This window comes from Ralstonia sp. Ralssp135, assembly GCF_047304345.1.
In the GTDB taxonomy this organism is placed as follows: Bacteria; Pseudomonadota; Gammaproteobacteria; order Burkholderiales; family Burkholderiaceae; genus Ralstonia; species Ralstonia chuxiongensis.
This window is the reverse complement of sequence record NZ_JBGLYZ010000008.1, coordinates 56,432-114,102: the sequence shown is the minus strand read 5'-3', so window position 1 is coordinate 114,102 and position 57,671 is coordinate 56,432. Positions and strand designations below refer to the sequence as shown.

Here is a 57,671-nt window from a genome sequence, read left to right as displayed (position 1 = left end):
CGCTCGTAGTAGGCTGCGATAAAGCTGGCGGGCACCGGTGCACTGAAGTAAGGAAAGTCGGCAGTGGCCTTTGGCAGGGCAGGCTGCACAGCGGACTCCTTGAGCGAGGGCTGCCAAGCCGCGCCAAAGAAGTGCTGACCGTAGCGGATCGCTAGCGCCGGCACCACCGGATACAGCAGGCTCAGGAACACCGACACGCGCTCCGCCTTCCATGCGCCTGTGCTCTCATGTGCCAAGCCCGACTCCTCGAAATACGCGTCGATGGCGTCGAGCGCGTCCCAGAAGCGCACGTCTTCGATGGCGCAAGCGTAACGCTGGGTGATGCCGCGCAGGGCGGGCGAAAGGCCACTGGCATCCACCGTGAGGGCTCCTTCGGCGTTACGGCGCAGCGCGTCTTCCCAGGCGCGCAGATGCGTGGTAGCGGCAATCAAGCCGTCGATCTGGAAATCATTGTCATTACCGCCAAACGGTTTGGCCACGCGCGCCAGCGCGTAGCGCAGGACGCTGGGTTCCAGCTCGCGGGCCACCTCGTCAGCCCACAGCGCGTGGTTGCGGCTGGTGGAGAACTTCTCGCCTTCTAGCTTGTAGAAATCCTGGATCGAATGGTTATCGGGGATGGGGTAGCCGCGCGCGAGCAGGGCTCCGCTCACGCCCACCGTGTAGTAGAAGCGGTTGTCCTGGCCCATGAAGAACAGCAGGTGCGTGTCGGGGTCGTGCAGCACCGCTTCGGCGTCCAGGCCGTCGCGGGCGCATTGCTCGCGGATGCCCGTGTCGTAACACCACAGGCCCTCGAACCAGGTGAGCAGCGTCTGACCAGCCACGGCTTCGGGCTGGTCGAGCACTACGCCGCGGCTGAAGTGGCGCGACATCGGCAGTGCATGGGCATCGCGAGCCAGCCAGCTGCGCTCTTTTTCGCGGATCACCTCGGGCCACGCGCTCCGCGAGATGGCCTCGTCAAGCGCCTGCGCCAGCAGCGGCACGTTGAGCACCGCTTGTCGAATCGGCCGCAACGTGAGCGCGTTGCCGCACGTGGCGTGCCGCGCATTGCGCAAGGTAGCGTGTTGCACGGCCAAGCCGCAGTTTTCGCATAGGTTGCTGTCTGTGGGTGCGCCACAAGCCGGGCAGTTGCCTGCGGCCAGCGAGTCAGCGACGAACTCGTCGCAGTGTGCGCAGAAGAGTTGCACTCCGTCGCGCACATCTACATAGCCCGCGTCCTGCAACTGACGGAAGATCGCCAAGGCGTTGTTCCTGTGCGCGGCACTGGAAGTCCGCACGAACACGTCTGGTGTTATCTGCAGCGCGCCCAGGCACTGCAAGATTTCATCGATGTGCATCTGTGCGACCTCGCCGACCGGGCGGCCGAGCTTGCGGGCCTTCACGAGGGTGTAGGTGCCGTGCTCATCGGCGCCAGTGACGTGGTACGCCCGGTGGCCAGCCATGCGCTGGAAACGCACGAAGACGTCAGTGAGCAGGTAGACGCCGCCGATATGGCCGAGGTGCAGCTTGCCATTGGGGCAGGGCGGTGCGGGGCAAACGAAGTAGGTGCGCATATCGGTCAGGTCAGTCCCACCAGATGGAGAGGAATTTGAGGCTGGCATTCGGGTCGGTATTGCGGATGGCGTGTTTCTGGTGCGGCGGCATGTAGAACAACGTTGATTCGCCCACCAGGCGGATCTGGCCGTCGGCCTCGAACTCGCCGCGCCCCGAGATGAGCACCCACAGCTCGTGCTCGTGGTGCGCGTGCAGATCGACCGCCCCGCCCGGCACCACTTCCACCACCGACGTGCCGAACTGCGTCTGCAGGCCCTGCGGCAGGTGCTCCAGCAGGCGGCAGACCAGCACGCCGTACTCGTGCCGCATCATCGTGCGGTCGATCTGCTTCGTGTACACGTGTGCATTCCCCCAGGGTTGTCCGCTCAGTCGCGGTAGAAGATGCCGTTGGACACCTTCAGGTTATCCATGTCTGCCACCTTGCCCTCGGGCGGGTTGTAGGCGCGCTTCATGCGGTTGTATTCGGCACGTGTCGGCCCGCCGGTGGAGGCGCGCTGAAACACCAGATACAGCGTGCGGCGCGAGCGGTCGCTCTTGTTGGGCTCCGAATAATGCGGCGCGTAGTCGTCGAAGATGAAGATGTCGCCGGCCTTCCAGGGCGTTGGTTCCCACGTGAAGGTGTTCGCCACCTCGGTGTCGATCACGCCGCCCTTGTTCATCGGAAACACGCCTTCCTTGTGGCGGCCGGGCGTGAAGAACAGGCCGCCGTTGTTGGGGTCGGAATCGTCGATTCCGATGGCGACGACTGCGTGCACCATGCGCTCCGGAATCTTGTGCGGGATGTGATAGATGTCCTGGTGCGGACGGTAGCCACCGCTGTCGGGGTACTTGAAGATCAGCAGCTCCTTGAGCATGCGCGTGTCTTCGTCAAGCAGCGTCTCGACGGCGCTGCGGATGCGGCCATCGGCCAGCAGGGCTTCGCGCAGGGCATCGTTATAGTCGAGAAAGTTCTCCACCTTGGAGATGATCTTGCGGTCTTCTTTGGTCCTCTCGAACCACATCATCCACTTGTCGTCGCTCACGTTCCAGCGGCCGATCTCGTCGACCAGGTTGGAGATGCGCTCGCGCGCGGTCGCGTCGAAGAAGCCTTCCAGCCTGAGATACCCGTCCTGGTGCCACTTTTCCTGTTGCGCTTCGGTCAGCATACGAAATAACCTCCTTGAGAAGAAAGACGAAGGCCGTGCTTCAGCGCACGGCCGGTGCGGCCGCCCGCACGCGCAGCGTGGCCAGCAGCACGACATTGATGGCCACCGCCCCCAGTAGCGCGAGCAGCATGGCGTTGGGGCCCGAGCGGCGGATCAGATGCCCTCCGATGAACGGAAACCCGAACAGCCCGATGAAGTACGCCAGCGTGAAGATCTGCGAGGTGACCGGCACCGACACGCCCTGTTCGCCAGCTAGGTTGACCGCCATGCCGTTGAGCGTGGAATAGCTCAGCCCGTAGCCCGTGGCGAAGACCACCGTGGCCGCCACGTACAGCAGCGTGCTGCCTGTGTTGGCGATGAACAGCGCCAGCGATGCGGCCGTCGCCACGAACAGCACCAGGGCCAACCGCTGCACCGGCATGCGCCCCATCACGCGTGCCAGCGAGAAACGCAGCGCCACGCTGGTTGCCGTGAAGGCCAGGAAGAACAGATCGGGCCGCAGGTGGCGTGATTCGGCATACACGCTCTGGTAGGTCGACAGCCCCGCAAACACGCACGCGGCAAACACGATCATGGCGATGGGCGCGGCGGTGCGCTCGCTCAGTAGCGCCAGCGTTTCACGCGCGGTGATGGCCACACGCGTCATCGGCAGGCCGGGCGCATGGACCATGGCACGCCGCGAGGCCTCCACGCACATCGCTGCCGCAACGCAGGCCGCCGCAAACATCACATACACGACCGCCACCGAGCCGGTGTACTGCGCCAACAGGCGGCTGAGCGGCGTGGCCAGCCCTAGCCCCGCCATCTGCGCGCCCGACACGATGGTCAGATACTGGATGCGCGCGGCTGGCCGCAAGTGGTGGATGATCTGCAGTGGCGCCAGGATGAAGAACACCGACCAGCCCACGCCCAACAGCATGCCGCCCACGTATGCCGCACGCGCATCGACTGCCACACCGGCAAAGCCCAGCATGGCGAGCGCCATGGCCAGCGATGCAACAGCGATGGTCGGCATCACGCCGATGCGCTGGGCCACCCATCCCGCCAGGCAGCAGCACACGATGGTGGCAACCATGCCGCTGGAGATGATGGCTCCCGCTGCGGCGCTGTTCATGCCGTGCGCCTTTAGGTAGTCCGGTAACAGGAAGCTGGTGCCATAGGCGGCCGCAATCACGATCGATGCGATCAGGAACGGCACGAAGGCGCGCAGCTCCAGCGTGTCGGGCAGCAGGTCAGCATGTGGAGGCACTGTGAAGCCAGGCCGGTTGTGGACAGCAGAGAGCGAAGCAGCGGTCATGCGATGGCGGCGTGGCGGCGCGGGTGGGGGATGGTGTCAAAGCTGAGGCTAAGGTCAACCTCAGCGGCGTCCTCGGCGTGGTCAAGGACGCCGAGCATTTGCTGGTCCGGTACGTCTGGATAGAACGCACGCCCGAGCAGGCTGTTGATGATGCGACTGTTGCGATACGCAACCAGTGATAGGTTCACGCTTTGCAGCCCGTGCTGGACGCGGCCCTGGTTTTGCAGATAGACCGGGCCCGGCATGCCCTTCTCGAAGCGCACGGCGTAGTCGTCGCCGAGGTCGGGCAGGCCGTCCTCCAAGCAGGCACCGGCCAGCAGCGTTTGCAGGAAGGGCGGAGTGCGCGGCTGGAAGCCGGTTGCCAGCACGATGCGGTCGGCCTGGATGCGGCAGCGGTGTGGCGTGGTGAGCGCGGTCAGCCCCACCTGCCAGCGTTCGTCGCGGCGGGTGATGTCTTCCATCACCACGCCTGGCAGCAGGCGGAAGCTGCCGGCTAGCGTGCCGGCCACGCTGCGTTCGTACAGTACGTCGTACAGACGGTTGCACAGCTCGGCCGAGATGCCGTCGCTGGTGAGTTTCTCCGCCTCGACAATGGCGCGGCGCTGGCGGATCGGCAGGGCGTGGAAGCGCCGGTTGTAGCCCGGCATGTAGGCTTCGTTGACGAAGGCGTTGTCGTCCATGGCAAACAGGTTGGCCCGCGAGGTGACCCACGTGATGCGCGCCGTCGGCGCCTGCTCGAGCATATGTTCGACCACCTCGGCGCCGCTTTGGCCGCCGCCTACCACCAGCACCTCCTCGCCCGCGCGTAGCGGTGGGCAATCGAGGTAGTTGGCCACGTGATAGACCGTGTCGCCCAGCCATGCGCGGGCGCTGGCCGGGATCTTCGGCTCCACGCCCACGCCCATCACTATGGCTCGCCCATGGAAGGTGCCGGCGTGCGTGCTGACGCGATAGCCGCCAGCCACGGGCGCTATGTCGATCACCTCCTCACCAAAGCGCAGCGTACCGAGCTGTTGCGCAACCCACTGGTAGTAGTCGGTGAACTCTCGCCGCGAGGTGGAGGCGCTGCGCTTGTTGACGAAGCTGTAGAGCCGCCGGTGCACCGCCAGGTAGTTGAGGAACGAGTAAGGGCTGGTCGGGTCGACCAGCGTGACGCAGTCCTTGAGCGGCGAGACCTGTAGCCGACCGTTAGGCAACATCAGCCCTGGGTGCCAGCAGAAAGCGTTGCGCTTTTCCAGGAACAGTGCCCGCAGCGGTGTGGGCGCAATCAGTGCTGCTAGGCTGAGGTTGAACGGGCCGATCCCGATACCAATTACGTCCAGCATGTCCATGTGGGGCTTCCTGCGGGTCTGGGGATGAGCGACGCCGACGGCTGCGCCACTGCGAGGCGCAGCGGCGCAACGACGGCGGGCGAAAGACGAGATGCGCGGTGCGGTGACGGCGTGTCGAGCGTTCAGGCCGGAGCACATCGGCCGCCGTGCGGCGGCAGGTTGGTCATGACGGCCGCTGAATCAAGCCGCGCTGGATGCGAGGCGCCGCCGGAGGGGTTTAAGGACTTCATGGGAATACTCGCCTGTCGGGTGCGCTGTTTGAGGGACAACCGCCTCTGTTCGTGCGCGCAGTTCTTGCGCATCGCTTTTTCTTTGAACTGCCGCAAAAGTAGAAAACGCGTAAGCCGTCCGCAAGGCGCCGGCACTATGAAGTTTTTTTTCGGCAGAAAAAAATGACGCGCAGCTCCATTGTTCGGTCTACACAGGACGGACAGGGTGTGCATGTGAGGTGACCCCGCACCAAGAGACAGTACCGCTGGGACGTGAAGAATTCGGCATGATTTTCACGATTTGAAGTGGAAGACATGCTGTGAAGACGAGTGAATTCAGCGGAAAAACCGTCATTTCCAAATGATTCGGATCGCCCGAGCGAATTGGCATCTGTCAGCACGAACGCCGCCGCTGACCAACAGACGACAGCGGCGCAGTCATCCCTCCAAGGGTCTTGAAGAAAAGTAGCCGAAAACTGCATACGTCCTTCTTCGAGGATATAGAGCTATTGCGATAACTATTCTTATCGCAATAGCAGCATGGAGGCACTAAACTGCCTTCCATGAAAACGCGTCTGCTTCCCGTCGATCCCTCCGTAGGCACACCATCTGATTTCCCCGATGCCGCCGAACTGGCGGCGTTGCGTGCCTGGCATGCCGGCTTGTCCACTCGCGAGGCCGTTGAGCACTACCTGGGCGAGCGCCTGACTCCAAGGCAGTCCTCGCGTGGCGTACTGGGTCGTGTCCGGCGTCAGCTCGCCACGTTTGCCCGCCGACGTCAGCGCGAAGACCTGGCGATACTGTTCGAGATGTCAGCAGCCGACCGTGCAAAACGGGGCAGGGCAGCCGACCAGGCGATCGAACTGCTCCGCACGCTGCCGCTATCAGCCCCGCTTATCAGCGATGATGTGGAACTGTGGTTGGATGCTCGTGCTGTCGTCGCACTGCGTGCCGCCGGTATTGACACCCTGGCCGACCTGACTGTGCGCGTGCCGCGCCGACGCCGCTGGTGGGCGGTCATTCCTGGATTGGGGCAGGCCAGTGCGCGGCGCATCGAGGCATTCTTTGCAGAGCACCCTCGATTGACCGAGCGCGCCCGGGCGCTGATTGCTGAACAGGTCCGCGGCGTGGTGGTGCCGTGGGAGCAATTGCGCCTGCCGCACGAAGTCGATGGCTCGCAAGGGCAATTCCGTGCGCCGCGCGAGACCTGCGTCCTCACCGCCGACAATGACTACGAAGCGGTGCAAGCTTGGCTTTCCTTGCATGAATCGCCCGCGACCCAACGGTCATACCGCAAAGAGGCAGAGCGCCTGATCTTGTGGGCGATCGTCGAACGCGGTCGGCCGCTGTCGTCGCTCACCACCGAGGACGCCATTGCTTACCGGAGCTTCCTACGCCGGCCGACGCCACGGGAGCGCTGGGTCGGCCCGGCGCTCCCGCGCACGTCCGTTGAATGGCGGCCGTTCACGGATGGGTTGTCTGCGCGCTCGGTCGCCTACGCGTTGTCCGTGTTGGGGGCCATGTACCGTTGGCTGATTCAGCAGCGGTACGTGCTGGCCAACCCGTTTGCCGGCGTCAAGGTACGCGGCGGCGGGAGGACTGCCGCGCTGGATGCCTCGCATGCTTTTACCGAGGGCGAATGGGCGCTGGCCCGCACCATCGCTGATGGACTGGAGTGGTCGTATGGGTGGGACGCGCCTGCCGCGCAGCGGCTGCGCTTCGTGCTGGACTTCGGCTATGCGACCGGCCTACGGGCGAGCGAACTCGTTTCTGCGAAGCTAGGTGATCTCGAAACGGATCGGCAGACTGACCATTGGATCCATCTGGTCGGGAAGGGCAGTCGCGCTGGCAAGGTTGCGCTGCCACCATTGGCGCGCGGGGCGCTCGATCGCTACCTAGTGGAACGCGGGTTGCCGGTGACGCAGGCGCGTTGGGATCCTCGAACCTCGCTGATCGGAACACTGGGGCTGGATCCCAATGGCGGGATCACAGGGGCGCGACTATGGAATGTGGTCAAACGGTTCTTCCTGACGGCGGCCGACGTGATTGAAGGCGATCATCCTGTGCTAGCAGAGAAGCTACGAAGGGCCAGTCCACATTGGATGCGGCATACGCACGCCACCCATGCCCTGGAGCGCGGCGCAGAGCTGACGACCGTGCGGGACAACCTCCGGCATGCATCGGTTTCGACCACTTCGATCTACCTGCACGGCGACGAGGTAAAACGTGCACGTCAGATCAGTGCGGCGTTCCGCGCCCGCTGACCCCGAGGCCGAGCCGCTTGCTTGACATGGCATCGCAGGGTTGCGTGCGCCATCTAGCATATTTGCTGAAACGCCAATAAAGATCGGGAAGCAGGAGTGATACCTCGGTGGTTGTGCACAGGCAGAAAGCGCGTGGTATTCGCTATCGTCCCCATGCAGCGTCGACCCAAGCTCGCGCCTTAATCACGCATAATTTGTGTTATGTAAAATAAAAAAGCCTCGCAGATAACGCAACGTCCACATGCAGGCGCTGCAGTACCTCAACGCAATACCGTGCACCGATACGCTCCAGTACGGTTCGATGCAGTCGTGCGTGGGCGTGGACCATGCCGCCCATCAAAATTCTGCAGTGAATCGATCCATCCTGCATCCGATCTCGCATGGCAGACGTATATGACGTCAACGCTGCGCCGGGCTTGAGACAAGTCGCGCAGCGCCCGATCCATACCCTGCCCAAGGAGATTGACCCATGAAGCGAGCACTGCTACTGGTTTTGACGTTGACCACCGCGACGCTGAGCGCATGCGGCGGCGGCGACGATGCGCCCATGTCGATGGCATCAACGGCGTCGACAGCACAATTTCCACAAAACGCCGACATGTGGGCCGGACTTGGCGGAGATGCAAGTGCACCGGCCGCCATTTCGAAGGTGGTCGACGACGCAGTGTCCGGTCTGCTGGCAGACCCCAAAGAAGCACCTTACTTTGCCAACATCGGTCAACCTGGCCACGACACGGTGGGTCGTCTCAAGGCTTGCCTGAACCTCCAGTTCAAAGCGTTGTTTGGTGGCCCCTTCAGCTATCCAGGGCAAGTCGCGGCGGACGGCACCACCGTCATGTGTGACGACATGGCCGCAGCACATTCCGACGTCGGTATCCCTGGCTGTGTGTTCGATCAGTTCATTACCGATGCCGCTGCTGTCATGAAGACCGATGGCGTTCCGGATGCCTACATCTCCCGTGTAGCACCCGTGCTCACTGGTCTCAAGTCGACCATCGTGTCGTCGATGCCTCAGTATCTGGGCCCCAACACCGCCCAGAACTGCCAATGAGCCCGCGCCGCTGGCTGCAACGCTACACAATGCCCAGTGTTGCAGCGCTGACGGTTGCGATTGGTCTGGTCGGGGCAATGCACTCGAAGGCGGCTCGTCCTCTGCTCGCGATGCTTGGCGTCCCCTGCCCCGTCGACAACACCACGGCGGAGCAAGTCAGCGCACTGCGTGCCAGCGGCCTGGCGCACCTTCGAACAGACCAACTCGCACCGGCTCGCCCCGTCCCCGGCGGATTCGTACTGGACCGCACGACCGCCGAGGAGGCCGCTCGCTGGGCATACGAAAATGACATAGCCTGTGATGATGTCAAGCACGGCTACCGCTATCTTCGCTGCCGAGGTGTGGACGCAAATAAGCTCGGTCTTGCGGGCCCGCCTGTCAGCGAGTTGTGGCTCAGCTTCGGGCCCAGTGGCCATCTCGTCGGCATAGACGTCTACCGACGCGGTATGAACGCTGGCGACACAACGGCCGCCTGGGATGGCGCGAGATATGCGCTGCGCAATGCGCTCGGTATGCCGACGTCGACAATGGGTGATCCATCACCCGAGGTATTAAGCGGATCGCCACTGCAGACGGCACGGTTGCAGTACCGATTCTCCGACTACGTGGCGATCGTCACCGCGAGCAATTTGCCTTACGCCGGGCTGGCGGTGCGAGAACAGTACCTGTCGTCCGGTTCTTGATTTCACGTGCTAAACCTTCGGCCTGATGGTCGAAGGTTTTCTTGACCGCGACGGATAACGTGTGGGCCAGTAGATTCGCCGGCCTCCATTAAAGTTACTGCTTCAACACGAACGGCTGAACAGCATCAGCCTGTCACCTGCAATCTCTGCATCGCCCCCGGGCGAATCCACAGCGCCTCACCGGCCTCCCGCAGTCGTGGTTTCCCCGCGCTTGGATGAAAGTTCTTGCTTTCGCTAATCGGGAGAACAGCCACTGTCGCTCGGGTTAACCTGCATCGCGCGCCCCTTTCGATGACAGGCTCTAAAAAACAGCGTGTCTCAAACAGAACGGCGTCAATAGAATCCTTGCAGCCTCGGCATACGTACATAGAAAACGCCGATCGAGGCAGGAGGAGACCCCATGCTGCACATCCGCACCTGCTGCCTTGCAGCCAGTCTTAGTTTGCTCGTTGCCGCCTGCGGTGGCAGCGCATCTGATTCATCAACGGCGGGCACCTCAGGATCAGCGACCTCCTCGGTCGTGGCAACGCCCCCTGTCGCGCAGTCGGCTGCCTGCGATACACCACTGGCACCGAGTGTGGTCAACAACTCGATCGTCGTGCCGGTGCCGTCGGACTTCGACCCGAGCGCGAATCCAACGCCAACCACCCGTGTTTACTTTTCGGTCATGCTGCCCTCGCGCTGTCCTGGCGATCGCTTTCCGGTGGTCCTGCACAGCCATGGCTACGGCGGCAATCGACTGAAAACCCTGGCAGCCAATGGCGATCTGCATCCAGGCGATCCGCATTTCACGTCGGTCGACGAACTGGTGCAGGCGCTGCCGTATCACGGCTACGTTGTCATCAGCTACGACGAACGCGGACACGGCGACAGCGTGCCCGCCAATGGCGGCGGCAATGCCCGCATCATCGATCCGCGCGCCGAAGTTCAGGACGCTCGCGCGATCCTGGATTGGGCCTACGACAACGCCGACAGTCTGTACGTGCAGACCGAGCCGCAGACCGGGATACCCAAAGACATCAAAGTCGGCACGATCGGTTACAGCTACGGGGGCGGTTTTCAGATGCCGCTGGCCGCGCTCGACCCACGCATCGACACCATCGTGCCCAACGGCACCTGGTATGACCTGCTGTACAGCCTGCTGCCGGGCCAAGGCATGAAGCTCTCCTATGGTGGGCTGCTTTGCCTGCTGGCCAGCACCGCCACGACTGCAAGCCCGGGCGGGCACGGCGTATCGAATACGCCGCTGGTAGCGACGCTGTGCAACACCATCGGCGTGCAGGGGCCGCTAGCCAGTACCGTCCGCACGGAGACAGACCTGTTCAATCTGGCGAGTCTGCCGACGGCGTACCCGCGTCCCGTCTCCGGCACGGAGCTGACCCAGTTCTTCTTCGATCATGGCATGGGCTATTTCGAGGCGCAGCAGCGTGCGGGCCTTCCCTGGAACTTTGGCGAAACCCAGGCAGTACTGCGCAAGGTGCCAGCGCTGTTCCTGCAGGGCAACCGCGATGTTCTGTTCAACGTGACAGAGGCCTACATGAACGCGCGGTATTTCGCGTCGACCGGCGCAGATGTGCGCGTGCTGACGACCGAAGGCGGCCATATGAATCCGCTGGCGGGCCAGTCGCAGGGCACCGCCAATTGCGGCGGCGTCGTGGGTGTCGCGTCGATCCTCAGCTGGTTCGACAGGCAGTTGAAGGGTATCGACTCCGACACGTTCAACGCGATCCCCAAGGTTTGCCTCTCTGTGGCGGATACGGTTGGCGCCCCCAATACGCAGCCGGTCGGATTGGAGATGGACCGCATCCCCGTGGGCTCGCTGTCCGGGCCGGGGGCGATTCCCACGAGTGCCTCCACGCTGACCGCGTCGGTGCCGCTGGGTGCGGCCGGGCCGGTCTTCGTGCCGATCACGACCATCAGCGGTACCGGGCAGGTGCTGGCCGGCGTGCCCCGTATCACCAACCTGGCGGTGACGCGCGGAACGGGTGCGGTCCAGGCGGCGGTGGCTTACGTCGGTGTCGGCATTCAGCGTTCCGGCAAGCTGATCCTGGTGGACGACCAGGTGACGGCGTTTGCAGAAGGCGACCATCAGGATGATCCGGGGCTGAACGCAGGCGCAGTCCTGCTGCCCGCCATTGGAGAGCAGCTTCAGGACGGCGACCAGGTCGGGCTGCTGTTCTATCCGCAGCACGTTCAGTACGCGGCAATCGTCAGCGCGAGCTCGCTGCCCAATGCGACCAACGTCGCCAACTTTGCGCTCGGCACGCAGATCCCTCCGGTGACATCGGCTCTCGACCTGTCAGCGGCGGCAGCGCCAAACGTCTATAACGTGTCTGCGACCGACGTGGAGCTGCCGATCCTGGTGCCGGGTGCGTACCCCGGAAGCCGGCTCAGCCAGTGACGGAGCGACCGGTGATCGCCTGGGTGCCCCTGAGCGAGCGCCGCGGGTGGGGCAGCTGGCCCAGCCCTGCCCTCACCGCGTTGACCTGATGCGGGGTGAGACAGCCGGCCGCCCACCCGAGGGACAGGCAAGGCGGTGAGGTGGCGTCCACCGCCTTGCCTTGCGCGTCGGCTGCTATTTCACTGTGCTTGCATCCACCCACTGGTATCCGAGGCCGGAAATGCCTTTCACCAGGCTCTGGAAATCCTGGAATGCGTTGGACGCAGCCGTACCCGACATGTCGGAGTCCAACCAGAACGGATGGAAGAAGAACGACGCGAAACCATCGCGCACGACCCGCGCATATTGGGCATTCAGGTAGATATCCTGCCAGGTGTATGTCAGGCACGAGAACGGATCGATATTGCAGATGTTGTATTCGATGTTGCCGAGGTTCTCCGGAATGATGCGCTGGCCGTAGTAGTCGGAATAGATCACGTACGGGAAGAACTGCCCGACCGCGAACGCGTGACTGTTGGCGGTTGAGTTGAGCGTGTACAGATCGCTATTGCTGCAGATGGTATTGGTGTTGGTGACGCTGCTCGTGGTGTTGTTGGTGCACGCGAAGTACACCACGCGCTGGTAGGTCGAGTTGAAGCGCGGCGGTACGGAGGCAATCGACAGCGGCGACGATTCGTAATGCGGGGCCTCCCAGGCGAACGGTGTGTAACCGTTGCTGGTGAACTGCTGGAGGCCCGCGTCCAGTCGCCCGCCTGCCCACTGGAGCGAGTCGTCGTCGGTCGGGGTATTGGCCGTCGCATACCAGAACTCGAAATCATTGCCGCTCACTGCGTTGTCGATATTGGGCACGTTCTCGTATTGATGCGTGTAGCCATGCATCATCACCCTGCCCCCGCGCTTGAGCGCATAGTTGATCGCCGATTTCAACCCAGTCGCGTTGGCCAGCGTGATCGTCTCCGGCACGCCGTTGTTGTAATACCCGTTCGGATCGGTGTAGACCGGAATCGTCGCCATCGAGAACGGAATGTGCTTTTTGTACAGATAATCCGTCAGCTTCTTCATCGAGCTTGTACTGGTGTACGCATTCATGTCTTCGAAGCGCACCATGGCCCGGTGGGTGTAGACCGTTGACGGGCTGTCGCCAAGGATGTCGTGCAGCAGATCGCAGAACGCCAGGTAGCGGTCGCGCGGGCCGATGTACGAAAACGGCTGATCAGCGAAGTACCAGAAGTTGCCCGAGCGGACCACGTAGGGCGCCACGGCTCCGGTCTGGCTGTCCGTGATGTTGACCAGCACCTTCGCCTTCGTTGCGTCAGCGACCTGCGTGACGCCGATGTCCGGATCGGCGCTGACCACGCCCGTCGTCGCGTTGAAGTTGTAGTACTTCACCATCGACATGCCCTTGTAAGCCACGGTATCGAAGAACCCCGGGTTCGGATTGCTCGACGACGGATAGACGTTGCCGTTGAAGCCATAGACCTCGTTGAAGGCGATGCCGAATTTCTGGGTGAAGGTTGGATTGGCGTAATCGACCGTGTCCCAGGCCAGCTCCCACAGGTTGTACTTGAACCAGACCACGGTGGAGGTGGTTGACATCACGTCACTCAGGAACGCAGGGGGAATGGTGTTGTTGTAGTAGTCGCCCAGATAGAAGGTGGCCTGGCTGGCCTGCACGGAGCCCGCCGTGTAATTCTGGATCGGGACCAGACTGACTGAGGTATTCCAATGCCCCAGCAGGTTGCGCAGCATGATTGCGTAGGCAAGACCCAGGTTGGTGTAAGGGTCGTTAGGCGGCGCGTCGTACAGTACAAGCACCTTCATCGGCGTCGCAGCCTGGGCAGATGGTATGGATATGGGCCGGAATGCCAGCAGGAGACTGACTGCGAGCATGCATGCCAGGATGAGTTTTTTCATGATCGCCTCCGTCAGTCGACCCAGACAGTGCCGTTCTGGCGATGCACCGACGCCGGAGAGACGATCGTGCCGCCAGTGCTATGGCCGTGCTCTGCTTCGCGCATGAGCGAACGCGGCATGCCCGGCACGATCACTGTTGGCACGGTGGGACGAGGCGGCGGGAGCACCTTGCCGTTCAGCATATGCGGCGACGCGCTGACGCCGGCATTCTTGGTTGGGCCGGTCGATCCGGTTGTACCGGTCGGCGCTGCAAGGCCTGTAGCCCCCAGCAATCCGATCGTGGCGGTCAGCAGGCCCTTGCATGCCCATGTCCACGATGGTGTGCAATGTTTGGATGTCATGATTCGTCCCCTTGACGCAACGCGCCGCCCTCACCTTGAAGAAGCGCTCGTCCCGGTTTGCCAAACACTGCTCTGACAACGAGATTCGATGGCCCCCGTGCCATTCCCTCCCGACGCCAGTTGTAGAACAGGTCTCTACCGTCACGTAAATGGCGAACGGCGTCGCGGCCGTACGCAGGCAGCACCACCGCTGGCGCCACCACATCCGTTGAAGGCACAGGATCGTTTCAGGATTGCAGCGGCGTATCGGCCATGATCGCGTGCGGCGGAACGCTGCACCACGACGCTGCGTCGATGGCACCGCCTACCTTGTCGGCCGTCGCTCGCGCGCGCGTCGAAGGCGCCACCGTAATGGCGGTCGTGACGGACTGGCGGGCATTCTGGATGGTTCCGCGGCATGGCGGACGTCTCCGCAGCAATGTACTTTGCACAGATGGTGAATCCGCGCAAGAACCACGCCAACGCGGCTAAAGGCGCGAACCACGGCACATCAGCGCGTCGGGCATGACGCGTCGTCGCGAAACACGCCAGAACTGATTCACGCGTGAAACAGGTGGACGTCGTGTTCGTGTCCGGCACTACTGTATCAACGCAAAGCAGACTGCCGGAGGCCACCCGCCCGAAGCGCGCCAATGCCCCCTGTTTCTGATGGCTTTGTCCTTGGCATTGCCCTGCTCCAAGACGGACTGCATCGACGCCACATGCTCCATCGGTACAACGGAATCGTGCCCTGCGTACAGACTCAGTTCTGCAGCACGTCTTCTGCTTCGCCTGAACTGCGGAGGATTGTGTAAGCCGACGAATAGAGTTTGGGAGAAGTCAGCGTACAGAGTTCTGCGAACGCCGATTTGCTTCCTTCGCCAGTCTGCTTGAGCAGCTCAATAAGCCGTTCCCGGGCGGCTTCCTGCGGCGCTGATATCGTGCCCGCGGGCCCGGGCGAAGATGCTCCGACAACGTGCATTTGATTTCGCGTGCCCGGGTTACCCATGACGGGATGCGGCAAAAGCATATCTCCCGCGTCCTTCCGGCAATGAACATCTTGCGCGTAGCGAAATTGAGATGACATTGCCCTCCTCCCGTCATAGCTCGAGCGCGCAAGGGCACGCGCCCTTGCGCTGCACGGGAAGGATTACGGCATCAATACCTTGTCCACGACGTGAATCACGCCGTTCGACTGGTACACGTTGCCGATCGTTACAACGGCGACGCCACCCTTGTCGTCGGTGACGGTCAAACGATCGCCCTTCTGCATGACGGTGAGCGGATCACCCTCGACGGTTTTGAGCATCGCCTTGCCGCCGCCATCGGCGACAGCCTTCATAAGGTCTTGTGCCGTGAGCCGGCCGGGCACCACGTGATAGGTCAACACCTTGACCAAGGTCGGCTTGCTTTCAGGCTTGAGCAACTGATCGACGGTGCCGGAAGGCAGTGCAGCAAAGGCTTCGTTGGTTGGTGCGAACACGGTGAATGGCCCCTTCCCAGACAGTGTTTCGACCAAGCCACCTGCCTTCACGGCAGCAACAAGAGTGGTGTGATCCTTCGAATTGACCGCATTTTGAATAATGTTCTTGGACGGATACATCGGAGCGCCGCCCACCATGGTGGTGGCTTCGCCATCGCCCATTGCGGCCGTCGCTACGGACGCATAGCCGCCAGAAATGATTGCGAAAGAAAGCAGAACACCAGACAACTTTGCCAGTTGATACCGTTTCATCGTTGACCTCTATCGTGGCGCTTCGCAACGTGGAAGCAATCAATATACGAAGACAAGTGGCTGTCGGATGCACGGTCGGATCGCGCAACAACGCAGTAGCAACCCACAAGATTGAGTTGGCTTTGCATCAGAAAATGTCTGTACCTACAGACCCAAGAGTTGCGATCGCTAATCCAACCGAGCCTCGCTGGTGAGATGGGAAGGTAGCTACTGTTCGCCCTTTCGTTTTGTACTGATTTTTCCTTGCGACCCGGGTGCGCGTTGATTTTGCGCACGGATTTACTTCCATGCAGCCATGACGGCATAGCGGAGACAGAAGTTGCTCCACAAAGAGAGTCAGCGCATTTCTTACTGAATGGCTTGCACTCGCCGTCTGTGGTGGAACGCGATCGCTTTGAAACCCCAGCAAGCACTCGCAACCAACGGTAGAGGGCCTGGTTCAGCGAGGCGCGCAACGTTCCGCGCAGGCGCGACGCTCGAAATTGTTGCGGCAGTGATGCCCCCACTTGTCACTTGTGGTTAATGGCGAACGTCACTGAATGGCGAGCGTCACAAATCCCGGCCTTACAAGCCTCCAGTCTTCTTGATGCACAGCACGTGATCGACGTTTGATACGGCGCAAAACCGACGCTATTGGGCATGCCAGTATTGACTTGATCCGCCGAGAAACCTTGTTTGTATGTCATGCCAAGTCGGTGCGTGCACAGCCATGTTCGATGCGATGCAAATGCACCGGCTGACACCCTTGGAGACACAACCGCCATGAACGCCACAGCCCAACGCCACAGCATTGAGGGTCGCCCGACTGCGCGTGAGATCCGCGAAGTCATCGGGCCATTTGAGACGGAAGTGCTAACCCGGATCCTCGACATCGAGCCCACTATCGAGGACGTGCAACTTGCCTATAAGTGGCTGCGCTCTGACGAGCATCTCGTCCGCGGGATGGACATCGAACTCTCCGGCAAGGCCAAGTTGATCTACGAGCTGCTTGACGCGGAGTTTCCGGACTTCGATGCATCCGGACACGGTTGCTAGGTTCGCATTTGCAATGCGGCTCGGCACCCCTGCCGACCTTGGGCACCCGCCGCGAAGGAGCAACGCATGGTCAACAACACTGCGCACGTTGTCTGGTTCGAGGCATTGCGACGGACCGACGTTCCACGAGTCGGCGGCAAGAATGCATCGCTCGGCGAGATGGTGGCCACGCTTGCCGGCCGGGGCGTCAATGTCCCACCGGGCTTTGCACTCACAGCCGAGGCCTTCTGGCGCTTCGTCGATGCAAATAGCTTGCAGCCGGTGATTGCCTCAGCGCTTGCTGAGCTTGATGGCGGCAAGCTTTCCCTGGCAGAGACCGGGCTCACCATCCGACGGGCCATGTTGCGCGGTGAATGGCCAGTGGAGACGGTTGAGGCGATCCGGCTTGCCTACGACGAACTGAACCGCCGATTGGGACAGGTCGACATAGACGTTGCAGTGCGATCGAGCGCGACGGCCGAGGATCTTCCGGAAGCGAGCTTTGCCGGGCAGCAGGAAACCTATCTCAACATCCGCGGCGAACGTGCCCTGCTGGACGCTTGCCGCCGCTGCTACGCATCGCTGTTTACAGACCGCGCAATCAGCTACCGCCAGGCGAAGGGAATCGACCATTCCAAGGTCGCATTGTCGGTGGGGGTACAGCGCATGGTCAGATCCGATCTGGGCGGCGCCGGTGTCATGTTCACCATCGATACCGAGACGGGTTTTGACAAGTCTGTCCTGATCAATGCGGCCTGGGGGCTTGGCGAAAACGTGGTCCAGGGCAACGTGGAGCCCGACGAATACGAGGTCTACAAGCCGCTGCTGTCTGAGCCGTCGTTGTCGCCGATCGTTGGGAAGAAGCTCGGCGGCAAAGGTCTCAAAATGATCTACACGAACGACGGCGACCACCCGACGAAGAACGTCCCGACATCAAAAGCCGAGCGCGCGAGTTTCGTCCTGAGCGACCAGGAGATCCTCACCTTGTCGCGATGGGCCTGTGTGATCGAGCAGCACTATGGCCAGCCGATGGATATTGAATGGGCAAAAGATGGTGTCACCAATGAGGTGTTCGTCGTGCAGGCCAGGCCAGAGACGGTCGAGTCGCGTCGCGAAGCCAGTGCGGTAAAAACTTGGCATATCAAGAAAACCGGTCGCAAGATCCTGTCCGGCGTCAGCATTGGCGAAGCCGTCGCGGCGGGCAAAGTCTGCATCATCGAAAGCCCGCGCGACATGGAGCGCTTTGTCGACGGCGCCATTCTCGTCACCCAGACGACAGACCCAGATTGGGTGCCCGTGATGAGGCGGGCCGCCGCCATCATCACCGACCAGGGCGGCCGCACATCACACGCGGCCATCGTCAGCCGCGAACTGGGGCTTCCGGCCATCGTCGGCGCTGGCAACGCGACGCATCTGCTGCATGACGAGCAGGAGGTCACGGTGTCCTGCGCGGAAGGTCGGGAAGGATTTGTCTACGAAGGCATTGCCGACTTTGAGGTCGAAGAGATCGATTTCGGCAGTATCCCTCCGACACACACCCAGGTCATGCTGAACCTCGCCAATCCGGCGGCAGCATTTCGGTGGTGGCGAATCCCGGCGGACGGCGTGGGGCTGGCACGCATGGAGTTCGTGGTAAGCAACCACATCAAGATCCACCCGATGGCCCTTGTCCGCTTCGACACGCTCAAAGACGAAGACGCCAAACAGACCATCGCAGCGATGACTGCCGGTTATGAAGACCGCACGGAATATTTCGTCGACCGCCTTGCGCGTGGATTGGGACGGATCGCCGCGGCCCAGTATCCGCAGCCCGTGGTCGTGCGCATGAGCGACTTCAAGACCAACGAATATGCGCATCTGATCGGAGGGGCGGAATTCGAGCCGAAGGAAGAAAATCCCATGCTCGGGTTCCGCGGAGCGTCACGGTACTACTCGCCCCGCTACCAGGAGGGCTTCGCGCTTGAATGCCGGGCCATTTTCCGCCTTCGCAATGAGATGGGCTTCAAGAATGTGGTCGTCATGATTCCGTTCTGCCGGTCGACAAAAGAGGCCGACCGCGTGCTGGAGGTGATGGCGCAAAACGGTATCCGGCGCGGCGAAGCCGGCCTCAAGATCTATGTGATGTGTGAGATTCCATCGAACGTGATTCTGGCCAAGGCCTTCGCGCAACGCTTCGACGGTTTCTCAATTGGCAGCAACGATCTGACGCAACTGACGCTCGGCGTTGACCGCGACTCGGCAGATCTCGCGGAGCTTTTCGATGAACAGGACGATGCGGTCAAGTGGATGATTCAAAGCGTCATCACCAAGGCCCACGAGGCTGGCGCCCACGTCGGCTTGTGCGGCCAGGCACCCAGTGACCACCCTGAGTTTGCCGCCTTCCTTGTCGAATGCGGCATTGATTCCATATCGGTGAGCCCGGATAGCTTCATTGCGGTCAAACGCACTGTGGCCGCGGCCGAGCGCGCTGCGCTGGAAACCCCGTGATAAGGCCGCCACTCGGGCGGCCTCCCCTCACAGACCACACCTGACATCCCCGATGTTCAGGCGTCGCGCTTTTTCACCCGTACAGCAGTCACCTTGTATTCCGGCGCATGCACCAGCCGGTCGCGCACCGCAGACGTCAATCGGTTGATCAATAGATCCGGGCGATGGAAGCTGCAGAACAACTGTCCCCTTTGCATTGCATCGCTGACATGCAGCGGCAGGATCGCGGCACCGTACCGGCTTGACACTTCGACCATGTCGCCTTCGACCAGGCCATGACATGCCGCATCTGCAGGTGCCATGTCCAGCGTGTCCGATGGCTTCAGCACTGCATTGGGGGTGCGGTAGCTCATGGTGCCGGCATTGAAATGGTGCAGCCCCCGACCGGTGGTCAGCAGGAAGGGATAAGCGTCGCTGGTCTGCTCAGATGTGGGCACGTATGCAACCGGAACCAAGGCGGCAGTCTTGCTGCCGAAGAAGCGATCCCGATGCAGCACGGCTGTGCCTGGATGAGTTTCGTCCGGACATGGCCAGTGAAGATCTTCGCGCTCCAGGCGCGCATACGCCAATCCAGCACCATCCGGCCAGAGCGAACGCACTTCATCCCAGATCTGCAGCGGAGTCTCGAACTCGAAACCCTTCGGCTTGCCCATGCGCGCAGCGAGCGCCTGGATGATCCACCAGTCCGGACGTGCCTGCCCGGGGGGCGTAACGACGGCGCGGACACGCTGCACCCGCCGATCCGAGTTCATGAAGGTGCCCTCCTTTTCAAAGGCCGATGCCGCCGGCAGGAAAACCGTACCGAACGCTTCAGCGGTTTGATTCACGAACAGATCCTGCACGATCACCAGGTCAAGCGCAGCCAGTGCAGCAGCGGTTGCCGTTGCGTTGGCCAATGAAAGATAGATGTCATAGCCCATCACCCACAGCGCCTTGAGGTGGCCCGCCCTAGCGGCATCCATCATTTCCAGGACGTCCAGGCCGCGGCCGGTTGGCAACTGATGCCCCCAGATTTGCTCAAAGCGGGGGCCGGCCCGGCTGATCGACTGCGAGCCGGTGAGTGTGGCCGGGTCACACCCCATCTGCGCCGCACCTTGCACGTTGTTTTGACCACGTAAGGGGTTGATGCCGCTGCCGGGCTTGCCAAGGTTGCCTGTGAGCAGGGCCAGGTTAATGAGTGCCATCACGCCTTCACTGCCTTGCAGGTGCTCGGTTACGCCAAGGCCATGGAAACACATGGCCGGCCGGCTGTCGGCATAGATTCTTGCTGCAGCGCGGATTGCATCCGCGGGCACGCCGCACACCTCGGCCATTCGCTCGGGTGCAAAGGCTGCAACATGCGCGGCGAAAGTATCGAAGCCGCTGACCCGCTCGGCCAGAAATGCCCGATCAATACGTCCCTCTTCGATCATAGCGGCGGCCAGCGCATTGAATAGCGGTACGTTGCAGCCCATGCGCACGGGCAGATGGACATCGGCCAACGCCGCCAGCTCTGTACGGCGTGGGTCGATGACAACAAGCCGCGCCCCTTTGAGCGCCGCCTGCTTGATGCGCGCCCCGACGACCGGATGGTTCTCGGTCGGATTGGCGCCGCAGATCAGGAAAGCACGCGCCTGCTCGATGTCGTCGAAGCTGTTGGTGGCTGCTCCAACGCCAAGCATTGTCTTGAGGGCCTTGGCACTGGGTGTGTGACAAACACGGGCGCAGCAGTCAACGTTGTGTGTACCCAGCACCACACGGGCAAACTTCTGCGCCAGATAGTTCTCCTCGTTGGTCGCGCGCGAAGACGCCAGCACGCCAACCGCATCGCTCCCGTACCGCGCAATGATGGCCTGCAGTTGTGCGGCGGTGAAATCGAGCGCCTCGCTCCAACCCACCGCCTGCCAACGTCCATCACGGCGAAGCATGGGCTGAGTGGCGCGGTCCGAGGCGTGGTTGTACTCAAACGCGTAGCGCCCCTTCACGCACAGGTGGCCACGATTGACTGGCCGATCCGCAGGGCGCACGGCGACCACGCGGCCGTTGGCGGTGCCCACATCCATTTGGCAGCCGACCCCGCAATACGCACACGTCGTTCGTGTCCAGGCTGTCGGTTTGGAGACGATTCGCTTATCAAACAGGGCACCGCTGGGGCAAGTGTCGACACATGCACCGCAACTCACACAGCCTGCGCTGAGCAGCGTTGGCCCCTTGCTGATCGCAACGCGTGTTGCATCGCCGCGCCCAGCCATCTCCCAGATGAACTGGCCTTGCACCTCTTCGCAAATGCGGACGCAGCGTTCGCAATAGACGCAACGATCCATGCCCACCCCGAGGTAAGGGTGGCTGTCGTCCCGGAACAGCCCGTCCTCAAACTTGCCGCCGGGCGGCACATCGTATTTGGCCAGCAAGCGGTGAAACGGGTGACGCGGGTCCGCCGCATAGGCGGTTCTCGGATAGCGCGCGGCGATCAGCTCCAGGTTTGTACGGCACAGAGCGTCGAGCGTATCGCTCCGCGTCTGTACGACCATGCCCTCGGCAACTTCGGTGGAGCAGCTTGCAACGGGGTGGGTCTGCCCCTTCACATGCACGATGCAGAGACGGCATGCGCCGGAAGGTATCAGCCGGTCGTCGTGGCACAGGTGTGGAACCATCTTGCCGGCCGCCAACAGGGCATCAATCAGTAATGCGCCCTCGGCCGCCTCACACGCCGTACCGTCGATGGTCAATCGAACCATGATTGGAACTCCGACGGATAGTGACGCCGCACGGACTGGACAAACTCAGCCAATCCCCGTCCGTGCCCGCAGAGGCTCGTTTCCGCCAAAGCCTCGATCAGGTGTCGGAAACGGTTGCCGTCGATCGGCATGCCGTTTGCGGCTGCCTGCGCCATGGTTGCCAGAATGGGCGTACCCAGATGACAGGGTGTGCATTTCCCGCATGACTCGCGACTACCAAAGCGCAAGACCTGCACAACGATGCTTGCAATGGAGGTGTCGTCCGAAAACGCAATCATGCCGCCATGCCCGACGGCGCAATCGATGGCCTGCATTTCTTCGTAGCCAAGCCGTGTGTCGAGCAGCGCTGGTGGCACGATGCCAGCCAGCGGCCCTCCAACCATCAACCCCCTCAGCCTGCCGCGGCGCAACCCTTGGCCGAGTTGATCGACGACATCCGCCAGACGGATGCCGAAATCCACTTCGTAAAGCCCGGGCCTGCGAAACAAGGAGTTCAGCGACAGCAGTTTGGTGCCCCGGCTCTGCGAGAAACCAAGTGCAGCATAAGCGGCGGCGCCGCGGGTCACGATCCATGGGATTGCGCACAGGGTCTCGACGTTATGCACGAGCGTGGGGGCACCGAATAGACCGCGTGCGCTGATCTGCGGCGGCCGCGGCCGGACTTCCGGGCGGCGCCCTTCCAGCGCATTCAATAGCGATGTCTCTTCTCCGCAGATGTAGGCGCCTTGCCCTACGACCAATTCAAGTTGGAATGTCGGAAGAAGCCAGCCAGCCGACCGAGCCTGTTCCAAAGCCTGCGAGACCACTTGCACCGCTGCCGGATACTCTTTCCGGATATAGAGGTAGCCGCGCTGTGCGCCAACAGCATGCGCGGCAATCGCAGCGCCTTCAATAAGCCGAAACGGATCGTCCTCCAGCAGGAAGCGATCCGAGAACGCTCCTGCATCCCCTTCGTCAGCATTGACCACAACATACTTGATCCGGGCTTCAGCATTGGCAACGGCTTGCCATTTGATGCCTGCGGGGAATGCGGCACCACCCCGCCCCCGCAATCTAGACGCCTGTACCAGGTTGACCAACGCTTGCGGCGCCATCTGCCGAGCCATGGCAAGCGCATCACCGCCGCCACCGCTGCGATACGCCATCAGATCGCGCACGCCGCCGCGCAGCACGTTGCCCAGCAGCACAGGACGGCTCGCATGCTGACCGACGTGTGGACGAACATCGTGTGCACCATCACTCGGTGCGTCATAGCATTTGCCGAGGCAGTAGAGGGCAGGCGTCTGGGTGGCCGCGATCTGCCAGCGGTCTGGCTGATCAGCGCGAGCAGCGAAACAAGCCAAGCCAGCACAAGCGCACTCGCTGATCCTGCTGTGCTCGAGGTGGTAGAAGCCCTGCGTGGCGGCATGCCGTTGCGCAGGCTCCCTCATGTGAAGTCCAGGAAGCACGCTGGACTCGCGCTCCGTGGCTGACGCCTGAGCATCCACGACAACAGACACAGAGCCGTCGCCGTTACCGGGTGTCGGGTCTGCTTGGCGCCGATGTTGCAACAACCGCCGGCGAAGCACGTCTCGCAACACTGGCTTCATGTTCGTGGCCGCAATGAAGGAACAGAATCATTGTTCGCCGGCGGTCAGCGTATGGCTTGATGCCGGTCAAGCCACCGCTTGATATCCACCCGTGATAGCGCTGCGGCTACGCTGGTTCAGTCTTCCGCGACCAAAAATGTCCAGGTAGCCGCCGAGGTCTGTGCGGAGCTTCGCAGCGCCTGAAGGGCCTGTCGCTCGGCACGCCGCACTTGTGCGGTGGTCATTCCCGTTTGCCGGGCGACTTCCTCGTGACTGTACTGCCCGCCACCCCCGATACCGAAACGCAGGCGTAGCACCATGGCGTCGATAGGCGTCATCGAGCCGAGCAAAGATTCAACGAACTCGCGCATGCGCGCATTTACCCGAACGCCAAACGGATCCGGCGAAGCGTGGTCTTCGATCAACTCCACGATTTGCGTGTCGCCCTCGGCCACAGGCGAGTCAAGTGAGAGTGGTTCACGCGGCACAGCCAGGAGCATAGGAAGCGTGTCGTCCTGCAAGCCTTCGATGGATAGCGTGTCAGCCGGTAGTGCATCGGCAATATCCGAATGGACCAGATAGCCTTGATCGGCAGCAAGTGCCATCAGACGGCTCATCGTTTCGGTATGGCTCTGCGCGTCGTGGGCGCGGTTTTGCGTGTTCATCTGGAGTGCGGGCGCTTCCCGCGATGCGGCGTGGAGGGCATCCGCCTCCGGGTTCAGGCCGCCCGATGATCTGCGGACACCTGTCCGAACTGGCTTGCCTCTTGGGAGCACATCTGGGAATGTGGGCCCCTGTTTCAATTGCAGCCACCCCGTTTTTCAAAGCCGGCTGACATCGCGCCTTACAGCCCCGTCCCATGCAAAGTCCATCGTGTTCTCAAAGTGCATTTCATCGCACTATTGCAGAAGCATGGGCAGGCCCATCCTGCTTTCTGTTGTGTGCCCGGAAGCCTATATTGAGCTGGGGGGCGCAATGGACACATCGCAGATCATCCACAAGACCGCCAGCGACTTGCGGGTCAGGCCTAACCTTGCGGACTATGAAGCCGAGTGCCACCGCTTTTCCTGGGATGCGGTCAGCCATGAGTTGACGGGCCTGCCTCCAGGGATCGTCAACATTGCATGGCACGCGGTCGATAAGCATGCAAACCGTGGTGAAGGTGAGCGGATCGCCCTCCGCTTCCTTGCGGCCGGCATGCCCTGCCGTGATGTCAGCTACACAGAGCTGTGCGCGCAAACCAATCGCTTTTGCAATGTGCTACGCGCGCTCGGCATCGGCAAGGGCGAGCGACTCTTCATCCTGGCCGGACGCATTCCGGAACTTTATGTTGGTCTGCTGGGCGCCCTGAAGAACGGCACCGTAGTCTCCCCTCTTTTTTCGGCATTCGGTCCGGAGCCGATCGCTACGCGCATCAACCTGGGTGCCGGCACGGTCTTGCTCACAACCGACGCCCTCTACGCTCGCAAGGTCGCCAAATGGCGCGACCGTATGCCCAGCCTGAAACACGTACTGCTGGTGGCCGAAGACGGCGGGCAGACGTCCGAGCCAGGAACACTCGACTTGGTTTCGCTGCTGCGCAATGCGCCAGATGCGTGCGACCTCACGCCAACCACCGCGGAAGACATGGCGCTGCTGCACTTCACCAGTGGCACGACGGGCACGCCCAAAGGCGCAGTCCACGTGCATGGCGCAGTCGCGACGCATTGGGCAACCGGCAAGTACGCGCTGGACCTGCACGCTAGCGACATCTACTGGTGCACCGCCGATCCTGGCTGGGTGACAGGTACGTCATACGGCACCATTGCTCCGCTGCTGCACGGGGTGACCTCCATCGTCGATCGGGAAGAATTCGACGCCGAACGCTGGTATGGCGTCCTGCGTGACGAGGGTGTCAGCGTCTGGTACACGGCGCCAACCGCAATCCGCATGTTAATGAAAGCTGGGCCCGAGGTGGCGAGACGGTACGCGCTGCCACGGCTTCGGTTTATCGCCAGCGTAGGAGAACCATTGAACCCGGAAGCCGTTTGGTGGAGCAAAGAAGTCCTGGGCTTGCCGATTCACGACAACTGGTGGCAGACAGAGACCGGCGGCATCATGATCGCCAACACCCCTGCCTTCGACATCAAGCCCGGTTCAATGGGCCGCCCCCTGCCAGGCGTCGAGGCGGCGATCGTGCAGCGCGGCGAAGATGGCAGCGTGAGCATCATCAATGCACCCGACAAGCAAGGGGAACTCGCGCTCAAGCAAGGGTGGCCATCCATGTTCCGGGGCTACCTCAATAACGAAGAGCGCTATCGCAAGAGCTTCTCCGGCGAGTGGTACCTGACGGGCGACTTGGCCAGGCGTGATGCAGACGGGTACTACTGGTTCGTTGGCCGCGCCGACGACGTCATCAAGTCTGCGGGGCATCTGATCGGCCCGTTCGAAGTCGAGAGTGCGTTGATGGAACACCCGGCGGTGGCCGAAGCAGGCGTGATCGGCAAGCCAGACCCCGTGGTTGGCGAAATGGTGAAAGCCTTTGTCTCGCTCAACCCCGGGTTCGAGCCCAGCGACAACCTGCGCCTGGAACTCCTCGGTCATGCCAGGACACGCCTGGGTGCAGCAGTCGCCCCCAAGGAAATCGCCTTTCTAGAGCTGCTGCCGCGTACGCGCAGCGGCAAGATCATGCGACGCTTGCTCAAGGCGCGCGAGTTGGGCCTGCCCGAAGGCGATACGTCGACGCTGGAGGGCGGAACATGACCGACATCGACCACCCCGCTCCGCAACCGCCGACCGGCCCCGTCCCCTACGACGCGACATTCGCAAAGACGCTGCTGCGTGACATGCTGCGCATTCGCCGGTTTGAAGAGAAGTGCGCAGAGCTCTACGGTGCGGGCAAGATCCGCGGATTCCTGCACCTGTACATCGGCGAGGAGGCCGCAGGGGTGGGCGCCTTGCATGCGCTATCAGCGGAAGACAACATCGTCGCAACCTATCGCGAACATGGTCATGCGCTGGTGCGCGGCATGGACATGGGCGTGCTGATGGCAGAGATGTATGGCAAGCGCGAGGGATGCGCACGAGGCCGTGGTGGTTCGATGCATCTGTTCGACCATAACCACCGGCTGTTTGGCGGCAATGCCATTGTCGGCGGCGGCCTTCCGCTAGCTGTGGGCCTGGCATTGGCAGAGAAGATGCAGCACAGCAATCGCATCACCGCCTGCTTCTTTGGCGATGGTGCGGTGGCGGAAGGTGCTTTCCATGAATCGATGAATCTCGCAGCGCTGTGGAAATTGCCACTGCTGTTCTGTTGCGAAAACAACCTCTATGCCATGGGCACCGCTCTGGAGCGCCATCAAGCCCAGACCGATCTGTGCGCCAAGGCTGCCTCCTACGCCATGGCAGCGCAATCGGCCGATGGCATGGATATCGTTGCCGTGCATGAAGCAGCAAAGGATGCCGTTGCCCGCATCAGAAGCGGCGATGGCCCGGGATTCCTGGAGTTGAAGACCTACCGCTTTCGCGCCCATTCGATGTACGACCCCGATCTCTACCGGCAAGCCACAGAGTTGCAGGCCTGGAAGGCAATCGGGCCAATCCATACGTTCACGGCACGCCTCAAGGCCGAGGGCAAATTGACGGAGGATGCGTTCCTCGCTCTTGATGCTGCAGTGAATGCGGAAATAGCCGAGGCAGAGGCTTTCGCAGACGCCGGCACCTGGGAACCCGTGGATGACCTGCTGAAAGACGTCTACACGCCCGCCGGAGCCGCGCCATGAGCCGCCGCCTCACCTACCGTGACGCGTTGCGCGAAGCCCTGCGTGAAGCACTCCTGAGCGATCCGCGTGTCTTCCTCATGGGCGAGGATGTCGGCCGGTATGGAGGGTCTTATGCGGTTTCAAAAGGGCTGTTAGCCGAGTTCGGCCCGGAGCGCATACGCGATACACCACTCTCGGAACTTGGGTTCACTGGCGCTGGCATTGGTGCGGCGTTGGGCGGCATGCGCCCGATCGTCGAAGTGATGACCGTCAATTTCAGCCTGCTGGCACTCGATCAGATCGTGAACACGGCAGCCCTGTACCGACACATGTCGGGCGGGCAGTTTTCTGTGCCACTGGTGATCCGTATGGCGACCGGTGCCGGCCGGCAGGTTGCCGCGCAGCATTCGCACAGTTTCGAGGGCTGGTACGCCGGCATTCCAGGCATCAAAGTGGTGGCCCCCGCCACCATTGAAGATGCACGCGGCATGCTTGCGCCCGCGTTGGCCGATCCCGATCCGGTTTTGATCTTCGAACATGCCGGGCTTTACAACATGGAGGGCGAGTTGCCCGACGCCGGCATCGCCGACATCCACTCTGCGCGCATCCGGATCGAAGGCAAGGATGTATCGATCATCACCTACGGCGGGTCGCTGCCCAAAGCACTGCAGGCAGCAGAAATGCTCCTTGCAGACGGAATTGCAGCGGAGGTCGTGGACTTGCGTTCGCTTCGACCGCTCGACGATGCCGCCATCATGGCGTCGGTTGCAAAGTGCCGCCGGGCAGTGATCGTTGATGAAGGCTGGTGCAGCGTCGGCTTGGCCGCCGAGATCATGGCGCGCATTGTCGAGCAGGTGTTCTATGAACTAGACGCTCCCGTTGCCCGGGTCTGCACTGCCGAGGTGCCGATTCCTTACGCAAAGCATATGGAAGATGCCGCACTGCCGCAGGCCAGCCGCATCGTCGATGCGGTCAAGCAGATGGTGTCATGAGCACACGCCCTTGCGCAGCAACCCGTGCGGAGGCTACATGATCGAGTTCACGCTGCCCTCCCTGGGCGCTGACATGGACGAAGGGACGTTGCTGGAATGGCTGATCAAGCCCGGTGACGTCGTCAAGAAGGGCCAGATCATCGCCGTGGTGGATACCAGCAAGGCCGCGATAGACGTCGAGAGTTGGCACGACGGCACCGTCGCGGAGCTCCTGGTCGAGCCAGGCATGAAGACCCCGGTTGGAACGCTGATGGCGACATTCCTGGAGCCGGGGGAAGCGCCAGGCACCGTCACGCATTTGCATGGGATCGCGCACGCTGTGGCCTCCGCGCCTCGGCCAGAGCACCGCCACATGGTCTCGCCCGCAGCACGTCGGGCCGCGCGCGAGCGCAGTATCGATAGCAGCACCATCGTCGGTACGGGTCACGGCGGGGCCGTCACATTGGCCGACATTGAGCACGCTGCTCAGGCAAACGCCGCAGTGCCGGGCGGAAAATCACCCGACATCCGCAAGACCATTGCCAGCGCAATGACGCGCTCCAAGCAGGAAATACCGCATTACTACGTGGCAGAAACGATCCCAATGGCAACCGTGCTGAATTGGCTTGCAGTGGAGAATGCCAAGCGCCCATTGGCTGAACGTTTGTTGCCTGCGGTTGCTCTCATCAAGGCCGTCGCGCTTTCGCTCAAGCAATTTCCGGAGTTCAACGGAGTCTTTCGCGACGGCAACTTTGAAGCGTCGACGGCCGCACACATCGGTGTAGCAATCTCATTGAGGCAAGGTGGACTGATCGCCCCGGCGTTATTGGACGCGCATGCCAAACCTCTCACCCGGTTGATGCAGGAACTCTCGGATCTGGTCAAGCGCTGCCGAGCCGGATCATTGAGAAGTTCCGAGATATCTTCGCCCACCATCACCGTAACCAATCTCGGCGATCAGGGGGTTGCACAGGTGTTCGGCATCATCTATCCGCCACAGGTTGCGTTGGTCGGCTTCGGCCGCATCGCAGAGCAACCATGGGCTGAGAACGGCGTGCTGAAGATCATGCCAGCCGTTACTGCAAGCCTCTCGGCGGATCATCGGGTCTCTGATGGCCACCGAGGCGCCCTCTTCCTCATGGAACTACGCGAACAGCTGCAGCACCCGGAGGCGCTGGACCAATGAACGAAGGTGACATCCGTGCGATCGTGATCTCGGCGCTGCGAGCAATCGCCCCCGAGATCGATGCCGCTACGCTACGTGCCGACCGGCCCTTGCGCAGACAGGTAGACCTCGATTCAATGGATTGGCTCAACTTCCTGTTGGGCTTGCATGACAAGCTGAAAGTCGAGATTCCCGAAACCGACTATGCACGCCTGGTGACGCTGGATGATGTCGTCGCCTATATCGTCAAGGCGAGCGCCGCCACTCAACCCCGGTAGCCCCCGTTTTTTTGCCGGTAGCCATCGTCGCCACGGGCCCGCTCCGCCTGACTTCTCGAACGTGCACCCAGCCTGAGCAGCCACCAACCGTCTGCACTCAAGCCGTTTGCGCTGTTCGCCGGGTCGCGCGGCAGTTCGGAGCGGATGTACGCGCGCTCTGCACGGTTAGGATGACTCGAACCTAGCTTGACCCGGAATCGACATGCTCAGCAGAAGCATGCGGGTCGGCCATCAACGATGGGCAACGCGGACAGCACATCGTCCGATCCTGCGCCCGGCCTGAAGATCGTGATGCCCTTGAGCCGCAGCTGCCACGCATGAAAGAGCAGCGATTCAACATAGCCGCAGGATGTGTCACTGGGGACAAGGACCGTCTTGGAGATCGATGCATCAACGAACGGCTGCAGTGTCGCCACCATGCGCAGATGGTCAAAGCCATCGACTTGCCTCGCGGTGACGAAGTAGCTAGGCAACATGGCACGCTGTCCATACTGCGCACGGAAACTCCGATAGGCGCGGTTCTCTACACCGTAAAGCAGTGGTGCGCGATGCTGAATGCGCACTCGACGCTGATACACCCAGTCGAACGCTGGCTCGATGCCACTGGAGCAGTTGTCTCCGAACGCAAGACTGACGCTCCCGGTGGGTGCGAGAGACAACAGGTGGCTATTGCGCAGACCATGCTTTGCAATGGCTTCTCGCACAGCCCGTGGTAGCGAAGCACTGAAGTGCCCGGATGCCAGGCTACGCTCCGCCTGAAACAGCGGATACGGCCCGCGCTCGCGCGCAAGTTCGGCAGAGGCTGCGTACGCGTTGTCGCGCAGGCAGCGCGCGATCTGCGATGCCATATTTCGTGCCTCTGGAGCGTCGTAGCGCAGGCGCATCATTGTCAGCGCATCGGCAAGTCCGGTCACGCCTACACCGATCCTGCGCTTGGCATGGGCCTCCTGCCTATGCTCGGCCAACGGCCAGCGAGTGACATCGATCGCGTTGTCGAGCATTCTGACTTGAATGCGCACTACCCGGCCCAATCCGATGAAGTCAAACATGGGTTGCCCGCCCGCGCCAAAGGGGCATCGCACCCACCTTGACAGATCGATGGGGCCAAGCACACAACCGCCCCATGGCGGCAACGGTTGCTCGCCACACGGGTTGGTCGCAGCGATGGTTTCAATCCCGGCAAGGTCGTTGGCTGCGTTGATGGTGTCGATGAACAGTAGGCCCGGTTCTGCGCTATGGCGCGCCGCTTCCGCAAGCATGCCCCAGAGTTGCCGTGCGGGTATGACTGCGTAGCACCAGCTTCCGTCAGGCAGCACGTGGGCGCCCTCTTCCAACCGCCGAGCGTTAGGCGCAGCGCGATGTTGCAGCCGCCACAATCCATCATCGGCAACGGCTTGCATGAAAGCATCGGTAACAGCCACCGATATGTTGAACGTTGACCAGCGCTTTCGTCCGCGCTTGGCGGCGACGAAAGCTGCGAGGTCGGGATGGTCACAGCGCAGCACGGCCATCTGCGCCCCTCCTCGTGTGTCGCCTTGCGCCAGCGCCATACACGTTCGATCGAAGGCATCGATGACCGCACAGACGCTCCCCATCCCGCCGTTTGATGTTGCCCGCTCGGAATCGACAGGGGCGATGACCGAGAAATCGTAGCCCACCCCGCCACCCATCTGCAGCGTGACGCGCGCCTTCTGCAAAGCCTGTTCAATATCAGATGCGTCTGCAACGGGCTGTCCGCTGATGGCGATAGGATGAACAAAACAATTCACCATCGTCCCCGACTTCACACCTCCCGCGTTCGCCATGATCCGACCCGCGCCAATGGCGCCTTGCAGCAAGTTGGAGTAGAACAAGCGAGTAAAACGCGTGCGAAGCTCGGGAGCTTCCGCGGCGGCAAGGGCACGCGCGACGCGCTTGAAGATGTCCTCGCATGTTGTCTCGCCTGGAGCGAGATAACGATCCGCCAACACAGCGGCGCCAAGAGGCGATGCTGGCATTCTCGGCATCGAATTCTTTGCCCGCATCGGCATGCTCCATTGCACGGATAAAGTCATGCTAGCCAACCCCAATCTGCGGGCGTTGATCCGCATCACGCCGATGCACTGGCACGGAAAGCTGAATTTGGGCTCAGGCAGCCAACCGCAGTACCACGAACGCCCCAACAAGGCGATGCGGTAAGCCGATCCGGAAACTGGCGTCAGGTCAACTATGGCGATGCCTGTGCCGCCTTGCGGGACGCCAGCCCGGTCGCCGAGTTCTTTCTCGAACCCAGCTCCAGAACGGGCGCTTTCGAGTCAAGATGGCGGAGGCCGCGCTGGAGAATTTGCGCGAACTGGAGAATCAGTCGGGAGCGGCCAAAGGCTGAGCACGCTTGCCTCGGCACAGAGCGCTCACCTGAAACGGCAATCAAAGCGCAAGCGCGCTTCGTCAGTGGCGGACTTTTCTCAATAGCGCTTGCCAGCAGGCTTGCTGATCTTGAAATCGCTGACGGCGATGCTGACGTCGACACCATTGTCCTCGCCTGCCAACGGGGGTGACGCCCAGCCCTTGGTCAGAACCGTGACCTTGCCAGTCTTGAGACGCCGCTATTCCCGCTGGCGGCGAGGTAGTCAAAGGCGTCGGCTCACGCCTCTCTCTTCGGGAAATGTCGCTCAGTGGGGCCACAGCAGTTGGTCAGGAGAACTGACCAACTGAAGTGACGTCACTTTGCTTCCGACTTCGGCGCAGCGCACGTTTTCACGCCCAGAATGCTGTAGGCGGGGCAGACACGCACGATGCCTGTCAGGAGTGGCACGATGCCAATCCAGCCCCAGGCGCCAACGCGCCCTGTCGCGGCCAAACCAATCAAGACCAACCCGACAACGATTCGAATTACGCGGTCGATCGTTCCAACATTTGCTTGCATGGCGGACTCCTTCATTCAACGACGATTGCACAGGCTTCTTCACCAAGGCTGAACGTGCTGCGCAATCCGTTCAGAGGTTGGGCGTCTTATATGCGCCTTGCAGAAATTTTTAACTCAAGTCAAAAGCGGGGTCATGATGTAGCGCAACACTTTGCTAAGTGATTCGCCGTCCGGCCGCCCCGCGTTAGCGTGCGTCCTTCGGCCTGTCACCTTTGGGCCAGTCGTTGACACGTGGCGCATAGTCGGGGCGAGGTTGCTGGGTAAAGAACGCGGCGACATCCACGGCATCCTGCGCTGACAGCGTGCCGCCCTGGCCAAGCGGCATGTTGTGCTTCACGAACGCAGCGGCGGTGTACAGCCGGGCCATCCCCGCGCCCACGTTGAACGAGTCGTTGCCCCACAGTGGCGGGAAGATGTAGCCACCTTGCGGATTCTTGGTTCCCTGCCCCTCTGCCCCATGGCAGGACGCGCACTGTGCTTCGTAGACTGATTTGCCGTGCTCCCGGTTTGGAACAAGCGAGGTGTCAATCTTTTCGAAACCCCGGCCGACCACATTGGTGCCAGTAGGCACGCCTGTGGAAAGCCACTTCATATAGGCCATGATGGCGTTCATCTCTGCCGAGTCGAAGGGCAGCGGTTTGCCGTTCATCGAGCGCTGGAAGCAATCGTTGATGCGCTCCTGGAGCGAGATGATTTTGCCGCTGCGAGACCGGTACTCCGGAAAGGCTCCGGTGAGCCCGATCCAAGGCGATGCGTAGGCCGTCGTCCCGCCATTCAGATGACAACTCGTGCAGTTCAGGCCGTTGCCCACGTTGCGGGGCAACTGTTTGTGGGTATCCGTCAGCAGCTCCTTGCCGCGCTTGATGGCGTCTCCCATGGGCCCCTGTGGGATCGACGACTCTTCCGGCACGTGCATCGGGACGGTCTGAGGTTGCGATAGCGCCGGCATGCTGGTTGCCGCCAGAAGCGCTACGACCAGGGTGCGCGATTTGATTGAATTCAAGAGTGTCTCCTTTGTATGAGGCGTACCTTTCCTGGGTACGTTTGTGTGTTTGGCTTTACGCTGCCAGCGCGACCTTCGCCACCATCCCGATGGCGATAAGACCCGCGATGAACGCGAAGCCCTGCTGAAGCCTGTGGCCGCTCAACCGACCGGCCACGACCCGCCCACCCAGCATGGCAAGCATGGCGCCCGTGGCAAAAGGCACGCCAATCTGCCAGTTCATTCGCCCGGACAAGGCAGTTGTGATGACGCCTGAGGCGGACACCAAGGTAATGACTGCCAGAGAGGTCGCCACGATGGAGTGCACCGGGGCATTGGTGGCTTTCTTGAGCGCGGGAACGATGACGAAGCCCCCACCCACCCCCAGCAGGCCCGAGAGAAAGCCAGCGCCAATGCCCGAAAGCGCGAGCGCGCGGGTGCAGGAAGCAGTCCAGACAAAGCGGCCGGTCTGGTTATCCAGTTGACACGGTTGCGGGTGCTGCTCGGGTTCCGCTTTGTGTGGAGCACTCGCGCTAGCCTGCTTGAACATGCGCAGCGCAACAAAGGCCAGCACGGCAGCGAAGAGCAGCGTCAGCGGTCCGTTCGGAAGACGGTGCGCAAGCCACAAGCCGGCGGGTGAGAAGACCGTACCGGCCAAGGCCATCAGCATAGCGGCGCGGTAGCGCACGATGCCCGCCCGCAGGCCGATGGCAGCTCCAACGGCCGCAGACAGGCCCACTGCAAGCAGGGCGACCGGCGCGGCCTCTGCAACATTGAGGCGCAGGACGAACAGTAGAAGCGGAACCGCGAGGATCGCGCCACCTGCACCAGTCAACGCCAGGATGAGGCCGACCACAGCGCCAAGTGCGGCGCTGCTTACAACGATGTTTTCCATTGACTCCCCGTCGCCTGCTTATGCGTGTTGTGCGCTGGATTTCATTCGCTCAAAGACCTCGAAGACAACCATGCCCGCCACCATGGCGGCTACGAAGCCAATCGCTTTCGGATAGCCCGCACCCAGGGCCACGAGCGCGGGGCCCGGGCAGAAGCCTGCCAAGCCCCAGCCGATACCAAACGAGGCGCTGCCCAACACCAGCCGCAATGTCACGACCGTGCTTGCTGGCAGCTGCATGGACAATCCGAGGAACGAACGCTTGCGGCGTTTGGCAAAGAAGAACGCGAGTGAGCCAACGGCAATCGCGCCGATCATCACGAAAGCAAGAGAAGGGTCCCACCGGCCTGCCAGGTCGAGAAAGCCCTGCACCTTGGCCGGATTGGCCATCCCGGAAATCATTAAGCCCAGGCCGAACAGCAAGCCAGCGAGCAGTGCGGTAATGGCAGCCATGTCAGCCTCCAATCAGATGCCGTTGCACGAAGACGGTCAGGAAGCCAGCCGCCATGAAGGTCGAGGTCGCAACCAGGGAGCGAACGGAGCCGCGCGAGATACCGCACACCCCGTGGCCGCTTGTGCAACCGCTGGCGTAGCGCGTGCCCAGGCCCACCAGAAAGCCGGCGACCAGGATTTCACTCCAGCCGGCCTGGATTTCTGCAACGGGCGGCCTGCCGAGCAAAGTCGCAATGACCGGGGCACCGATCAGACCGACAAGGAAAGTCACGCGCCAGACCATATCGGTGCGTGGCAGGCCCAATAAGCCGCCCAGGATGCCGCTGATGCCTGCGATACGGCCGTTGAACAGCACCAGCACGGCCGCCGCCGCACCGATGATCAGTCCGCCGGCCAGCGAAAGGCCAGGCGTGAAGTTTGTAATGTCAATCAGCATGTCTTTTCCCCTTTGCCGTCGGCGCAGAACTGTTCGTAAAGGACAGTCATGACTGCGAGCGCCGGCCCACTTTCGACCGAATAAAAGATGTTCTTCCCATCACGACGTGACGCCACCAAGCCGTTCTCGCGCAGGATGCCCAGCTGTTGCGACAGCGTCGGCTGCCGGATGCCCAGCCGCTCCTCCAGTGCGCCCACGGACAACTCCTCTTGCGACAACTGACACATCAGCAGCAGTCGGTCAGGATTGGCGAGCACCTTGAGCAAGGCGCACGCGTTCGTTGCGGCGGCTTGCATGCTGACGAGGTCAATAGCAACTTGATCGTTGTCCATATGAGCTTTCGGTTTCCATGCGCATAGTATATAAAAAAATATATTATTTTCCAGTAGATTGATGTGCGCCATAGGAGGCCCCATGCAACCGATCATTCAACCGTTCTTTGACCCGGCAACCTGGACAGTGACCTACGTGGTTCATCAGGAAGCGCGCTCCGAGTGCGCGATCATCGACTCGGTCCTGGATTACGACCCAAAGTCGGGCCGGACGTCGACGGCCAGCGCCGACCGGGTCATCGCGTTTGTACGCGCGCGTGCGTTGCGCGTCGAATGGATTCTTGAGACGCATGCGCACGCAGACCACCTTTCCGCCGCGCCCTATCTCAAGCGTCATCTGGGTGGCCGCATCGGCATCGGCCAAAACATCCGCGGCGTGCAGGCCGTGTTCAAACAGCTCTTTAATCTGGAGCCGGAGTTCCAGCCAGACGGGTCACAGTTCGATCATCTGTTTGAAGACGGCGCGACGTTCTCCGTCGGCGGGTTGACCGGCAAGGCGATTCACGTGCCAGGTCACACGCCTGCCGACATGGCGTACCAATTCGAGGATGCGGTCTTCGTCGGCGACACGCTGTTCATGCCGGACGTTGGCACCGCGCGCTGCGACTTCCCGGGTGGCAATGCACACGAGCTGTTTCACTCCATCCGTAAGCTGCTGGACTTGCCGGGCGAGACCCGGCTCTTCATGTGTCACGACTACCCGCCCGAAGGACGGGGGCCGGCCTGGGAGACGACGGTGCGTGACGAACGCAATCGCAATATCCATGTGCACGACGGCGTGACCGAGGCGCAGTTTGTCGCCATGCGACAGGCCCGCGATGCGACGCTGGCGATGCCGACGCTGATTCTGCCTTCAGTGCAGATCAACATCCGTGCTGGAGAGCTGCCGCCGCCCGAAGAGAACGGCGTTCGCTACCTGAAAATCCCGCTTAACGCCCTCTGAGGCCACATCGCGCGCGCCCATCTGCGCGGCAGTTGGCAGGCAGTCCGGGGGGTTAAAAGAAGGGGCAATTCCGCTCCCGCGCAAACTTTGGTCAGCCACCTGCGGCGCTGCAGGTGGCTGCTTGTCGGCTTGACCATTGGCATGATGCGCAACGTGGCGCGTTGCACCCGCGCGCCCGGTTGACGGGCATCAATATCGACTTCGCCACAGTGCCTACATTTTCTTCAGGCGCTTGTTTGAAGATTGCCTGCGCCGAAACGCCTTTGTCCATCACACGATGAGGTCGGCCATGCACGAAAGAGTTCTCATGTCTCCTGTCGAGTTGGCGGAGATGATGAAAACCGAGCCCCTCGTACTCATCGATACCCGGGACGCGGCCGGTTTTGCCGAAGCGCATTTGCCTGGCGCGGTCAATATCCATGAAATCTTTACTTATTTGGCGACGTCAACGCCGCAAGGCGTGGCGGCATTGCGGCAGGCATTTAGCGAAGCCTTTGGCAAGGCTGGTTTGTCCGGGAAGGAAACAGCTGTTGTCTATGAGCAATCGATGACGACCGGCTTTGGGCAGTCTTGTCGGGGCTACGTTCTGCTCCGCTACCTCGGTTATCCCAGAGACAAGATCAAGGTGCTCCACGGTGGCTTCAGCGCATGGCGCGCGGCGGCGCTACCAAGCACGACAGACGTGCCGGCCCCGAAGCCCGCCGACTTTCCTCTGGCAACGCAAGGAAGCCGCATCCTCGTCGACCTTGACGAGATGAAGGAGGCAGTCGCGGACCCGCATGTCGTAAAGCTCGATGTACGGGACGTGGACGAGTGGATTGGCGAGAGCTCATCGCCCTACGGCAAGGACTTCTGCCCGCGAAAAGGCCGTATTCCAGGCTCGGTCTGGCTTGAGTGGTATCGCATGATGAAGCCGACCCCCACTGGGCAGATGTTCAAGTCGCCGGCGGAGATTCTTGCCGAATGCGCGACCGTCGGGATTCGTCAGGAAACCCCCGTCATTGTTTTCTGCTTCAAAGGCGCGCGCGCATCCACGACGTTCGTCGCGCTGGAGGAAGCCGGCATCAAGAACGTGCGGCTATATCTCGGTTCCTGGAACGAGTGGTCCCGGGACCCTTCCCTTCCGATCGAAGAAGGATTGCCCTATTGAGAGCCACCGCCATCGCACGCCACCCCACTCAGATTGGCCTTCATATTTCGCTTCAGGAGATACGTGATGAAAAAAGCAGTGTTGCTGACCATGCTTTCATGTGTGGCCATTTCCAGCGCGCCCGTCCTTGCTCAACAGACCACTCCCGCGAACAAGGGCAGTCAAACCGCGCAGACGCAAACGAACGTGGCTGAGTTCGACAAAAAGACGGCGGCTGTTCGAGAGAATATGAAGAAGATGCAGGAAGAAATGGACAAGGCCCGTCAGACCCAGGATCCGAAAGAGCGCCAGAAACTGCTCGATGAACATTGGGCAACGATGCAGAGCACGATGGGCATGATGCGCGAGCTGTGGGGCCCGGGAATGATGGGCGGTCCTGGAATGATGGGTGGCCGTGGAATGCGCGGCGGCCACATGATGGGCGGCGGCCCGATGATGGGGTGGCGAGGGATGGGAGGCTACTACTCGCACCTCACGCCCGAGCAGATGAAGGAACGCCAGTACATGTCGGACCAGTACATGGACCTTCACTACGAGATGATGGAGCAGATGATGCTGAACCATCAGATGTGGAGGCAGATGCCACGGTAATGCTGATTTCTGCAAGCCCATGTCCACTAAGCCAAGTGGACATGGGGCGATGTAGCCCGAGGTTGCGCAACCGTCTGCCGAGCCGATCAGCGGTTTCGCCAAGAAGCCTCATGATCATCGATTGCACTGAACCGCATGCCGTGCTGCCACCCACTCCTCGTTTGTAGGCTCCACTGCTACGCGAATCCGACTCGCTGAACTGGAAATGATCGCCGCATGCGCTTGGTTGGCCTCGTCATCCAGGTCGGCACCCAAATAGCCAAGTGCGCCCACAACGCGTTCGCGCAGCACGGCATTGTGTTCGCCAATACCCGCCGTGAAGACCAAGAAATCCAGGCCACCCAGCACGGCCACCAGGGCACCGATCTCACGGACGATCCGGCGCACGTAGAGCGCGAGCGCTGCCTGCGCACGCGGGTTGTCAGCCTCTCGCGCAATCAGCTCGCGCGGGTCGGAAGACAGCCCTGACACCCCAAGCAGACCCGATTCGTGATACAGCACGTGCCCGACCTGTGCTGGGGAAAGATGCTCCGTCTCCATCATGTAGAGCACCGCACCCGGATCAAGCGCGCCGCATCGCGTCCCCATCATCAGGCCATCGAGGGCGGAAAACCCCATGGTTGTGGCTACGCTCTTCAGCCCGTGCATTGCACATAGGCTGGCGCCGCTTCCCAGGTGCGCGACGATGGTTCGCCCGAGTGCGATATCGCCATGCCGTTCCGGCAAAGCGATCGACATGTATTCGTACGACAACCCATGAAAGCCATAGCGCCGCAGACCGCGCTCCCACGCCGTATAAGGCAGCGGCAGCATCGTCTCGACCTGTGACAGCGTGCGGTGGAAAGCGGTATCGAAGCACGCGACTTGCGGCACATCAGGCAAGTCTGACAGAAGCGCCTCGATGGCCTCCAGGGCAAACGGCTGATGCAGCGGCGCCAGCGGAATGTAGCTGCGTAGATCGGACAACACATCGGCGCTCACGCGTACCGGGGCGAAGTATTTGGAGCCGCCATGCACCACCCGGTGCGCCACGGCCATCAGCCGGCGGCCGTCCAGCCTGTGCTCGACACGCTGGCGAATGTTTAAGAGCGCGGCGTGATATGGCTGCGCACTGTCAAGCTCTAGCGATTGTGTTGGCGCGCCTGCCTCTGTCGCCACGGGGTGCTCGGTGCCGATGCCCTCCACTTTGCCGCTCCACATGGGTGCGCGCGGCAATGGATCCAGGATGGCATCGAACAACGCAAACTTGATGCTCGACGAGCCGCAATTCAGTACGACGATGCAATCGTTCATGGCGGTAAGTTGCGGTAACGGTGAGCCAGCAAGGTGGCAACGGCACACGACGCGATACGCGACTCGCGCGAGTCGGCACGGCTGGTCAACACAATGGGTACGCGGGCGCCGAGCACAATGCCTGCGCTGGCAGCGCCGCCCAGGTATTCCAGCTGTTTGGCGAGCATGTTGCCGCTTTCCAGATCGGGCACAACCAGCACATCGGCCTGACCAGCGACTTCCGAAACAATGCCCTTGATACGCGCTGCAGCGGCAGATACCGCGTTGTCGAAAGCCAGCGGCCCGTCCAGCACACCGCCCTCGATCTGACCGCGGTCGGCCATCTTGCACAGTGCGGCCGCATCAAGCGTGGCGGGCATGCGCGGGTTCACAGTCTCGATCGCCGCCAGGATCGCCACCCGCGGCCGTTCAACGCCAATCGCATGCGCCAGATCGATGGCGTTGCGGACGATGTCCGCCTTTTGATCCAGGGTCGGCGCGATGTTGATGGCGGCATCCGTCACGATAAACGGGCGCGGATACGCTGGCGACTGCATCAGAAAACAATGGCTGATCCGACGTTTGGTACGCAGCCCTGCCTCCTCGCGCACCACCGCCGCCATCAACTCGTCGGTATGCAGGCTGCCCTTCATCAGCGCCTCTGCCCTGCCCTGCGTGACAAGCTCCACTGCGCGGGTGGCGGCGGCGCTGCTGTGCGGCACGTCTTCGATCTCGATGCCCTTGAGGTCAAGGCCGGCTTCGGCGGCTACGCGCATCAGCTTGGCGTACGGTGCAACAAGGCAAGGCACGATCAGACCTTCAGCGTGCGCGTCCATCACGGCGGACAGGCTCAGCGCGTCGCACGGGTGGACGACCGCCATGCGGATCGCACCAAGAGGCCGTACATGGTCGAGCAAGCGGTGGATCCCATCACTGCCGGTGGTGATGCGCACGTCCGGCAGTGTGGTCCGCGGACGCTCGATCCGCTCGGTGGGCGCGATGACCTCAGCCTCGCCCGTGATGGCCACCGTGCCGCGGTCGTTTGTACACGTGCATGCCAGCTTGATCCGCTTTCTTTCCTCCTCCTTGCTGACCACAGTCACGCGAATGGTCAAGGTGTCGCCCACGCGCACCGGTGCGAGGAATTGCAGCGTCTGCCCAAGGTAGATCGTTCCCGGCCCCGGCAAACGCGTGCCAAGCAAAGCGGAGATAAGCGCGCCGCCCAGCATGCCGTGGGCAATCACACCATGAAAACGCGTGGACGCCGCAAACTCCGGATCCAGGTGCTGCGGGTTGACGTCCCCAGACAACACAGCAAAGAGCTGGATGTCCTCCGCCGTGAGCGTGCGCAGAATGGCAGCCGTGTCGCCAATGGCAATCTCGTCAAAGGTGCGATTGCGCACCACGCTCAGATCGCCACCCGGCAGCAGCACCGGCGGTGCAGACAGATGATCGGGGCCCATGTGTGCTCGTCAGGAAGCTTGGTGGAGTTGACCGTTGCCCTTGCCGGGCGCACGTACAGGAGTTGACCGTTCGGGTGCGGAGCGGAGCAATGCATCGCCCGGCACGCCCCACGCCGACAGCATGCCCTGCAGGGCCGTATTGACCGGCATGGCATTGCCTGCCGTGCTCAATGCCCGTACGGAAGCCTGCTGCCATTCCAGCATGACCCGCTGGTAATCCGCCACGAAGCTCGATTGGTTAGAGATGGCCGTCTGCAGCACGCCTTGCAGCACATTCATGGTGCGCTGGCTGGTCTGCCAGAATGCGTTGGGCAGCAGCGCTGCAAAGGCGTTCCAGTCTTCGACGCCTTGCAGATCGGCCAGCGCAGACTCGGTGCGAGCAACGTCTTGCGCCAGCAGCTCGGCGCCCAGTTCATACCAGCGCTGCCGTGTTGCCTTGAGCAGACCCAACGTCTGCAGCGCGAACTTGACTTGCGCCTTTTGGAGCGCGAGAGGCACGTTGGCGGGTGTATCCATGTTGGCTCCTTTAAGCCATCTGGCTGATGGTTTGGCGAAAGCGCGTCAATGATGCGAGAAACAGCACGGTCCCGATTACGCAGATGGCCAGACACTGCGGCCACACGACCTCGAGCCCCGCACCCCGATAGAGAATGGCTTGCGAAGCCGACACAAAGTGCGTGGTTGGCGCGGCGAACATGATGTCCTGCACGACGCTGGGCATGCTCTCGCGCGGGGTGGTCCCGCCCGATAGCAACTGCAGCGGCAGCAACACCAGAACCAACAGCATGCCGAACTGCGGCATGGAGCGCGCCACCGTCGCAAGAAAAATCCCCATGGAGGTCGTGGCAAACAGATGCAGCGTAGCCACCAGCATGAACAGCAGAATCGAGCCTTCGATCGGTACATGCAGCGCGCCCTGCACCACGCACACCAGTGCAACAAGCGCGGCCACCACCACCACCAGCCCCATCGACCAGACCTTGGACACCATGATCTCGAATGGCGTGACAGGCATCACCAGCAGGTGCTCGATCGTGCCGTGCTCGCGCTCGCGGATGAGTGCGGCGCCGGTCAGGATGATCGAGAGCATGGTCACGTTGTTGATGATTTCCATCAACGAGCCGAACCACGTCTGCTCAAGGTTCGGGTTGAAGCGCGTGCGCAGCACCAGGTCGACCGGCGTGGCTGGCGCGGCGCGGTGGCGCTGCAGGAACGTATTCACCTCGCCTGAGACGATCTGCTGGATGTAGCCGTTGCCGGTAAAGGCCTGGCTCATGCGCGTGGCGTCGATGTTGAGCTGGATGGACGGTGCGCGGCCCGCCAGCACATCGCGCTGGAAGTTGGGCGGGATGTCGAGTACGAACGTGTAGCGGCCGCTGTCCATGCCTGGGTCCACCTCGGTGAGCGGGATCAGCGCCGGCGTGCGGAAATGCGGTGGATAGAAGCTCGAGACAATGCGCGCCGACAGCGGTGAGCTGTCTTCATCGACGATGGCGATCGAGGCATTGTGCAGGCTCGCCGGCATGGCAGTCGCCGCCACGTAGATCGACACCGTGAAGGTATAGACGATGAGCACCAGCATCATCGGGTCGCGCGCCAGGCTTCGTAATTCCTTGATGCCAAGACGGAAGATGTTGTTCAGGCGAGCGGTGCGGCGATCGATCGGAAGGCTCGGCATGATGTGGCTCTCCTACCTTTCCTGCTTGCGCAGCATCAGCAAGGTGGCGCCCAGGATGAACGGCACCGCCGCCAGGAGTGGCCAGAAGGCGCTGCCCAACGCACCCATATCCAGCGCCTTGCTGAACACGCCCCGGCTGATGGTCAGGAAATGCGTGGCCGGATACACGCGTCCGATCAAGGCCCCCGCCCCTTCCAGCGACGACACCGGATTGAGCAATCCGGCAAACTGCACACAAGGAATGATTGTGCCGATCATGGTGACGAACATGGCCGCGATCTGGCTTTGCGTGAAGGTGGACGCAAACAGCCCAAAACCCGTCGAACACGTCACGAAGATCAGCGCCCCCAGCGCGAGCGTTGCAAAGCTGCCCTTGATCGGCACACCGAACACCGTCACCGCCAGCAGCGCCAGCAAGAAGAAGTTCAGCATGGCCAGCACGATATACGGCGCCTGCTTGCCGAGCACAAACTCCGCACGGGTGACCGGTGTCACGTAGAAATTGATGATGGAGCCCAGCTCCTTTTCACGCACCACCGACAACGCCGCCAGCATCGCGGGAATCATCATCAGCAGCATCGGAATCACGGCGGGCACCATGGCAGGCAGGCTTTTCACGTCGGGGTTGTAGCGATAGCGCGTTTCGACGCTGCTGGGTGTCGCAAGACGCACACCCAGCCGGTGTACAGCCGCATCCGCGAGCCAGAGCTGGTGGATGGCCTGCACGTAACCGCGAACAGTTTCTGCGCGGGTGGGCATTGCACCATCCACCCAGGCGCCGATCTGTACGGTCGCGCCGCGTTCAATGTCGCGTGCAAAGCCCGGCGGGATTTCAATCGCCAGCGACAACTCGCCGTTGCGCATGCGGCGGTCCAACTCAGCGTAGTCACGAATCGGGGGTTTTTCGATGAAATAACGCGAGCCCGCCAGGTTGAGCGTGTAGTCGTGCGAAAGCACGGTCTGGTCGCGATCCAGCACGGCGTACGTCAGGTTCTCCACATCCAGGCTGATGCCGTATCCGATGATGAACATCAGAATGGCCGTACCCAGCAGCGCCAGCGTGGCGCGCACGCGGTCGCGGCGCAGCTCCAGCGCCTCACGCTGCGAATAGCTCAGTGCTCGAGCAAGACTGAAGCGGCGGCGCGCGGGCATGCCGCTAGGCGCGCTGGCGGCAGCCGTGCGTACGGGCAGCGGCGCGGCAATCTTGGCGGTGCCCTCAGACGCTTCGGCGGCCTCCTGCAGATAGGCAACGAACGCCTGCTCCAGCGTCTGTGTGCCGCGAGCACGCACCAGCGCCGCGGGCGCATCGCTCACCAGCACGCGGCCGGCATGCATGAGCGAGATGCGGTCGCATCGCTCGGCCTCGTTCATGAAGTGCGTGGAGATGAAGATGGTCACGCGATCCCGCCGGGCGAGGTCGATCATCAGGCGCCAGAACATATCGCGCGCGACCGGGTCCACACCGGAAGTTGGCTCATCCAGGATCAACAGCTCAGGCTTGTGAACCATCGCCACGGCCAGCGACAGCCGCTGCCGCATGCCCAGCGGCAAGCTCTGGGGCAGGCTGTCGGACACCTCTTGCAGCCCGAAACGGGTCAGCATCTCGGCCGCACGCGACTGCACCTCCGGCTCAGGCACCAGGAACAGGCGCGCATGCAGCACAAGGTTCTGGCGCACGGTCAGCTCGCCATACAGAGAGAACGCCTGCGACATGTAGCCCACGCGCCGGCGTGTGTCGATGTCCTTCGGATCGATCGGGTGACCAAACAACCACGCTTGGCCCTCGCTGGCAGGCAGCAGGCCGGTGAGCATCTTCATGGTGGTCGACTTGCCGCAGCCGTTCGAGCCGAGAAAGCCGAAGATCTCTCCACGACGGATTCGGAAGTCGACGTGGTCGACCGCCACAAAGTCGCCAAAGCGCATGGTCAGGCCGCTCGCCTGCACGGCCACATCGTCTTCTGCACCGGCCACCAGGGGTGGCACCACCACGGCTTGATGACCCTGCCGGCGCGTGAGCGGCAGGAGCGCAATGAAAGCGGCTTCAAGCGAATCGGTACCGGCACGGCTGCGCAGTTCGGCCGGCGTGCCGGTGGCAAGCACCTGCCCCGCATCCATGGCGACCAGCCAGTCGAAGCGCTCAGCCTCTTCCATGTAAGCCGTGGCCACGATCACGCTCATGCCGGGGCGCGCAGCGCGAATATCGGCAATCAAGTCCCAGAACTGCGTGCGCGAGAGCGGGTCAACGCCCGTGGTCGGCTCGTCCAGGATCAGAAGATCCGGGTCGTGGATCAGCGCGCAGCACAAGGCCAGCTTCTGTTTCATGCCGCCCGACAGCTTGCCGGCTGGGCGTGAGAGAAACGCCCGCAGGCCGGTGCTGGACGTGAGCGCATCAATGCGGTGTCGGCGCTCCGCCGCATCGTGGCCGAACAGCCGGCCGAAGAACTGCAGGTTCTCCTCGATCGACAGCGTGGGGTACAGATTGCGGCCCAACCCTTGCGGCATGTAAGCAATGCGTGGACCGACCGCGGCGCGCGCACGGCGATCGGCCATGTCGCTGCCCAGCACATGCACTGCGCCGTCCTGCAGGGCACGCGCGCCGGCCACCAATGACAACAGGCTGGACTTGCCCACGCCGTCCGGGCCGATCAGTCCGACCATGCACCCGGCGGGCAAGTCGAGCGTGACGCCATCCAGCGCCAGCGTCTTGCGATAGCGCAGGCTCACGCCGGCCAGGCTCGCCACCGGCGGCGCAAGGCGCCCGTCATGTAACGCAGATGGGTCGGCAGAGGTGGTCACTGCGGAACCTTGATCGCCAAGCCGGCCGGCCATTCGGCTTGCCCGTCGAGCTTGAGCCACGCCATGCCGGGCAGGCCAGTCTTCACCAGCTTCAGGTGTTTGCGCAGCAGATCGCGATCGATCTGGGCCTTGACGCGGAACATCAGCTTCTGGCGCTCGCTGGCCGTCTCCACGGTCTTGGGGGTGAATTGCGCAGTGCTGGCCACAAAGGACACGCGCGCCGGAATCACGAATTGCGGCGCAGCGTCGAGCACGATACGCACTTCGCTGCCCATGGCAATGCGGCCTGCGTCCGTCTCCGGCACGAAGAAGGTCATGTAGACGTCGGAAAGATCCACGAGATTGAGCAGGCGCCCGCCACCGGCCAGAACCTCACCGGGCTGGGCGATGCGGTATTGCACGCGGGCGTCGCGCGGGGCCGTCAAGGCGCTGTCATCGATATCCGCCTTGATGCGCAGTACGGTTGCGTCGGCCGCCTTGACGGTGGCACCGGCGCCGGCCACCTGCGTACGGGCGGCCAATACGGCGGCCTGCGCCGCCTCGGCTTGCGCGCGGGCCGCCACAAGCGCGGCCTTGGCGCTGCGCACCCGGGCGCGGTCGTCGTCCAGCTCCTGCATCGACGAGGCCCCTTCGTTCGACAGCGTCTCGGACCGTGTCAACCGCCGTTGCGCGGCATCCAGATCGCTCTCACGCAGGGCGATCTGCGCCAGTGCGGCCTGCCGGTCAGCCTCTCGTACAGCCACCTGGGCCTGTGCACTTGCCACGGCAGAAACCGATTGCTGCTGCCGCGCCTGAGCTTCGTCGCGCTGCGCCTCCAACGTCTGCACCTGCATGTGCGCAAGCGGCTGGCCGGCCCGCACGAAGTCGCCCTCATCCACAAGGATGTCTTGCACGCGGCCGGGAAGCTTGGTGGCTACGTCGATTTCGGTGGCCTCGATCCGGCCGTTGCCGCTCACAAAGCCCTTTCCGGGCCCGTCTTGCCGCAAGGCCTTCCATGCGAACGCCCCACCGGCGACCACCAAGGCGGCAGCGAGCAGCGCAATCCATCGTTGTCGGGGAGTCGTGGTCATGGTGTTGGTTCGCCCGATACGCGCGGTGGCGGCGTCGGGCTCAGATGGGGTTGCGGATCGGGTGCGGATTCGACAGCTTGCGTGCCGCCGCCCAGCGCCGCATACAGGCCAACGCGGCTCGACAGAAGCGCGCGGCGCACCTGCACCAGTTGCTGCTGAGCGGCAAGCAAATCGCGCTGGGCGTCAAGCACCTCGAGGAATGTCGATGCGCCGGCGTCGAAACGCAGTTGTGACAGCCGAGCGCGTTCGGTCTGCGCTGCTAGCGCGGCCTTCGCAATGTCGAGCTGTTCGGCCACCCACTTGCGTGCGGACAGCGCGTCGGACACGTCGCGGAAAGCGCTCTGCACTGTCTTCTCGTAGGCAGCCACGGCTAGGTCTCGGCGGGCTTCTGCCAAGTCAAGGTTGCTGCGCAGCTTGCCGCCTTCAAACAGCGGGAGGCTGATGCTGGGTGCAAAAACCCAGGCGCGCGTACCGGGCGCAAACAGATTGCCCAGTTCCGGGCTGATCGTGCCGTAAGCGCCGGTCAGGGCCACGCGGGGGAAAAACGCCGCCCGTGCCGCACCGATGCTGGCGTGCGCGGCACGCAGGCGGTGCTCCGCGGCCACAATGTCCGGGCGCTGCGTCAGCAGGTCGGAAGGCAGGCCCGCGCGTAGCTCGGCCAGCATGCGGTGCTCGTCAAGTGGCTCAGAAACCGGTGGCAAGTCGATCGGCTTGCCGACAAGCAAGGCCAGGCCGTGCGCCTGCGCGTCGCGCGCCTGCTGCAATTGCGTCAACAGCGCCTGCGCCTGGGTCAGCAGGGTCTCGACCTGCGTTTGGTTCAATCGTGAAGTCGCGCCCACTGCCACGCGGCGCGAGAAAATGCGCAGTGTCTCGGTTCGGCTGTCCACGGTTTGCTGCGCCAGCGCGATGCGCTCGTCCAGTTCACGCAGCACCAGGTAGCTGTCGGCCACCTGCGCGATCAGCCCAAGCGCTACCGCACGGCGCGCGGCGTCGGAAGCCACATAACTTTCCAGTGCGGCGTCGTTGAGGTTGCGTACGCGCCCCCAGAAATCGATCTCCCAACTGGAGACCCCGGCGCCCACCTGGTACTGAGTGACACGCATGGGCGTGCCGAATGGGCTCAAGTCCGCCGGAATGCTCAGGCGGCTGATGCCGGCCTGCGCGTCGAGGTGCGGAAATATCTCCGCCCGCTGGATACCAAACGCAGCACGCGCCTCTTCCACCCGCAGCACGGCGGTGCGCAGGTCGCGGTTATTCTCCAGCGCCTGAGCGATCAACGCCTGCAGGCGCTTGTCCGTAAAGTACGCCTGCCAGCCGGTGGCGGAGGCTGACAGGCCAGCGCGGCCATCGTCGGCGTCGTAGTGCTGAGCCACGGGCAAGGCAGGTGCCTCGTAAGGCGGCGCCATCGAGATGCAAGCCGACAGGGCCAGCGCAGTGGCAGAGGCCACCATGGCGACCATACGCGTGCCGGCGTACCTGCCGCATGCCCGGCGTTGTTTCTCCACACGCATCTATTTCTCCAGCACGTAGGTGCCGGGCGCATCGGCCAGTGGCGGCAGTCCGGGTACGCCCATCTTCGGCGGTTTGACCGCTGTGGCGCCCGATGCATGCGCGACCAGCCATGCTTGCCATGCTGGCCACCATGAACCGTCGGTGGTGGGGGCCGATGCCAGCCAGTCATCTGGCGCCGCTGATGTCTCGCCGACGTGGCGTGTCTGCATCTGGAACCGCCGATGCGAGTTGGCCGGCGGGCTGACGATGCCGGCGTTATGACCGCCGCTTGTCAACACGAACGTCAGCTCCGACTCGGTCAAGTGATGCAGCTTGTAGACCGAGCGCCATGGCGCCACGTGGTCGGTCAACGTGCCCACCACGAAGATCGGCAGGTCGATGTCGTTAAGGGCCACCGGCTTGCCGTTGACGGGGTAGCGGCCCTCGCTCAGGTCGTCGTTCAGAAACAGATGCCGCAGATACTGGCTGTGCATCCGCGCGGGCATGCGCGTGGCATCGGCGTTCCAGGCCATCAGATCGTTCATGGGTGCACGATCGCCCAGCAGGTATTCACCCACCACCCTCGACCACAGCAAGTCGTACGAGCGCAGCATCTGGAAGGCTCCGGCCATCTGGCTCGCGCGCAGATAGCCGGTCTGCTCCATCTGCGCTTCCAGTAGACCGACCTGTGCCTCGTCGATGAACAGGCCGAGTTCGCCCGGTTCGCAAAAATCTGTCTGCGCGGCAAAGAGCGTCATCGACGCCAGCCGCGCATCGCCATCGCGCGCCATGGCAGCCGCGGCAATGGCCAATAGCGTGCCCCCGAGGCAGTAACCGGTGGCGTGGACGCGCTGGCCCGGCACGATGGCATTGACGGCATCGAGCGCGGCAAAGACACCGAGCTTGAGGTAGTCATCCATGTCGAGACCGCGATCGGCCTCGTCGGGATTTTTCCAGGAGATGCAGAACACGGTATGGCCCTGCTCTACCAGATAGCGGATCAGCGAGTTCTGCGGCGACAGATCCAGGATGTAGTACTTCATGATCCATGCCGGCACGATCAGGATGGGCTCGGCCTGGACCTTGCTCGTGGTCGGCGCGTACTGGATCAGCTCGATCAGGCGGTTGCGCAGGACCACCTTGCCGGGCGTGATGGCAACGTCGCGGCCCACCGCAAAGCGTTCAGTGCCGGCGGCTGGCGCGCCGCTCATCGAGCGCTCCAGATCATCAAGCGCATTCAGTGCGCCACGCACGAGATTGGTGCCGTGCTGCTCAAAGGTCCGGCGCAGGACAATCGGGTTGGTTGCCAGTTGGTTGCCCGGTGACATCATGTCGAGCCATTGACGCGCAGCAAAGGCAACCACGTCCTCATGATGTTTGGCGACCCCCCACACGCCGCGCGTGGCCGCCTCCCACCATTGTTCGGTCAACAGGAAGGACTGGTGCAATACGTTGAACGGCCACAGGCGCCACTCGTCAGCCGAGAAACGACGGTCGCGGGCCGGCGGCTGGACGCAAAGGCACACGTCCTGAGGGCCGGACGCCATACAGTCCCGGATGTAACGCTCGAGTTGTTCGGCCTGCGTCAGCGCCAGGCGGCACAGATCCAGCCGCTTCCCAGGCGAGACGGCAAGATGCAGCGCCCAATCAAGCAACGCTAGTTGCATTGATGCGAGGGACAGCGAATTCGATGTGCGGGCAAGAGCAGCGTGAAACGGCAGATCGATCTGTTCTGCAGTCGATGAAGACGGCACGGGGGCGGTGCGCATAGTTGGGGCGTCAAACGATTGCCAATATGCGATCCATTAGATGCCAGCGGCTACCGACCAGACTTGACGCACCTCAAACCGGGACAAGAGCGCGGACTCTAGACAGTGTCAAAGAAATGACATCTGCAGTTTCCTGCCAGTCGTCACAGAGGCTTCGCCCGCGCCTTACGAGCCTAAATGGGTGTGTTAGAGTCCGGCGGGGAAAACGTGACGATCTGCAAGATCGGCCCCACATTTCCATCGCTCTCAACGTTGTAGCCGCAAATCTGTTGCACCAACAGGATGCATTGGGCGCATGGCGCGGGCGTCGCGAGACGAGATGACTTTCCCACCTGTCAGGCCAAAATAGCCAAAGGGCGGCGCAATTTCCTACGAACGGCTCGGCAACGCCATTTGTGGTTGAGATATTGATCCGGATTGACATCGGCGCGCTCGCGGCCCCGGCCCACCTGCCTCGTCATCGAGGCGCAACGAACAATCCATTTAGAGAAAACCGTGTTCACTTGCATCAACCAGAGCTGCGGCACGCAGTGGGAGCTGTCCGACGTCGTCATCAAGGATGAGGGCCAAGGGCCGCTGTTCCGCTGTGCGCTATGCGGCGCGCGCAACTATCTCAAACGCGTCGAAACCAAAGACGGCCGGGTCATCTACAAGCAAATCGAAGGCAAGCCGCTCAAGTGATCCAACGCAACGACATGACCATCGAACCAACCGCCACGCCCTTCACCACCCTAGCGCTCGCCCCGGCCGTGCTCGCGAACCTTGCGCAGCTCGGCTACACCGACATGACGCCGATCCAGGCTGCAAGCCTGCCCATCGCGCTTGCGGGCCACGATCTGATCGCGCAGGCAAAGACGGGCAGCGGCAAAACGGCAGCGTTTGCGCTGGCACTGCTCGCACGGCTCGACGCGCGCAGCTTCGACGTGCAGGCGATGGTGCTCTGCCCGACGCGCGAGCTTGCCGATCAGGTTGCGCAGGAAATCCGCCGCCTGGCACGCGCCGAAGAAAACGTAAAGGTACTGACGCTCTGCGGCGGCACACCGATGCGCCCGCAGGCGGCGAGCCTCGAACATGGCGCGCACGTCATCGTCGGCACGCCGGGGCGCATCATGGACCATCTGGAACGCGGCAATCTTGCGCTCGGCGCACTGAAGACGCTCGTACTTGACGAAGCAGACCGCATGCTCGACATGGGCTTCTTCGATGACATCGCGACGGTCGTGCGCCAATGCCCGCCTGATCGACAGACGCTGCTGTTCTCGGCGACCTACCCGGAAGGTATTGCGAAGCTGAGCCAGCGCATTCTGCGCAATCCAAAAGAGGTGAAGCTCGAAGAGCGCCACGACGACAGCAAGATTCGCCAGCGCTTCTACGAGGTGCCCGACAACAAGCGGCTGCATGCGGTCGGGCTGCTGCTCAAGCACTATCGGCCGGTGAGCACGCTCGCGTTCTGCAACACCAAGCAGCAATGCCGTGACCTGCTCGACGTGCTGCGCGCTCAGGGCATCCACGCGCTGGCGCTGCATGGCGAACTCGAACAGCGCGAGCGCGATCAGGTATTGATCCAGTTCGCGAACCGCAGTTGCTCGGTGCTCGTGGCAACGGACGTTGCCGCGCGCGGGCTCGACATTGCGCAGCTCGAAGCGGTGATCAACGTTGACGTGACGCCCGACCCCGAAGTGCACGTGCATCGCATTGGCCGCACGGGCCGTGCCGATGAGAACGGCTGGGCGTTGAGCCTCGCGAGCATGGACGAAATGGGCCGTGTCGGCAACATCGAGCAGGCCCTCGGGCGCGAGGTCGAATGGCACAAGCTCGACGAGCTTGATACCGGCAATGACGCACCGCTGCTGCCGCCAATGGAAACGCTACAGATTCTCGGCGGACGCAAGGAGAAGATCCGCCCCGGCGATGTGCTCGGTGCCCTGACAGGCGACGCCGGCTTTCGGGGCGACCAGATCGGCAAGATCAACGTGACCGAATTCTCGACCTACGTTGCGGTCGACCGCGGCATCGCACGCGAGGCGCTGCGCAAGCTCAACGGCGGCACGCTGAAGGGCAAGAAGGTCAGGGTTCGGCTCATGGACGAATGACCCCCTGCCCCTGCGCAGTTACCGGTTGCCGCTCGTAGGAAGAGCGCGATTCAACCCAGCATGGCAGCGGCAACGCCCGCCGCCGCACAAAACGCCACCACAATCAGCGGTGGCGTTTTCCATCGCGTCAGCAGCAGGAACGCAATCGCCGCGACGGCAAAGTCGCTCCATGACCGCACGGCGCTCGTCCAGACGGGTGTGTAAAGGGCAAAAGCCAGCAATCCAACGACTGCGGCATTCACACCCGCCAGCAGCGCCGCCATGGAAGGACGCGCGCGCAACGCCTGCCAGTAAGGCAGCGCCGCGATGACCAGCAGCAGGCCCGGCAGAAAAATGCCCACCGTGGCAAGCGCAGCCCCGGCCCAGTGATTCAGCCCCGGTCCGATCGTCCAGCCAAGGAAAGCGGCGAAGGTGAACAACGGCCCGGGCACGGCCTGCGCGGCGCCGTAGCCTGCCAAGAAATCGTTCGACGTGACCCAACCCGTCGCGACCGTCTGATGCTCCAGCAGCGGAAGCACGACGTGCCCGCCCCCGAAAACCAACGCGCCCGAACGATAGAACGCGTCGAACACCTTGGCGGGCATCCATGGATGAAGACCTGCAATAACCGGAAGCCCGAACAGCAGCGCGCAGAAGAGTACCAGACTGACGATGCTCGCCACGTGAGACACGCGGAATGCAGCCCCCTGCTCCGCCCTCGGAGCACCACTCGCCGGACGGGACGATCGGCATAACATCAGCCCCAGTACGGCGCCAAGCACGATCACGACAAGTTGCGCGTAAACGGTCGTCAACGCGCTGAGCACGGCGATGCTGATCAGCGCGATACCTGCGCGCTGCCAGTCAGGACAGAGCTTGCGCGCCATGTCCCACACGGCCTGCGCCACCACCGCAACGGCAACCAGCTTCAAACCGTGGATCAGGCCCGCGCCAATCGGGCCGCCCAAGCTCGGCGCGAGCATCGCAAAGACCAGCAGCAGCAAGACGGAAGGCAGCGTAAAGCCGCACCATGCCGCCAACCCACCGCGCCATCCCGCCCGAAGCAGCCCGACGGAAAACCCCACCTGGCTGCTGGCAGGCCCAGGCAGAAACTGGCAAAGCCCGACAAGGTCGGTGAATGTTGCGTCGTCCAGCCAGCGGCGGCGCTCCACGAACTCGCGCCGGAAGTAGCCGATATGTGCGACCGGCCCACCGAAACTGGTGAGACCCAGCTTGAGAAAGACCGCCAGCACTTCCATGGCAGAGCCCGCTTGATGTGTGCGGGACGGTGTGGCGGATGCGGTCATTTGCGGGCGAGATCGACGTTTGGGAAGCGCGTATTAGAACATTGCCGCCGTGGCATAGAAGGCAACTAAAGTGGCAGGATAGGCATCGCCGTCACCGTCACCGTCACCGTCATTGGACGCTTCCGCGTATCCCATCATGCACTTCGCTCAGACCATTGGCGCGCAGCGCTATGTGTTCAACGATCTCAAGACGCTCCTGGCCAAAGCCAGCCCGGCGCGCTCCGGCGACTATCTGGCGGGCCTGGCCGCAGCCAGCGAAGGCGAGCGCATGGCCGCGCGCATGGCGCTGGCAGACGTGCCGCTGTCGGCGTTCCTTAACGAAGCGCTGGTGCCCTATGAGGAAGACGAGATCACGCGCCTGATTCTTGATCGGCACGACGCGCAGGCCTTCCAGCCGATCGCCTCGCTCACGGTGGGCGAGTTCCGTAACTGGCTGCTCCTGCATGAGACGGACAGCCAGACGCTGGCAAGCGTCGCGCGCGGCATCACGCCCGAAATGGCCGCCGCGGTCAGCAAGCTGATGCGCAATCAGGATCTGATTTCCGTGGCCCGCAAGTGCCGCGTGGTCACGCGCTTTCGCAACACCATCGGCTTGCCCGGCCGATTGTCAGTCCGGCTGCAGCCCAATCACCCGACGGACGACCCCAAAGGTATTGCCGCGTCGATCATCGATGGCCTGCTCTATGGCTGCGGCGATGCGACCATCGGAATCAACCCTGCGGGCGACAATCTCGGTGCGATCGTATCGCTGCTGCAATTGGTCGATGAACTGCGCAATCGCTACGCCATTCCCACGCAGTCGTGCGTGCTGACCCACGTGACGAACACACTGCGCGCCATTGACCAGGGCGCGCCGGTTGACCTGGTGTTTCAGTCGGTAGCGGGCAGCGAACAGGCCAACGCTGGATTCGGCATCAGCCTTGCCTTGCTGGCCGAGGCGCATGACGCCGCGCAGAGCCTGGCGCGCGGTACGGTCGGCAATAACGTGATGTATTTCGAGACCGGCCAGGGCAGCGCGTTGTCGGCCAATGCGCATCACGGCGTCGATCAGCAAACCATGGAGGCGCGTGCCTATGCGGTGGCGCGGGCGTTCTCGCCGTTGCTGGTCAACACGGTGGTCGGTTTTATCGGTCCGGAGTATCTCTACGACGGCAAGCAGATCATCCGCGCGGGGCTGGAAGACCACTTCTGCGGCAAGCTGATGGGCCTGCCCATGGGCTGCGACGTCTGCTACACCAACCACGCTGAAGCCGATCAGGACGACATGGATACGCTGCTCACACTGTTTGGCGTGGCGGGCATCCACTTCATCATGGGCGTGCCGGGCGCCGACGACATCATGCTCAATTACCAGAGCACGTCGTTTCATGACGCACTCTATCTGCGCGACACGTTGGGCCTGCGGCCGGCGCCGGAGTTTGAGGCGTGGCTGCAAAGCATGGGCATTGTCGACACCGTTGGGCGCCTGCAAGACGCCACGGCGCGGCAGCCGCTGCTGCAGTTGGCCCACGCGCTGTGAATCCCGCTGGGAAGCCGAACATGCCCAAACACCCCCTCGTTCAGCCGAATCCGTGGACACACCTGCGCGCCTTCACCGACGCGCGCATTGCGTTGGGCCGGGCCGGCAACAGCCAGACGACTGACGCTGTGCTCGCGTTTGGCGTGGCACATGCCCAAGCGCGCGATGCCGTGCACTTGCCGCTCGATAGCACGGCGTTGTCGGCCGCGCTTGGGCAGGCGGGCCTCACGGCATTGACCGTGCACAGCGCGGCAGCTGACCGCGCCCAGTATCTCCGCCGTCCAGATCTCGGCCGCCGGCTTGACGATGCCAGCCGAGCAAAACTCGGCCCGTTGCGGCCAGCACAGCCCTTCGACGTTGTCTTTGTGATTGCTGACGGGCTTTCCGCATTGGCGGCGCAAAGCCACAGCGTGCCGGTGCTGTGCTGCGCGCGCGATCGTCTGCCGCGCGACTGGTCCATCGGCCCTGTTGTCATCGCCGGGCAGTCTCGCGTTGCGCTGGGGGATGAGATCGGTGCGTTGCTTGGTGCGCGGCAGGTGGTGATGCTGATCGGTGAACGGCCGGGGTTGAGTTCGCCTGACAGCCTAGGCATTTACCTGACCTACGCGCCGCGAGTCGGCTGCTCCGATGCGCAGCGCAACTGCATCTCGAATGTGCGGCCGGCAGGCCTGACCTATGACCAGGCGGCGACCCGGCTGGTGTTCCTGCTCAAAGGCGCGCTGGCGCTCGGCCGCAGTGGCGTGGACCTGAAGGACGACACGCCATCCATCGCCTCCGGTGCGGCCCGACTTGCCGAACGCCACGACCCGTGACACACTCCCTCCCGCTGCCCACACCGGCAGCACGCAGGCGCGGCTGACGCACCAACGACAGCTGCAACACGCCGCAGGAGAGACCGGGCTTAACGCGCACACGCGCAACGCCCGGCGCCGATGGAGCAACCACCCCGGAAACTCTCAGGCAAAAGGACTGTGGCGTCGACTGCGAATCTGGAGAGAGGCGTACACGCGTGCGCCCACCGAAGGGGAAGGCGCCAGCGCTGCTGATGCCCAAGCTCTCAGGTCCCAAGACAGATGGGGTGAGCCGACCGGATCGTCCGGTCATGACATCACTCCATAGGGACCGCCATGACGCACATCGTCATCGTCGGCGCCGGCATATCCGGCGTCACCACTGCTTACACGCTCTCGCAACTCGGCTATCAGGTCACGGTGCTCGACCGCCACTTGTATCCGGCCATGGAAACCTCGTTCGCCAACGGCGGGCAGCTTTCCGCCAGCAACGCTGAAGTCTGGAACAGCACCGGCACGCTGCTCAAGGGCATCAAATGGATGCTGCGCAACGACGCCCCGCTCCTGCTCAATCCCAAGCCGTCGTGGCATAAGTATTCGTGGATCGGCGAGTTCGTGGCCAGCATCGCGCACTACCGCCGCAACACCATCGAAACAACGCGCATGGCCATCGAGGCACGCAAGCATCTGTTTGCGATGGCCGAACGAGAGCAGATCGATTTCGATCTGCAGAAGCGCGGCATTCTGCACGTCTATCACGACAAGGCGAGCTTTGCGGCCGCAGGCAAGGCCAACGCCCTGCTCGTCGCCGGCGGGCTTGAGCGCCACGCCGTGAGCCGTGAAGACATTGCCGCCATCGAGCCCACACTGCGGGGCAACTATTACGGCGGTTATTTCACCGAGTCCGACGCCACCGGCGACATCCACAAGTTCACGCGCGGTCTCGCGCAGGCGTGCGAAAAACGCGGCGTGCGCTTTATGCAAGGTGTGGATGTGCGCGATGTGCAAACCACTGAGGGCGGCGTTCGCCTCCTGCTGCAGACCACACTGGATGACCGCCTTTCCACCAGCGAGGCGAATGTCGCGCAGGACCTTGCCGCCGACGCGATGGTCGTGTGCGCGGGCGTGGGCAGCCGGCATATCGCGCAGATGGTGGGCGATCGCATCAACGTGTATCCGGTCAAGGGATATTCGATCACGGTGCACCTGGACGACGAAGCCAGCGTGCAAGGCGCGCCGTGGGTCAGCCTGCTCGATGAGAGCGCGAAGATCGTGACCAGCCGCCTCGGCGCTGGCCGCTTCCGCGTGGCCGGCACGGCGGAGTTCAACGGTTACAACCGCGATATCCGCGCGGACCGCATCGAGCCCCTGGTGGCCTGGACGCGCCGCAACTTTGCGATTGGCACGTCGCGCGTGGTGCCGTGGGCTGGCTTGCGCCCGATGATGCCGGACATGATGCCGCGCGTCGGCCGTGGGCGGCATGGGCGCGTGTTCTACAACACGGGCCACGGGCATCTGGGCTGGACGCTATCCGGCGCCACCGCCGCAATGGTGGGCGACGTGATCGCGCGCGACTGCCCGGTGCATTGATCGCAACAAAAGAAAAAGCCCGCCGAGAGTCTCGGCGGGCTTTTTCATTGCGAGAGCGATCGGAGCGATCAGAACTTGTGCCGCACGCCCAACATGACGCCCAGGCGCGAGTTGTTGCCATACGTGTTGCCCGAGTTGTTGAACGCGGCCGCGCTGTTAAGCGCAATCCAGGCACCCTGCAGGCGGGTGTAGTCAACTTCGGCGTAGACGTCGGTGCGCTTGCTGAAGGCGTAGTCGAGCATGCCGGCGGTGGTCAGGCGCTTGCCGCTCGCGTCGAGATGCTTCATCCAGTCATATTGCACGGTGCCGATGAAACTCAGTGCGCCGG

Annotated in this window: 48 protein-coding genes and 1 riboswitch (2 of these 49 running past the window's edge); of the genes, 19 read left to right on the top strand and 29 right to left on the bottom strand. The window is 62.6% G+C overall.

The window, feature by feature from the left end; genetic code table 11:
• The 5 genes in view from ACCD03_RS08735 to ACCD03_RS08715 are tightly spaced (at most 40 nt apart) and all read right to left on the bottom strand, a layout consistent with a single transcriptional unit that may run on beyond the window.
• Positions 1 to 1,550, bottom strand: partial view of a class I tRNA ligase family protein gene (locus ACCD03_RS08735; RefSeq protein ID WP_413411324.1) — the 5' portion only. The gene continues 40 nt to the left of window position 1, outside the view; only the first 1,550 of its 1,590 coding nucleotides appear in the window; the start codon lies at positions 1,548 to 1,550; the stop codon falls past the left edge of the window.
• 10 nt (positions 1,551 to 1,560) lie between these two features.
• Positions 1,561 to 1,890: a cupin domain-containing protein gene (locus ACCD03_RS08730; protein ID WP_045203890.1), complete on the bottom strand. Its 330-nt coding sequence runs from the start codon at positions 1,888 to 1,890 to the stop codon at positions 1,561 to 1,563.
• Positions 1,891 to 1,916: 26 nt separating this feature from the next.
• Positions 1,917 to 2,696, bottom strand: coding sequence for a phytanoyl-CoA dioxygenase family protein (locus ACCD03_RS08725; RefSeq protein ID WP_045203889.1), 780 nt, complete (start codon positions 2,694 to 2,696; stop codon positions 1,917 to 1,919).
• Between the two features lie 40 nt (positions 2,697 to 2,736).
• Positions 2,737 to 3,993 carry an MFS transporter gene (locus ACCD03_RS08720; protein WP_413411323.1) on the bottom strand — a complete coding sequence of 419 codons (1,257 nt, stop codon included), beginning with the start codon at positions 3,991 to 3,993 and terminating at the stop codon, positions 2,737 to 2,739.
• Positions 3,990 to 5,324, bottom strand: a complete 1,335-nt coding sequence (locus ACCD03_RS08715) for a lysine N(6)-hydroxylase/L-ornithine N(5)-oxygenase family protein (RefSeq protein ID WP_045203887.1) — start codon at positions 5,322 to 5,324, stop codon at positions 3,990 to 3,992. Before ACCD03_RS08715 ends, ACCD03_RS08720 begins: the two co-directional genes overlap by 4 nt.
• A gap of 772 nt (positions 5,325 to 6,096) precedes the next feature.
• Between ACCD03_RS08715 and ACCD03_RS08710 the strand changes: the two genes are divergently transcribed.
• From ACCD03_RS08710 to ACCD03_RS08695, 4 genes are all read left to right on the top strand, one after another.
• Complete coding sequence (locus ACCD03_RS08710) at positions 6,097 to 7,797, top strand: phage integrase family protein (RefSeq protein WP_045203886.1); 1,701 nt, start codon at positions 6,097 to 6,099, stop codon at positions 7,795 to 7,797.
• Positions 7,798 to 8,266: 469 nt separating this feature from the next.
• A complete protein-coding gene (locus tag ACCD03_RS08705) occupies positions 8,267 to 8,848 on the top strand; it encodes a hypothetical protein (RefSeq protein WP_253534412.1) in 582 nt (193 codons plus the stop codon).
• Positions 8,845 to 9,531, top strand: coding sequence for a hypothetical protein (locus ACCD03_RS08700; protein WP_413411322.1), 687 nt, complete (start codon positions 8,845 to 8,847; stop codon positions 9,529 to 9,531). The genes ACCD03_RS08705 and ACCD03_RS08700 overlap by 4 nt, the downstream gene beginning before the upstream one ends.
• Positions 9,532 to 10,051: 520 nt before the next feature.
• Positions 10,052 to 11,932, top strand: coding sequence for a CocE/NonD family hydrolase (locus tag ACCD03_RS08695; RefSeq protein ID WP_413411321.1), 1,881 nt, complete (start codon positions 10,052 to 10,054; stop codon positions 11,930 to 11,932).
• A gap of 174 nt (positions 11,933 to 12,106) precedes the next feature.
• On the opposite strand, the gene ACCD03_RS08690 is transcribed toward ACCD03_RS08695, so the two are convergent.
• From ACCD03_RS08690 to ACCD03_RS08675, 4 genes are all read right to left on the bottom strand, one after another.
• On the bottom strand, positions 12,107 to 13,846 hold the full coding sequence (locus ACCD03_RS08690) for a DUF2334 domain-containing protein (RefSeq protein WP_413411320.1): 1,740 nt from the start codon (positions 13,844 to 13,846) through the stop codon (positions 12,107 to 12,109).
• A gap of 11 nt (positions 13,847 to 13,857) precedes the next feature.
• Entirely contained in the window at positions 13,858 to 14,187 is a 330-nt protein-coding gene (locus ACCD03_RS08685; RefSeq protein ID WP_413411319.1) for a hypothetical protein, read from the bottom strand.
• A 742-nt stretch (positions 14,188 to 14,929) separates the two neighbouring features.
• Positions 14,930 to 15,253 carry an RNA polymerase sigma factor gene (locus ACCD03_RS08680; RefSeq protein ID WP_413411318.1) on the bottom strand — a complete coding sequence of 108 codons (324 nt, stop codon included), beginning with the start codon at positions 15,251 to 15,253 and terminating at the stop codon, positions 14,930 to 14,932.
• 63 nt (positions 15,254 to 15,316) lie between these two features.
• Complete coding sequence (locus ACCD03_RS08675; protein ID WP_413411317.1) at positions 15,317 to 15,901, bottom strand: fasciclin domain-containing protein; 585 nt, start codon at positions 15,899 to 15,901, stop codon at positions 15,317 to 15,319.
• A 762-nt stretch (positions 15,902 to 16,663) separates the two neighbouring features.
• Here ACCD03_RS08675 and ACCD03_RS08670 point away from each other — a divergent pair.
• Positions 16,664 to 16,936: a hypothetical protein gene (locus tag ACCD03_RS08670; RefSeq protein WP_253534424.1), complete on the top strand. Its 273-nt coding sequence runs from the start codon at positions 16,664 to 16,666 to the stop codon at positions 16,934 to 16,936.
• A 66-nt stretch (positions 16,937 to 17,002) separates the two neighbouring features.
• Positions 17,003 to 19,402 carry a phosphoenolpyruvate synthase gene (gene ppsA / locus ACCD03_RS08665; protein ID WP_413411316.1) on the top strand — a complete coding sequence of 800 codons (2,400 nt, stop codon included), beginning with the start codon at positions 17,003 to 17,005 and terminating at the stop codon, positions 19,400 to 19,402.
• Between the two features lie 56 nt (positions 19,403 to 19,458).
• On the opposite strand, the gene fdhF is transcribed toward ppsA, so the two are convergent.
• The 3 genes from fdhF to ACCD03_RS08650 form a co-directional block, all read right to left on the bottom strand.
• Positions 19,459 to 22,119, bottom strand: a complete 2,661-nt coding sequence (fdhF, locus tag ACCD03_RS08660; protein ID WP_413411315.1) for a formate dehydrogenase subunit alpha — start codon at positions 22,117 to 22,119, stop codon at positions 19,459 to 19,461.
• Complete coding sequence (locus ACCD03_RS08655; RefSeq protein ID WP_413411314.1) at positions 22,107 to 23,549, bottom strand: NADH-ubiquinone oxidoreductase-F iron-sulfur binding region domain-containing protein; 1,443 nt, start codon at positions 23,547 to 23,549, stop codon at positions 22,107 to 22,109. Before ACCD03_RS08655 ends, fdhF begins: the two co-directional genes overlap by 13 nt.
• A 275-nt stretch (positions 23,550 to 23,824) precedes the next feature.
• The gene (locus ACCD03_RS08650; protein WP_413411313.1) at positions 23,825 to 24,352 is read right to left on the bottom strand and encodes a sigma factor-like helix-turn-helix DNA-binding protein; all 528 of its coding nucleotides are present in this window, start codon (positions 24,350 to 24,352) and stop codon (positions 23,825 to 23,827) included.
• A 310-nt stretch (positions 24,353 to 24,662) separates the two neighbouring features.
• Between ACCD03_RS08650 and acsA the strand changes: the two genes are divergently transcribed.
• Genes acsA through ACCD03_RS08625 form a run of 5 tightly spaced genes read left to right on the top strand, consistent with a single transcriptional unit; the run spans position 24,663 to position 29,841 of the window.
• Positions 24,663 to 26,429 (top strand): acetate--CoA ligase, encoded by a 1,767-nt coding sequence (gene acsA, locus ACCD03_RS08645; protein ID WP_413411312.1) that lies wholly within the window; start codon positions 24,663 to 24,665, stop codon positions 26,427 to 26,429.
• Positions 26,426 to 27,448, top strand: coding sequence for a pyruvate dehydrogenase (acetyl-transferring) E1 component subunit alpha (pdhA, locus tag ACCD03_RS08640; RefSeq protein ID WP_413411311.1), 1,023 nt, complete (start codon positions 26,426 to 26,428; stop codon positions 27,446 to 27,448). Before acsA ends, pdhA begins: the two co-directional genes overlap by 4 nt.
• Positions 27,445 to 28,419: an alpha-ketoacid dehydrogenase subunit beta gene (locus ACCD03_RS08635; protein WP_413411310.1), complete on the top strand. Its 975-nt coding sequence runs from the start codon at positions 27,445 to 27,447 to the stop codon at positions 28,417 to 28,419. The genes pdhA and ACCD03_RS08635 overlap by 4 nt, the downstream gene beginning before the upstream one ends.
• 37 nt (positions 28,420 to 28,456) lie before the next feature.
• Complete coding sequence (locus tag ACCD03_RS08630; protein ID WP_413411309.1) at positions 28,457 to 29,584, top strand: dihydrolipoamide acetyltransferase family protein; 1,128 nt, start codon at positions 28,457 to 28,459, stop codon at positions 29,582 to 29,584.
• Complete coding sequence (locus ACCD03_RS08625; RefSeq protein WP_413411308.1) at positions 29,581 to 29,841, top strand: acyl carrier protein; 261 nt, start codon at positions 29,581 to 29,583, stop codon at positions 29,839 to 29,841. The genes ACCD03_RS08630 and ACCD03_RS08625 overlap by 4 nt, the downstream gene beginning before the upstream one ends.
• Positions 29,842 to 30,047: 206 nt before the next feature.
• Here ACCD03_RS08625 and ACCD03_RS08620 read toward each other — a convergent pair whose 3' ends face one another.
• The 7 genes from ACCD03_RS08620 to ACCD03_RS08590 all read right to left on the bottom strand — a co-directional run bounded on the left by ACCD03_RS08620 (position 30,048) and on the right by ACCD03_RS08590 (position 35,841).
• Complete coding sequence (locus ACCD03_RS08620) at positions 30,048 to 31,865, bottom strand: adenosylcobalamin-dependent ribonucleoside-diphosphate reductase (RefSeq protein ID WP_413411357.1); 1,818 nt, start codon at positions 31,863 to 31,865, stop codon at positions 30,048 to 30,050.
• A 677-nt stretch (positions 31,866 to 32,542) separates the two neighbouring features.
• Positions 32,543 to 32,746, bottom strand: coding sequence for a DUF2892 domain-containing protein (locus ACCD03_RS08615; RefSeq protein WP_045203868.1), 204 nt, complete (start codon positions 32,744 to 32,746; stop codon positions 32,543 to 32,545).
• 184 nt (positions 32,747 to 32,930) lie between these two features.
• Complete coding sequence (locus ACCD03_RS08610) at positions 32,931 to 33,623, bottom strand: c-type cytochrome (protein ID WP_413411307.1); 693 nt, start codon at positions 33,621 to 33,623, stop codon at positions 32,931 to 32,933.
• Between the two features lie 181 nt (positions 33,624 to 33,804).
• Entirely contained in the window at positions 33,805 to 34,623 is an 819-nt protein-coding gene (locus ACCD03_RS08605) for a sulfite exporter TauE/SafE family protein (RefSeq protein ID WP_045203867.1), read from the bottom strand.
• Positions 34,624 to 34,641: 18 nt separating this feature from the next.
• Positions 34,642 to 35,073: a YeeE/YedE family protein gene (locus ACCD03_RS08600; protein ID WP_253534457.1), complete on the bottom strand. Its 432-nt coding sequence runs from the start codon at positions 35,071 to 35,073 to the stop codon at positions 34,642 to 34,644.
• 1 nt (position 35,074) lies between these two features.
• A complete protein-coding gene (locus ACCD03_RS08595; protein WP_045203865.1) occupies positions 35,075 to 35,509 on the bottom strand; it encodes a YeeE/YedE family protein in 435 nt (144 codons plus the stop codon).
• Positions 35,503 to 35,841: an ArsR/SmtB family transcription factor gene (locus tag ACCD03_RS08590; protein WP_045203864.1), complete on the bottom strand. Its 339-nt coding sequence runs from the start codon at positions 35,839 to 35,841 to the stop codon at positions 35,503 to 35,505. The genes ACCD03_RS08595 and ACCD03_RS08590 overlap by 7 nt, the downstream gene beginning before the upstream one ends.
• An 82-nt stretch (positions 35,842 to 35,923) precedes the next feature.
• Here ACCD03_RS08590 and ACCD03_RS08585 point away from each other — a divergent pair, with 82 nt between their 5' ends.
• The 3 genes from ACCD03_RS08585 to ACCD03_RS08575 all read left to right on the top strand — a co-directional run bounded on the left by ACCD03_RS08585 (position 35,924) and on the right by ACCD03_RS08575 (position 38,525).
• Positions 35,924 to 36,784 carry an MBL fold metallo-hydrolase gene (locus ACCD03_RS08585; RefSeq protein ID WP_413411306.1) on the top strand — a complete coding sequence of 287 codons (861 nt, stop codon included), beginning with the start codon at positions 35,924 to 35,926 and terminating at the stop codon, positions 36,782 to 36,784.
• Between the two features lie 289 nt (positions 36,785 to 37,073).
• Positions 37,074 to 37,934, top strand: a complete 861-nt coding sequence (locus ACCD03_RS08580) for a sulfurtransferase (protein WP_045203862.1) — start codon at positions 37,074 to 37,076, stop codon at positions 37,932 to 37,934.
• Between the two features lie 66 nt (positions 37,935 to 38,000).
• Positions 38,001 to 38,525: a hypothetical protein gene (locus tag ACCD03_RS08575; RefSeq protein WP_045203861.1), complete on the top strand. Its 525-nt coding sequence runs from the start codon at positions 38,001 to 38,003 to the stop codon at positions 38,523 to 38,525.
• Positions 38,526 to 38,639: 114 nt separating this feature from the next.
• Here ACCD03_RS08575 and ACCD03_RS08570 read toward each other — a convergent pair whose 3' ends face one another.
• The 8 genes from ACCD03_RS08570 to ACCD03_RS08535 are packed head-to-tail and all read right to left on the bottom strand — an operon-like array spanning position 38,640 to position 50,064.
• A complete protein-coding gene (locus ACCD03_RS08570) occupies positions 38,640 to 39,818 on the bottom strand; it encodes an acetate/propionate family kinase (RefSeq protein WP_413411305.1) in 1,179 nt (392 codons plus the stop codon).
• Positions 39,815 to 41,260 carry a bifunctional enoyl-CoA hydratase/phosphate acetyltransferase gene (locus tag ACCD03_RS08565; RefSeq protein ID WP_316674436.1) on the bottom strand — a complete coding sequence of 482 codons (1,446 nt, stop codon included), beginning with the start codon at positions 41,258 to 41,260 and terminating at the stop codon, positions 39,815 to 39,817. Before ACCD03_RS08565 ends, ACCD03_RS08570 begins: the two co-directional genes overlap by 4 nt.
• 9 nt (positions 41,261 to 41,269) lie before the next feature.
• A complete protein-coding gene (locus ACCD03_RS08560) occupies positions 41,270 to 41,776 on the bottom strand; it encodes a hypothetical protein (protein WP_253534461.1) in 507 nt (168 codons plus the stop codon).
• Between the two features lie 10 nt (positions 41,777 to 41,786).
• On the bottom strand, positions 41,787 to 42,938 hold the full coding sequence (locus ACCD03_RS08555) for an ABC transporter permease (RefSeq protein WP_045203857.1): 1,152 nt from the start codon (positions 42,936 to 42,938) through the stop codon (positions 41,787 to 41,789).
• Between the two features lie 12 nt (positions 42,939 to 42,950).
• Complete coding sequence (rbbA, locus tag ACCD03_RS08550; RefSeq protein WP_413411304.1) at positions 42,951 to 45,767, bottom strand: ribosome-associated ATPase/putative transporter RbbA; 2,817 nt, start codon at positions 45,765 to 45,767, stop codon at positions 42,951 to 42,953.
• A complete protein-coding gene (locus tag ACCD03_RS08545; RefSeq protein ID WP_316674447.1) occupies positions 45,731 to 46,804 on the bottom strand; it encodes an HlyD family secretion protein in 1,074 nt (357 codons plus the stop codon). Before ACCD03_RS08545 ends, rbbA begins: the two co-directional genes overlap by 37 nt.
• Positions 46,801 to 48,264 carry an efflux transporter outer membrane subunit gene (locus ACCD03_RS08540; RefSeq protein ID WP_045204037.1) on the bottom strand — a complete coding sequence of 488 codons (1,464 nt, stop codon included), beginning with the start codon at positions 48,262 to 48,264 and terminating at the stop codon, positions 46,801 to 46,803. Before ACCD03_RS08540 ends, ACCD03_RS08545 begins: the two co-directional genes overlap by 4 nt.
• A gap of 51 nt (positions 48,265 to 48,315) precedes the next feature.
• Positions 48,316 to 50,064: a PHA/PHB synthase family protein gene (locus ACCD03_RS08535; RefSeq protein WP_413411303.1), complete on the bottom strand. Its 1,749-nt coding sequence runs from the start codon at positions 50,062 to 50,064 to the stop codon at positions 48,316 to 48,318.
• Positions 50,065 to 50,559: 495 nt separating this feature from the next.
• On the opposite strand from ACCD03_RS08535, the gene ACCD03_RS08530 reads away from it, so the two are divergent.
• Positions 50,560 to 50,745: a hypothetical protein gene (locus ACCD03_RS08530; RefSeq protein ID WP_024978748.1), complete on the top strand. Its 186-nt coding sequence runs from the start codon at positions 50,560 to 50,562 to the stop codon at positions 50,743 to 50,745.
• Positions 50,746 to 50,759: 14 nt separating this feature from the next.
• Positions 50,760 to 52,157, top strand: coding sequence for an ATP-dependent RNA helicase DbpA (gene dbpA, locus ACCD03_RS08525; protein WP_413411302.1), 1,398 nt, complete (start codon positions 50,760 to 50,762; stop codon positions 52,155 to 52,157).
• Between the two features lie 50 nt (positions 52,158 to 52,207).
• On the opposite strand, the gene chrA is transcribed toward dbpA, so the two are convergent.
• Positions 52,208 to 53,443 (bottom strand): chromate efflux transporter, encoded by a 1,236-nt coding sequence (gene chrA, locus ACCD03_RS08520; RefSeq protein ID WP_413411301.1) that lies wholly within the window; start codon positions 53,441 to 53,443, stop codon positions 52,208 to 52,210.
• A 136-nt stretch (positions 53,444 to 53,579) separates the two neighbouring features.
• Between chrA and ACCD03_RS08515 the strand changes: the two genes are divergently transcribed.
• From ACCD03_RS08515 to ACCD03_RS08505, 3 genes are all read left to right on the top strand, one after another.
• Positions 53,580 to 54,962, top strand: coding sequence for an ethanolamine ammonia-lyase subunit EutB (locus tag ACCD03_RS08515; RefSeq protein WP_413411300.1), 1,383 nt, complete (start codon positions 53,580 to 53,582; stop codon positions 54,960 to 54,962).
• Between the two features lie 20 nt (positions 54,963 to 54,982).
• Positions 54,983 to 55,774, top strand: a complete 792-nt coding sequence (gene eutC, locus ACCD03_RS08510; protein WP_413411299.1) for an ethanolamine ammonia-lyase subunit EutC — start codon at positions 54,983 to 54,985, stop codon at positions 55,772 to 55,774.
• Between the two features lie 64 nt (positions 55,775 to 55,838).
• A riboswitch (glycine riboswitch) is annotated at positions 55,839 to 55,944 on the top strand.
• 145 nt (positions 55,945 to 56,089) lie between these two features.
• The gene (locus ACCD03_RS08505) at positions 56,090 to 57,343 is read left to right on the top strand and encodes a D-amino acid dehydrogenase (protein WP_413411298.1); all 1,254 of its coding nucleotides are present in this window, start codon (positions 56,090 to 56,092) and stop codon (positions 57,341 to 57,343) included.
• 68 nt (positions 57,344 to 57,411) lie between these two features.
• Here ACCD03_RS08505 and ACCD03_RS08500 read toward each other — a convergent pair whose 3' ends face one another.
• Positions 57,412 to 57,671, bottom strand: partial view of a porin gene (locus ACCD03_RS08500; RefSeq protein WP_253534480.1) — the end only. Its footprint extends 805 nt past the window's final position; 260 of the gene's 1,065 nt are visible here — the last part of the coding sequence; the start codon falls outside the window, past its right edge; it ends in the stop codon at positions 57,412 to 57,414.

Coding starts and splice junctions, on each gene's coding strand:
- ACCD03_RS08615 (WP_045203868.1), bottom strand. CDS start 32,746: ATGCAAGCAAATGTTGGAACGATCGACCGCGTAATTCGAATCGTTGTC.
- ACCD03_RS08600 (WP_253534457.1), bottom strand. CDS start 35,073: ATGGCTGCCATTACCGCACTGCTCGCTGGCTTGCTGTTCGGCCTGGGC.
- ACCD03_RS08630 (WP_413411309.1), top strand. CDS start 28,457: ATGATCGAGTTCACGCTGCCCTCCCTGGGCGCTGACATGGACGAAGGG.
- fdhF (WP_413411315.1), bottom strand. CDS start 22,119: ATGGTTCGATTGACCATCGACGGTACGGCGTGTGAGGCGGCCGAGGGC.
- ACCD03_RS08610 (WP_413411307.1), bottom strand. CDS start 33,623: ATGGGAGACGCCATCAAGCGCGGCAAGGAGCTGCTGACGGATACCCAC.
- ACCD03_RS08650 (WP_413411313.1), bottom strand. CDS start 24,352: ATGAACACGCAAAACCGCGCCCACGACGCGCAGAGCCATACCGAAACG.
- ACCD03_RS08680 (WP_413411318.1), bottom strand. CDS start 15,253: ATGTCATCTCAATTTCGCTACGCGCAAGATGTTCATTGCCGGAAGGAC.
- ACCD03_RS08515 (WP_413411300.1), top strand. CDS start 53,580: ATGCACTTCGCTCAGACCATTGGCGCGCAGCGCTATGTGTTCAACGAT.
- eutC (WP_413411299.1), top strand. CDS start 54,983: ATGCCCAAACACCCCCTCGTTCAGCCGAATCCGTGGACACACCTGCGC.
- ACCD03_RS08715 (WP_045203887.1), bottom strand. CDS start 5,324: ATGGACATGCTGGACGTAATTGGTATCGGGATCGGCCCGTTCAACCTC.
- ACCD03_RS08580 (WP_045203862.1), top strand. CDS start 37,074: ATGCACGAAAGAGTTCTCATGTCTCCTGTCGAGTTGGCGGAGATGATG.
- ACCD03_RS08590 (WP_045203864.1), bottom strand. CDS start 35,841: ATGGACAACGATCAAGTTGCTATTGACCTCGTCAGCATGCAAGCCGCC.
- rbbA (WP_413411304.1), bottom strand. CDS start 45,767: ATGGCCGGCCGGCTTGGCGATCAAGGTTCCGCAGTGACCACCTCTGCC.
- ACCD03_RS08700 (WP_413411322.1), top strand. CDS start 8,845: ATGAGCCCGCGCCGCTGGCTGCAACGCTACACAATGCCCAGTGTTGCA.
- ACCD03_RS08535 (WP_413411303.1), bottom strand. CDS start 50,064: ATGCGCACCGCCCCCGTGCCGTCTTCATCGACTGCAGAACAGATCGAT.
- ACCD03_RS08670 (WP_253534424.1), top strand. CDS start 16,664: ATGAACGCCACAGCCCAACGCCACAGCATTGAGGGTCGCCCGACTGCG.
- ACCD03_RS08565 (WP_316674436.1), bottom strand. CDS start 41,260: ATGGGCCCCGATCATCTGTCTGCACCGCCGGTGCTGCTGCCGGGTGGC.
- ACCD03_RS08585 (WP_413411306.1), top strand. CDS start 35,924: ATGCAACCGATCATTCAACCGTTCTTTGACCCGGCAACCTGGACAGTG.
- ACCD03_RS08635 (WP_413411310.1), top strand. CDS start 27,445: ATGAGCCGCCGCCTCACCTACCGTGACGCGTTGCGCGAAGCCCTGCGT.
- dbpA (WP_413411302.1), top strand. CDS start 50,760: ATGACCATCGAACCAACCGCCACGCCCTTCACCACCCTAGCGCTCGCC.
- ACCD03_RS08690 (WP_413411320.1), bottom strand. CDS start 13,846: ATGAAAAAACTCATCCTGGCATGCATGCTCGCAGTCAGTCTCCTGCTG.
- chrA (WP_413411301.1), bottom strand. CDS start 53,443: ATGACCGCATCCGCCACACCGTCCCGCACACATCAAGCGGGCTCTGCC.
- ACCD03_RS08720 (WP_413411323.1), bottom strand. CDS start 3,993: ATGACCGCTGCTTCGCTCTCTGCTGTCCACAACCGGCCTGGCTTCACA.
- ACCD03_RS08620 (WP_413411357.1), bottom strand. CDS start 31,865: ATGCGGGCAAAGAATTCGATGCCGAGAATGCCAGCATCGCCTCTTGGC.
- ACCD03_RS08705 (WP_253534412.1), top strand. CDS start 8,267: ATGAAGCGAGCACTGCTACTGGTTTTGACGTTGACCACCGCGACGCTG.
- ACCD03_RS08685 (WP_413411319.1), bottom strand. CDS start 14,187: ATGACATCCAAACATTGCACACCATCGTGGACATGGGCATGCAAGGGC.
- ACCD03_RS08605 (WP_045203867.1), bottom strand. CDS start 34,623: ATGGAAAACATCGTTGTAAGCAGCGCCGCACTTGGCGCTGTGGTCGGC.
- ppsA (WP_413411316.1), top strand. CDS start 17,003: ATGGTCAACAACACTGCGCACGTTGTCTGGTTCGAGGCATTGCGACGG.
- ACCD03_RS08625 (WP_413411308.1), top strand. CDS start 29,581: ATGAACGAAGGTGACATCCGTGCGATCGTGATCTCGGCGCTGCGAGCA.
- ACCD03_RS08540 (WP_045204037.1), bottom strand. CDS start 48,264: ATGGTCGCCATGGTGGCCTCTGCCACTGCGCTGGCCCTGTCGGCTTGC.
- ACCD03_RS08575 (WP_045203861.1), top strand. CDS start 38,001: ATGAAAAAAGCAGTGTTGCTGACCATGCTTTCATGTGTGGCCATTTCC.
- ACCD03_RS08675 (WP_413411317.1), bottom strand. CDS start 15,901: ATGAAACGGTATCAACTGGCAAAGTTGTCTGGTGTTCTGCTTTCTTTC.
- ACCD03_RS08560 (WP_253534461.1), bottom strand. CDS start 41,776: ATGGATACACCCGCCAACGTGCCTCTCGCGCTCCAAAAGGCGCAAGTC.
- ACCD03_RS08710 (WP_045203886.1), top strand. CDS start 6,097: ATGAAAACGCGTCTGCTTCCCGTCGATCCCTCCGTAGGCACACCATCT.
- pdhA (WP_413411311.1), top strand. CDS start 26,426: ATGACCGACATCGACCACCCCGCTCCGCAACCGCCGACCGGCCCCGTC.
- ACCD03_RS08655 (WP_413411314.1), bottom strand. CDS start 23,549: ATGAGGGAGCCTGCGCAACGGCATGCCGCCACGCAGGGCTTCTACCAC.
- ACCD03_RS08725 (WP_045203889.1), bottom strand. CDS start 2,696: ATGCTGACCGAAGCGCAACAGGAAAAGTGGCACCAGGACGGGTATCTC.
- ACCD03_RS08570 (WP_413411305.1), bottom strand. CDS start 39,818: ATGAACGATTGCATCGTCGTACTGAATTGCGGCTCGTCGAGCATCAAG.
- ACCD03_RS08595 (WP_045203865.1), bottom strand. CDS start 35,509: ATGCTGATTGACATTACAAACTTCACGCCTGGCCTTTCGCTGGCCGGC.
- acsA (WP_413411312.1), top strand. CDS start 24,663: ATGGACACATCGCAGATCATCCACAAGACCGCCAGCGACTTGCGGGTC.
- ACCD03_RS08505 (WP_413411298.1), top strand. CDS start 56,090: ATGACGCACATCGTCATCGTCGGCGCCGGCATATCCGGCGTCACCACT.
- ACCD03_RS08555 (WP_045203857.1), bottom strand. CDS start 42,938: ATGCCGAGCCTTCCGATCGATCGCCGCACCGCTCGCCTGAACAACATC.
- ACCD03_RS08545 (WP_316674447.1), bottom strand. CDS start 46,804: ATGACCACGACTCCCCGACAACGATGGATTGCGCTGCTCGCTGCCGCC.